51 protein-coding genes (1 of these 51 cut by a window edge) are annotated in these 57,671 nt (G+C 65.6%); 43 read left to right on the forward strand and 8 right to left on the reverse strand.

Annotated features, from left to right (window positions below):
• The coding region (locus B2747_RS06310) for a DedA family protein (protein WP_291158008.1) at nt 1-534 on the forward strand (534 nt) is incomplete at its 5' end.
• A gap of 21 nt (nt 535-555) precedes the next feature.
• Here the strand turns inward: B2747_RS06310 and B2747_RS06315 are convergent.
• Nucleotides 556-2,028, reverse strand: coding sequence for a pyridoxal phosphate-dependent decarboxylase family protein (locus tag B2747_RS06315; protein WP_291158010.1), 1,473 nt, complete (start codon nt 2,026-2,028; stop codon nt 556-558).
• A gap of 57 nt (nt 2,029-2,085) precedes the next feature.
• Between B2747_RS06315 and B2747_RS06320 the strand changes: the two genes are divergently transcribed.
• From B2747_RS06320 to B2747_RS06335, 4 genes are all read left to right on the forward strand, one after another.
• Nucleotides 2,086-3,435, forward strand: coding sequence for an aminotransferase class V-fold PLP-dependent enzyme (locus B2747_RS06320; protein ID WP_291158012.1), 1,350 nt, complete (start codon nt 2,086-2,088; stop codon nt 3,433-3,435).
• 142 nt (nt 3,436-3,577) lie between these two features.
• A complete protein-coding gene (locus B2747_RS06325; RefSeq protein WP_291158014.1) occupies nt 3,578-4,579 on the forward strand; it encodes a 6-bladed beta-propeller in 1,002 nt (333 codons plus the stop codon).
• A gap of 94 nt (nt 4,580-4,673) precedes the next feature.
• The gene (locus B2747_RS06330; RefSeq protein WP_291158017.1) at nt 4,674-5,885 is read left to right on the forward strand and encodes a hypothetical protein; all 1,212 of its coding nucleotides are present in this window, start codon (nt 4,674-4,676) and stop codon (nt 5,883-5,885) included.
• Nucleotides 5,886-6,052: 167 nt separating this feature from the next.
• Complete coding sequence (locus B2747_RS06335; protein WP_291158019.1) at nt 6,053-7,030, forward strand: hypothetical protein; 978 nt, start codon at nt 6,053-6,055, stop codon at nt 7,028-7,030.
• A gap of 195 nt (nt 7,031-7,225) precedes the next feature.
• On the opposite strand, the gene B2747_RS06340 is transcribed toward B2747_RS06335, so the two are convergent.
• Entirely contained in the window at nt 7,226-8,536 is a 1,311-nt protein-coding gene (locus B2747_RS06340) for a M20 metallopeptidase family protein (protein ID WP_291158021.1), read from the reverse strand.
• Between the two features lie 172 nt (nt 8,537-8,708).
• Nucleotides 8,709-10,370 carry an amidohydrolase gene (locus B2747_RS06345; protein ID WP_343125871.1) on the reverse strand — a complete coding sequence of 554 codons (1,662 nt, stop codon included), beginning with the start codon at nt 10,368-10,370 and terminating at the stop codon, nt 8,709-8,711.
• Between the two features lie 165 nt (nt 10,371-10,535).
• Between B2747_RS06345 and B2747_RS06350 the strand changes: the two genes are divergently transcribed.
• From B2747_RS06350 to B2747_RS06370, 5 genes are all read left to right on the forward strand, one after another.
• Nucleotides 10,536-13,136, forward strand: a complete 2,601-nt coding sequence (locus B2747_RS06350; RefSeq protein ID WP_291158025.1) for a hypothetical protein — start codon at nt 10,536-10,538, stop codon at nt 13,134-13,136.
• Between the two features lie 95 nt (nt 13,137-13,231).
• A complete protein-coding gene (locus B2747_RS06355) occupies nt 13,232-14,569 on the forward strand; it encodes a HEAT repeat domain-containing protein (RefSeq protein ID WP_291158029.1) in 1,338 nt (445 codons plus the stop codon).
• Nucleotides 14,570-14,675: 106 nt separating this feature from the next.
• Nucleotides 14,676-17,171, forward strand: a complete 2,496-nt coding sequence (locus tag B2747_RS06360; RefSeq protein ID WP_291158031.1) for an ABC transporter permease — start codon at nt 14,676-14,678, stop codon at nt 17,169-17,171.
• A gap of 33 nt (nt 17,172-17,204) precedes the next feature.
• Entirely contained in the window at nt 17,205-18,449 is a 1,245-nt protein-coding gene (locus tag B2747_RS06365; RefSeq protein WP_291158034.1) for an efflux RND transporter periplasmic adaptor subunit, read from the forward strand.
• 36 nt (nt 18,450-18,485) lie between these two features.
• Nucleotides 18,486-19,202, forward strand: coding sequence for an ABC transporter ATP-binding protein (locus B2747_RS06370; RefSeq protein ID WP_291158037.1), 717 nt, complete (start codon nt 18,486-18,488; stop codon nt 19,200-19,202).
• Between the two features lie 15 nt (nt 19,203-19,217).
• Here B2747_RS06370 and B2747_RS06375 read toward each other — a convergent pair whose 3' ends face one another.
• A complete protein-coding gene (locus B2747_RS06375) occupies nt 19,218-21,230 on the reverse strand; it encodes a putative bifunctional diguanylate cyclase/phosphodiesterase (RefSeq protein WP_291158039.1) in 2,013 nt (670 codons plus the stop codon).
• A 181-nt stretch (nt 21,231-21,411) separates the two neighbouring features.
• On the opposite strand from B2747_RS06375, the gene B2747_RS06380 reads away from it, so the two are divergent.
• Nucleotides 21,412-22,656, forward strand: a complete 1,245-nt coding sequence (locus B2747_RS06380; RefSeq protein ID WP_291158042.1) for a GGDEF domain-containing protein — start codon at nt 21,412-21,414, stop codon at nt 22,654-22,656.
• Here the strand turns inward: B2747_RS06380 and B2747_RS06385 are convergent.
• Together B2747_RS06385 and pruA are read right to left on the reverse strand one after the other, a co-directional pair.
• Nucleotides 22,613-23,581 carry a PhzF family phenazine biosynthesis protein gene (locus tag B2747_RS06385; protein ID WP_291158045.1) on the reverse strand — a complete coding sequence of 323 codons (969 nt, stop codon included), beginning with the start codon at nt 23,579-23,581 and terminating at the stop codon, nt 22,613-22,615. The genes B2747_RS06380 and B2747_RS06385 overlap by 44 nt on opposite strands.
• Before the next feature lie 123 nt (nt 23,582-23,704).
• Complete coding sequence (gene pruA / locus B2747_RS06390) at nt 23,705-25,339, reverse strand: L-glutamate gamma-semialdehyde dehydrogenase (protein ID WP_291158049.1); 1,635 nt, start codon at nt 25,337-25,339, stop codon at nt 23,705-23,707.
• 74 nt (nt 25,340-25,413) lie between these two features.
• On the opposite strand from pruA, the gene B2747_RS06395 reads away from it, so the two are divergent.
• The 31 genes from B2747_RS06395 (at nt 25,414) to B2747_RS06545 (ending at nt 54,001) form a co-directional block, all read left to right on the forward strand.
• Entirely contained in the window at nt 25,414-26,439 is a 1,026-nt protein-coding gene (locus B2747_RS06395; RefSeq protein WP_291158056.1) for a hypothetical protein, read from the forward strand.
• A gap of 68 nt (nt 26,440-26,507) precedes the next feature.
• The gene (locus B2747_RS06400) at nt 26,508-27,401 is read left to right on the forward strand and encodes a deoxyribonuclease IV (protein ID WP_291158061.1); all 894 of its coding nucleotides are present in this window, start codon (nt 26,508-26,510) and stop codon (nt 27,399-27,401) included.
• 301 nt (nt 27,402-27,702) lie between these two features.
• Nucleotides 27,703-28,128 (forward strand): SWIB/MDM2 domain-containing protein, encoded by a 426-nt coding sequence (locus tag B2747_RS06405; protein ID WP_291158064.1) that lies wholly within the window; start codon nt 27,703-27,705, stop codon nt 28,126-28,128.
• 109 nt (nt 28,129-28,237) lie between these two features.
• Nucleotides 28,238-29,047: a signal peptidase I gene (gene lepB, locus B2747_RS06410; protein ID WP_291158067.1), complete on the forward strand. Its 810-nt coding sequence runs from the start codon at nt 28,238-28,240 to the stop codon at nt 29,045-29,047.
• Nucleotides 29,048-29,057: 10 nt separating this feature from the next.
• Nucleotides 29,058-30,092: an alpha/beta hydrolase gene (locus B2747_RS06415; RefSeq protein ID WP_291158163.1), complete on the forward strand. Its 1,035-nt coding sequence runs from the start codon at nt 29,058-29,060 to the stop codon at nt 30,090-30,092.
• An 88-nt stretch (nt 30,093-30,180) separates the two neighbouring features.
• Entirely contained in the window at nt 30,181-30,684 is a 504-nt protein-coding gene (locus B2747_RS06420) for a hypothetical protein (RefSeq protein WP_291158077.1), read from the forward strand.
• 74 nt (nt 30,685-30,758) lie between these two features.
• Nucleotides 30,759-32,213 carry a M24 family metallopeptidase gene (locus B2747_RS06425; protein WP_414652185.1) on the forward strand — a complete coding sequence of 485 codons (1,455 nt, stop codon included), beginning with the start codon at nt 30,759-30,761 and terminating at the stop codon, nt 32,211-32,213.
• A 106-nt stretch (nt 32,214-32,319) separates the two neighbouring features.
• Nucleotides 32,320-33,333, forward strand: coding sequence for an SPFH domain-containing protein (locus B2747_RS06430; protein ID WP_291158082.1), 1,014 nt, complete (start codon nt 32,320-32,322; stop codon nt 33,331-33,333).
• 8 nt (nt 33,334-33,341) lie between these two features.
• Nucleotides 33,342-33,737, forward strand: coding sequence for an S-adenosylmethionine decarboxylase family protein (locus tag B2747_RS06435; RefSeq protein ID WP_291158085.1), 396 nt, complete (start codon nt 33,342-33,344; stop codon nt 33,735-33,737).
• Nucleotides 33,734-34,378 carry a DUF4178 domain-containing protein gene (locus B2747_RS06440; RefSeq protein ID WP_291158088.1) on the forward strand — a complete coding sequence of 215 codons (645 nt, stop codon included), beginning with the start codon at nt 33,734-33,736 and terminating at the stop codon, nt 34,376-34,378. Before B2747_RS06435 ends, B2747_RS06440 begins: the two co-directional genes overlap by 4 nt.
• Nucleotides 34,372-35,673, forward strand: coding sequence for a DUF4178 domain-containing protein (locus tag B2747_RS06445; RefSeq protein ID WP_291158091.1), 1,302 nt, complete (start codon nt 34,372-34,374; stop codon nt 35,671-35,673). The genes B2747_RS06440 and B2747_RS06445 overlap by 7 nt, the downstream gene beginning before the upstream one ends.
• A 5-nt stretch (nt 35,674-35,678) precedes the next feature.
• Nucleotides 35,679-35,864 carry a hypothetical protein gene (locus B2747_RS06450; RefSeq protein ID WP_291158094.1) on the forward strand — a complete coding sequence of 62 codons (186 nt, stop codon included), beginning with the start codon at nt 35,679-35,681 and terminating at the stop codon, nt 35,862-35,864.
• 10 nt (nt 35,865-35,874) lie between these two features.
• Nucleotides 35,875-36,087, forward strand: a complete 213-nt coding sequence (locus B2747_RS06455; protein WP_291158097.1) for a DUF350 domain-containing protein — start codon at nt 35,875-35,877, stop codon at nt 36,085-36,087.
• 80 nt (nt 36,088-36,167) lie between these two features.
• Entirely contained in the window at nt 36,168-37,664 is a 1,497-nt protein-coding gene (locus tag B2747_RS06460) for a polyamine aminopropyltransferase (RefSeq protein ID WP_291158099.1), read from the forward strand.
• Nucleotides 37,665-37,678: 14 nt separating this feature from the next.
• Nucleotides 37,679-39,337, forward strand: coding sequence for an FAD-dependent oxidoreductase (locus tag B2747_RS06465; RefSeq protein WP_291158102.1), 1,659 nt, complete (start codon nt 37,679-37,681; stop codon nt 39,335-39,337).
• A gap of 51 nt (nt 39,338-39,388) precedes the next feature.
• On the forward strand, nt 39,389-41,182 hold the full coding sequence (locus tag B2747_RS06470; protein ID WP_291158105.1) for a serine/threonine-protein kinase: 1,794 nt from the start codon (nt 39,389-39,391) through the stop codon (nt 41,180-41,182).
• A complete protein-coding gene (locus B2747_RS06475; RefSeq protein WP_291158108.1) occupies nt 41,179-41,562 on the forward strand; it encodes a co-chaperone GroES in 384 nt (127 codons plus the stop codon). The genes B2747_RS06470 and B2747_RS06475 overlap by 4 nt, the downstream gene beginning before the upstream one ends.
• Before the next feature lie 79 nt (nt 41,563-41,641).
• Entirely contained in the window at nt 41,642-42,073 is a 432-nt protein-coding gene (locus B2747_RS06480; protein WP_291158110.1) for a BrxA/BrxB family bacilliredoxin, read from the forward strand.
• Between the two features lie 387 nt (nt 42,074-42,460).
• The gene (locus B2747_RS06485) at nt 42,461-42,640 is read left to right on the forward strand and encodes a Flp family type IVb pilin (RefSeq protein ID WP_291158113.1); all 180 of its coding nucleotides are present in this window, start codon (nt 42,461-42,463) and stop codon (nt 42,638-42,640) included.
• A 77-nt stretch (nt 42,641-42,717) separates the two neighbouring features.
• Entirely contained in the window at nt 42,718-42,897 is a 180-nt protein-coding gene (locus B2747_RS06490) for a Flp family type IVb pilin (protein WP_291158114.1), read from the forward strand.
• Nucleotides 42,898-42,916: 19 nt separating this feature from the next.
• Complete coding sequence (locus B2747_RS06495) at nt 42,917-43,309, forward strand: hypothetical protein (protein ID WP_291158117.1); 393 nt, start codon at nt 42,917-42,919, stop codon at nt 43,307-43,309.
• 16 nt (nt 43,310-43,325) lie between these two features.
• The gene (locus B2747_RS06500) at nt 43,326-43,853 is read left to right on the forward strand and encodes an A24 family peptidase (protein ID WP_291158120.1); all 528 of its coding nucleotides are present in this window, start codon (nt 43,326-43,328) and stop codon (nt 43,851-43,853) included.
• Complete coding sequence (locus B2747_RS06505; protein ID WP_291158123.1) at nt 43,850-44,293, forward strand: TadE/TadG family type IV pilus assembly protein; 444 nt, start codon at nt 43,850-43,852, stop codon at nt 44,291-44,293. Before B2747_RS06500 ends, B2747_RS06505 begins: the two co-directional genes overlap by 4 nt.
• Nucleotides 44,294-44,338: 45 nt before the next feature.
• A complete protein-coding gene (gene cpaB / locus B2747_RS06510; protein WP_291158126.1) occupies nt 44,339-45,283 on the forward strand; it encodes a Flp pilus assembly protein CpaB in 945 nt (314 codons plus the stop codon).
• A 20-nt stretch (nt 45,284-45,303) separates the two neighbouring features.
• Nucleotides 45,304-46,440, forward strand: a complete 1,137-nt coding sequence (locus tag B2747_RS06515) for a type II and III secretion system protein family protein (RefSeq protein ID WP_291158129.1) — start codon at nt 45,304-45,306, stop codon at nt 46,438-46,440.
• 46 nt (nt 46,441-46,486) lie between these two features.
• On the forward strand, nt 46,487-47,698 hold the full coding sequence (locus B2747_RS06520; protein WP_291158132.1) for an AAA family ATPase: 1,212 nt from the start codon (nt 46,487-46,489) through the stop codon (nt 47,696-47,698).
• A gap of 2 nt (nt 47,699-47,700) precedes the next feature.
• On the forward strand, nt 47,701-49,206 hold the full coding sequence (locus tag B2747_RS06525; protein WP_291158134.1) for a CpaF family protein: 1,506 nt from the start codon (nt 47,701-47,703) through the stop codon (nt 49,204-49,206).
• Nucleotides 49,203-50,165, forward strand: a complete 963-nt coding sequence (locus tag B2747_RS06530) for a type II secretion system F family protein (protein WP_291158137.1) — start codon at nt 49,203-49,205, stop codon at nt 50,163-50,165. Before B2747_RS06525 ends, B2747_RS06530 begins: the two co-directional genes overlap by 4 nt.
• A 28-nt stretch (nt 50,166-50,193) precedes the next feature.
• Entirely contained in the window at nt 50,194-51,123 is a 930-nt protein-coding gene (locus tag B2747_RS06535; protein ID WP_291158140.1) for a type II secretion system F family protein, read from the forward strand.
• Nucleotides 51,124-51,131: 8 nt separating this feature from the next.
• Nucleotides 51,132-52,406 carry a pilus assembly protein TadG-related protein gene (locus B2747_RS06540; RefSeq protein ID WP_291158143.1) on the forward strand — a complete coding sequence of 425 codons (1,275 nt, stop codon included), beginning with the start codon at nt 51,132-51,134 and terminating at the stop codon, nt 52,404-52,406.
• Nucleotides 52,403-54,001, forward strand: coding sequence for a hypothetical protein (locus tag B2747_RS06545; RefSeq protein ID WP_291158146.1), 1,599 nt, complete (start codon nt 52,403-52,405; stop codon nt 53,999-54,001). Before B2747_RS06540 ends, B2747_RS06545 begins: the two co-directional genes overlap by 4 nt.
• On the opposite strand, the gene B2747_RS06550 is transcribed toward B2747_RS06545, so the two are convergent.
• Together B2747_RS06550 and B2747_RS06555 are read right to left on the reverse strand one after the other, a co-directional pair.
• Nucleotides 53,960-55,246, reverse strand: coding sequence for an ABC transporter permease (locus tag B2747_RS06550; protein WP_291158149.1), 1,287 nt, complete (start codon nt 55,244-55,246; stop codon nt 53,960-53,962). The two genes, B2747_RS06545 and B2747_RS06550, sit on opposite strands and share 42 nt — an antisense overlap.
• On the reverse strand, nt 55,239-56,225 hold the full coding sequence (locus B2747_RS06555) for an ABC transporter ATP-binding protein (protein ID WP_291158152.1): 987 nt from the start codon (nt 56,223-56,225) through the stop codon (nt 55,239-55,241). The genes B2747_RS06550 and B2747_RS06555 overlap by 8 nt, the downstream gene beginning before the upstream one ends.
• Nucleotides 56,226-56,266: 41 nt before the next feature.
• Here B2747_RS06555 and B2747_RS06560 point away from each other — a divergent pair, with 41 nt between their 5' ends.
• Nucleotides 56,267-57,671, forward strand: the 5' portion of a protein-coding gene (locus B2747_RS06560) for a hypothetical protein (RefSeq protein ID WP_291158155.1). 203 nt of this gene lie beyond the right edge of the window; only the first 1,405 of its 1,608 coding nucleotides appear in the window; it begins with the start codon at nt 56,267-56,269; its stop codon lies beyond the right edge, outside the window.

Consider the following 57,671-nt stretch of genomic DNA (forward strand, 5'->3'; position numbering starts at 1 on the left):
CTCACCGAGGAAATCGCACCCGTGCTCGGCGGTATTGCCGTGCACGAGAACCAGCTGCGGCTCATGCCACTGGTGTGGGCCATTACGCTGGGCGGCTGGGCGGCCACGGCGCTGCTGTATGCCTTGGGGCGCAGCAAGTGGGATTGGATTCGTCGCCGTCTGCCCCGCTGGCGGGCGGCTGGCACCGTGGCGCTGCGGGTGGTGGGCGCGCACCCGCTCAAGGCGTCATTCCTCGTGCGCTTTGCGTTCGGTCTGCGCATCATGCTGCCAGTGGCCTGTGGCGCGGCGCGGGTGCCCTGGTACGTCTATCTGCCGGTGTCGCTGCTGGGGTCGTTGGCCTGGACCGCGGTGTACATCGTACTTGGCATTGCTGCGGGCGAAGCCGCGGTGCAGGCCATCGGCCTGTTCGGCAAGTATGGCAAGGTGGTGGGCATCATTGCCGCGCTGGTCACGGCGCTGTTTGTGATCCGCTGGCAGCGCAAGCGCGCCGAGCGGAAGGCGGCCCGACGGGCGGCTCGGCGGGCGGGGCGCTGATCGCGCCCGGCCCTTCGCATTTCAATTCGCCAATTCCGCACGCGCCGCGTCGCGCAGCTCCTGCCAGGCCAGTGTGATATGCTCGCGGTCGCTGCGAATGTTGCCCACCGCCAGACGCAGCGTGTAACGACCATTCAGCTTCGTGTGTGACAGGTACACCCGCCCGCGTGCATTCACGCGCTCCATGATGCGGGCATTGTGCGCGGCCAGCGCCACTTCGTCCATGTCCGATGGTACGTGACGGAAACACACGAGGGAGAGCGTGACCGGCGCCGTGAGTTCCCATCCGCCCTCGAAGTGCACCATGCCGGCAAACTCGCGCGCGAGTTCGCAGTGGAAGCGAATGCGCTCGGCCAGGCCTTCGGCGCCGTAGGCGCGCAGCGTCATCCAGAGTTTGAGCGCACGAAAGCGACGGCCCAGCTGAATGCCGTAGTCCATGAGGTTCACGGCTTCGCTGCCGGTGCGTGTCACGAGATACTCGGGCAGCAGCGCAAAGGCCTGCTTGAGCACATCGGGATGCCGCGTGTACAGCACCGAGCAGTCCATGGGCGTGAACAGCCACTTGTGCGGATTGACGACAAACGAATCGGCGCCGTCCACGCCGTCCATGACATAGCGCAGCTCGGGCACGATGGCCGCCACACCGGCATAGGCCGCGTCCACATGGACCCAGCAGTCGTACTCGCGGGCCACCTGCACCACGGCCGCCACCGGGTCCACGCTGGTGGCACTGGTGGTGCCTACGCAGGGCACGACGGCCATGGGGCGATAGCCCTGCGCCACATCGGCGGCCATGGCGTCGCGCAGCGCGTCAGGCCGCATGCGCAGCATGTCGTCGGCGGGAATCTTGACCAGGTTGTGATGGCCCAGGCCAAGCGCAATGACGGCCTTGTCGATGGACGAGTGCGCGTGCTCGCTGCAGTACACCCGAAACCGCGGCAAGTCCGCACGACCCGCCATGCCCTCCGTGCGCACGCTGGGCGCGATGCGTTCGCGCGCGGCGGCCAGCGCGTAGAAGGTGCTCACACTGGCCGTATCCGTGATCTCGCCAAACCACGGCGCGCTGAGGCCCATGAGCTGACGCAGCCAGTCCAGCGTGACCTGCTCGAGCTCCGTGACGGCCGGACTGGTAATCCAGAGCATGCCGTTGGCATTGAGCCCCGCCGTGAGCAGCTCGGCCAGAATGCCGGGGTAGGCGCCCGAGTTGGCGAAGTAGGCAAAGAAGCCCGGATGATTCCAGTGCGTGATGCCAGGCAGCAGGGTCTGCTGCACGTCGGCCAGCATGGCGTCCAGTGACTCGCCGTGCGTGGGCGGCGCGGCAGGCAGCGCGCGCACAATGTCGCCTGGGGCCACCTGGCTGCGTACCGGGTGACGCTCCGGGTGCTCGAGGTAGTCGGCAATCCAGTCCACGGCCGCATGGGCCACGCGGCGGAAGTCGTCGGGGGCGAGGTCGCCGTGCAGCGGAACGGGTGGGGCGTCTGGGACGAAGCTCATGACCAGAACGTTACCCGGGTCGCGCGTTGCGGTGAATGCCCGCGCGGCGTAGCGTCAATGATGCCCACCACCCGCCGCGACTTCCTGCGTGATTCCGCCCTGCTCGGCGCTGCCGGCATGGCCCTGCCGTCCGACCTGCTCGCCGCCAGCCCGGGCGCTTCCGGAACATTGGCTTCTGTGGTTCCGGCTACTGCCGTTCCGGCTCCCGCTGTTGGCAGTTTCAGTCTCTCTGATCCTGCCGACGAATCCGCCTGGGCCAAGGTCGCCGCCATGTACCGCGTTACCGACAAGGTGACCAACATGGAGGCCGGCTACTGGGGGCTCATGGCGCAGCCCGTGCTGGCGCGCTACCACGAGCACATCGATCGCATGAATCGCGACAACTCGTACTTCGCGCGGCGCGAGTATCCGGCGCTGTTCCGCGGTGTGCGCGAAAAGGTGGCGGCGTTTGTGGGCGCCAAGCCCAGCGAGATTGCCCTCTCGCGTGGGGCCACCGAAGCGCTGCAGGCCCTCATTGGCCAGTACAATCGCGTGAAGGCCGGCGACACCATCATGTACGCCGACCTCGATTACAACGCCATGCAGTGGGCCATGAACGGCCTCGCGCAGCGCACGGGGGCCACTGTGGCCAGGCTCGACATTCCCGAGCCCGCGAGCCGCGAGAACATTCTGGCCGCCTACGATGCGGCGCTGCGCGCGAATCCACGCACGAAGCTGCTGCTGCTCACGCACTGCAACAACAAGACGGGCCTGCTGCTTCCGGTCAAGGATATCGTGGCGCTGGCGCGTCCGCGTGGTGTGGACGTGGTGGTGGATGCCGCCCATTCGTTCGGTCAGGTGCCGCTCACGGTGCAGGACCTGGACGCCGAGTTCATCGGGCTCAACCTGCACAAGTGGATTGGCGCGCCGGTGGGCGCGGGCGCCATGTACATCCGCGAGGGGCATCTCGACAAGATCGACCGCGCGCATGCCGACGAGTCGGCGCCGCTCACCAGCATCGATAGCCGGTTGCACACGGGCACCACCAACTTCGCGACGGTCATGACCATTCCCGACGCGATCGCCTTTCAGGAGTCCATTGGCCTCGCCAACAAGGCGGCGCGTGTACGCTACCTGCGCGACCGCTGGGTGAAGGCCGTGCGCAACGTGCCGGGTGTGGACGTGCTCACGCCTGACGATCCGCACCTGACCGGTGCCATCACGGCCTTCCGTCTGCACGGACGTGGCACGCGAGAAGCCAACAGCGGCATCGCGCGCACGCTGCATGACGAGTTCGGCGTGTTCACCTTCCAGCGTACGGGTCTCGCCAAGGGCGATTGTGTGCGCGTCACGCCCACGCTGTACAACTCGGCCGCCGACGCCGACAAGCTGGCGGCGGCCATTACCACGATTGCGGGGCGGGGGTAACGTTCCTCCGGTTCAGCGAAGCACGAATGCCACGATACACGAAGTCGGACGATCTGACCTGCACCAAAGGCAGGTAGTAAGACACCACCAATTGGTACCACGCCAGTCCATGACCATACTTGTAAGGTTAGTGCTTTCGAGCTTGCTGGCCGTCGCTGTTGGAGGCTGCGACGGCAAAGCGTCAGCGAGTTCCGAGGGCGATGTGCCGGCAGCATCTCTTGCGCTCCTTTGGGAGAAGGGCGATTCCGAGGTCAGCCCAGACCAGGATTTCGGGCGCATCGTCGATGCTGCCCTCGACGGAGAATTGAACGCATATGTCCTTGATGCTTCAACCAACAACATCCGGGTTTTCGACAAGGATGGGCGTTCGCTCCGCACATTGAGCAGAAGTGGCAGAGGGCCTGGCGAGTTGACCGAACCGGTGTCTTTGGTTCATGACGGCAAAGGCACGCTGTATGTGCTTGATCGCGTGAATGGGTTGGTGTCCATTCCAACCAGCAGCAGCAATGCAGTGCCTGGCAAGAGCGCACTGCTGCCGTTCGTTGGGTCAGATTTCTGCCTGTTGCGAGAGAATGCCATCGTATTCGGCAGTCACAACGGACATCCGCTTCACGAGGTGACGTTTTCGGGAAGCATCGTCCGATCGTTTGGCGACTTTGATGGTCCGACGGAGTATCCGCAACACGTTCCGGCACTCAATAGCAAAGGGAAGGTGGCCTGCTTCCCCGAGCTGGACGTGGTTCTCACCGTTCCTCAGCTATTTCCAGTCGTCCGCGCATACCGGCTTGCAGACGGGGCGCCTCTTTGGGCCGACTCCGTTCGGGGCGTTGTGCCGTGGGGCGTCGTGGTAAACCCACAGTTCTATTCAACCGGGCAGCACCGGGATGGATCCGATGAACCGATTGTACTTCGTCCACTTGGGTCAGAGCAGGCAGTCTTGCAGTACCGGCGATCTCATCAGATTGACAGTGCCGTTGCCACCTGCGTGATCACGGTTCGAACAGGAGGCTGCCTGGCCGTCAGAGACTCTACACCTCGGCTGGTCGCTGCTCGAGATGGACTGGTACTATCGTTTACCCATGGCGACTACCACAAAGTGGCGCTCTACAGGCGGAGGTCGGCCAACTGGACAGTTGAACCGTAAGAGTCAGGCCGGCCGCCGCCCAAATCACGATCGCGGGTGGTAGATCGTAGGTCCCATCTGCAGATCAGTCGTCACAATTCAATCCGCACATCCCATGACATACAATTTGTTGACGATCGGGATCATCGCACTGAGCCTGATCGCCTGCGCCACGCCCGCTGCGGATAAATCAGAGTCTGCGCGCAACGAGCCTGCTGCACCGCGTGAGGTCGTTCTCGACAGTCTGGCCACGCTGGATTTCGATTCACTCGGCTTGGTGTCCGAGATCCCGAGTCATTTGACGGAAGCCCGCACCGGCGAGATCGTGCTGTTTGACGGTCAGCAGCAGCGGATCACAGTGGTCGACTCGACCGGTAGGCTGCTTCAGGCATTCGGATCAGGCGGGCAAGGGCCGGGGCAATTTCTCAATGCAGAGAGCGTGTTCTCCCTACCCGGCGACACGCTCATGATTTTCGATCGCCAGCGACAGGTGGGCTATCTCTATCACCAATTCCAACTGACAGAGGACCGACTCGACTTTCGCGATTGGGGATTCTCTTCCGGTACGGACCTCCGCATGGTAGGGCGCCTGGGAGATGGGAGTTGGGTTGCGTTGCAGCGCGCCCAATTGGACTTCACCCTACTGGGTGCACGCGCCATCGAGGACACAGTACGCTTGCTGGCTGGTACGCCCGGCGCGCCGCCTCGCGAACTTGCCCTTGCCGGTATCCGCCGATTCGTGGATGTCGGCACGACTGCGATCAGCAGCCGAATTCAGCTCGATGATCTTTCGCCGGCCAGCGGGATGATCTGCGAGCAAGGGGTGGTGCTGGCGGATTCGGCCGGTGTGCGCTACCTGCGTGCCGACGGCACGCTGGCCTCACAGCATACGCACCCCTTCAGGCGAATACCTATCGAGCGACTTGGAGGCGCAGAAGGCATCGTCCAGCGCGTTACCAGCAGCAGTTTCGACGTACAGGGGCCGGCAATGGAGGCGGCGCGTCGAATACTCCGGGGATGGGCCGAATCCGTGGACTCCGCCATGAATCCGATTCACCTGGATGGCCGGGGTTCTGTCTGGTACTCGATCCCAGGGGATCCGTCCGCAGGCGCAGAGGGCCTTGCGTATGCGCGTGTTACAGGTGGGTCGATCGATTCGCTTCAACTGCGAGCGCCTGCCCTTACCAAGGTCGGCAAGCGGTACCTGATGAGCATGATGTTCGACAAGGAGCGAGAGACCTTTGTGTATCCCCTGTTTCGCATACCGCAGTCTGACGTGACGGGCGACGTGCAGCTCGGTTGGTGCTACAACCCGTTCCCGTGGTGACCATGCGACGCTCCAACGTTGGCGCCTCACGGGTCCTGTGGCTCGTGGGTATAGCGACCGTTCTTCGCTCAGCGTCACCGGCCCTTGCACAGGAAATCAGTCGTTCTCCGGCACTTGTCTTCGATCGAGTCGGACACGTGCGCGAACTCCCGGATGGCACGCTCCTGGTGACAGAATCGCTGGCACGCCTTCTGTACGCCGTGAATCGGCAAGGCGTTCGCAAACAGATTGGTCGCACTGGCGACGGGCCGGCGGAGTATCGGTCACCTGGTTGGTTGATCGGGCTGGATAGTCTTTCTTCCGTCTTGATTGACAACAACAATCGTCGCTGGTCATACCTGCAGCAGACCACTTTCTCACCCACCCCCGAGGCACTGCGGGAACTGAGCCTTCGTGTGCAGGGCGTGCTCGGTGGCGTATCGCTGGGCGGCCGGGCACTCGATGTTCGAGGGCACGGGCCGCTGGCACGATTGCCGTTCCCGAACCCAAATCGTGCCCATCCGGTCTCGCGTGACTCCGTCGCATTCGTATTGTACGAGGGCCGCGAAAGGGCAGATACGATCGCGCTTGGTTTGACGCATCGATTCGGCGCGGCTGTGAAGCGCCTGAACATCAAAGGGGTGCCGGACCAATACAACGCCATGCATCCACTCGCCACCTTTGACCAGGCAGTGCTCTTTGCCGATGGCACCGTGGCATTGGCACGCGTAAAACCCTACCGGGTGGACTGGCGACGTGCGAACGGTGCTTGGATTGTCGGTAAGGCTGTCGGCGATGCAACGCCAGCTGTCACGGCCAACATGCGACGTGAACTCTCGCGCGCGGTATCGACCTACGGGGACGAAATCCCGGTGTTCGATGCCTCGGACTTCCCGATATGGCCTGATCGCGTTCCTCCCTTCACCTCGCACAGCGTGCACGCCGGGCCTGACGGCCGTGCCTATGTGGTGCGAACCTGGATAGGAGGCACAACACCACGCCAGGTGGATGTGTTCGATCGCCAGCGCGGTCGAGTGGGCTCGCTGAGCATGCCGCCCGGGGCGCGACTGGTGGGCATTGGTCAGCGGGCGCTGTTTGTGGCCCGTCCGCTCGAGACAGGAGAGGAGGAACTCCTGCGTGTGTCTATTCCGCCGTTTGGGCGGTAGGCGCAGCAAACCCACAACTCAAAACTTGCACTCAAAGCGCACAGCTCACCGAATGGCCGGTCAGCTGTGCGCTTTGAGTGCAAGTCATGAGTGCTCAGTCGAACCAACCCAAGACTCGACACCCAAACACAGAACCCGGAACTGATCAGTTCCGGGTTTTGTGTACACGTTCCGAGTCGTGAGCCTTCACGCGTCCTACTGGGCCCGCTTCGGCACTCCTCCCACCAACAACTCCAGCGCTGCGTTGGCCATGGCCCGCACGCCCACGGGCATCGCGTTGTCATCGGCCTGGAACAGCGGCGAGTGATTGCTCGCCACCCCCATCAAATCCACGCTCGGCGGTGTCACGCTCAGGTTGAAGAAAAATCCCGGCGCCACGTTGGCAAAACGCGAGAAGTCTTCGCCCGCCATGCTCTGGGTCTTGCTCTCGAAGGCCTTGCCCGCGCTCACGCGCTGCAGCACCGGCGCCAGTCGCCCCACCAGCGCGGCATCATTGATGGTGCTGCCGTAACCCAGCGTCACACTCACATCGGCGGTGGCGCCATGCGCGGCCGCGATATGCTGCGCAATTTCCTTCATGCGCACACCCACCTTTTCGCGCGCCTTGGCATCGAAGGTGCGAATGGTGCCGATCATCCACACCGAGTCGGGAATGATGTTCTCGCGCAGTCCGCCGTGAATGGCGCCCACCGTGAGCACTGCGGGGCCCTGCGTGAGATCGAGTGAGCGCGACACTACCGTCTGCAACGCCGTTACGATTTCCGCGCTCACCACGATGGGGTCGACGCCATTGGACGGAAACGCCCCGTGCGTCTGCTTGCCATGCACCACAATGCGCCACGCGTCGCTGGCCGCGGAGATGGCACCCGAACGCCAGCTCAGTGTGCCAAGCGGACCCGGGCCCACGTGCAAGCCCAGCACCGCGTCCACGCCCTGCATGACGCCGGCCTCGATCATGGGCTGCGCGCCGCCGCGCGGCGGCACTTCCTCGGCCGGCTGAAAGAGAAACTTGACCGTGCCCGGCAACTGCGCGCGCATGCCGGCAAACACCTCGGCCACACCCATCAGCATGGCCGTGTGCAGGTCGTGTCCGCAGGCGTGCATGACGCCCGTCTCCACGCCGTTGTACACCGTGCGCACGGTACTCTTGTACGGCACGTCCACCAGCTCGGTCACCGGCAGCGCGTCCATGTCGGCGCGCATGGCAATGGTGGGCCCGGGCTTGCCGCCCTTGAGCACGGCCACCACACCCGGAATGCCGCCCACGTTCTCCTGCACGTCGAGGCCGAGGCTCTTGAGATGCGCGGCAACCAGGGCGGCGGTGCGCTTCTCCTGGTAGCCGAGCTCCGGGTGCTGGTGGATGTCATGGCGCCAGGCGGTGAGCTTGGACGCAATGGCGGCGGTGCGGCGGTCGATCTCGGTGGTGAGTGACGACTGGGCCGCGGCGGGGGCCGCGCTCAGGAGCAGAGCGGCAAAAAGGCCGAGTGGACGCATGGTGTTCGCCATGGGGAGCAAAGACGAAGGTTCGAATCAAGACGAACTCAGAACCCAGGAACTTGAACTCAAAGCTCAAAGCTTCCGGAACCTGCGGTCTTGCGAAGTGAATCCGCCGGTTCGGTCAGCTTTGCGCTTTGAGTTCAAGTATTGAGTGTTGAGTTTGGTGGCTGGCTGCAAGACCTCAGTTGTCCCCACGCGGCTTGGCTTCTGCCGGGCGCACGGTCGGGTACTCGATCCCGAGCTGCTCCAGGTAGGTTTTGAACTTCGTCGGATCGTAGTAGAACTTCTGCAACTGCGGCTTGTACTTCGCCATGATGTCGGCGTTGAGCCAGATGGGCGGTTGGTCGCCGGGCCGGATGAACGGCTGGTACTTCACGTTCTTTGTCTGCACATCGCGGAAGTACGTCCACGCGTCGGCCACCACCTTGGGCTGCAGGAAGATGTCGAGCATGGTGAGCGCCTGCACCTTGGCGCCGGCCAGCGCGCCCTTGTGCGCAATGGGTGTGGCCATGGAAATCGCGTTGGCCCAGTTGTGGCCCGGCAGACCCGGAATGTTGCTCGGGAAGCGCAGCGTGATGGTGGGCATGTTCCACGACACGTCGCCAATGTCGTCGGAGCCGCCGCCCATCCAGTTCTGCGGCGTCTCGGCGCCACGCAGTTCCTTGTTCACCTGCATCTGCAGACCGAAGTCGGGCGAACCCAGTTCCTTCTGGATGCCTTTGGCCAGCGTCTGGTCCTTGTCATCCCAGGCCGGCATGCCCACCGTCTGCACGTTCTTGTGCATGGCTTCGGCAATGGGCTTGCTGAAGTGCGCCGACCAGCCCGAGCCCAGAATCATGACCGTGTCGAGCTTGGTGTCGGTCATCATCGCGGCGCCTTCGGCAATCTTCTTGCCCGTCTCGAACAGCGCCATGGTGCGCGGATAGTCCTGCTCGCGGAAGTAGAACCAGATGCTCGCCGTGCTGGGTACCACGTTGGGCTGGTCGCCGCCGTCCTTGATGACATAGTGCGAGCGCTGCTGCAGGCGCAGGTGTTCGCGCCGGTATTCCCAGCCCTGCGCCATGAGCATGACGGCATCGAGCGCCGACTGCCCGCGCCACGGCGCGCCGGCTGCATGGGCGCTCGATCCGCGGAAACGGAACTCGGCCGAGATCAGTGCACTCTGGCCGCTCGCGCCCCACGACACGCCCAGATCGTTGCCCACGTGCGTGAACAGCGTGACGTCGGTGTTCTTGAAAATGCCATCGCGCACCAGAAACGCCTTGCCGGCCATCTGCTCTTCGGCAATGCCGGGCCAGAGCATGATGCTGCCGTTGATCTTGTCGCGCTGCATGAGCTGCTTGACCACAATCGCGGCCACCACGTTCACCGCCTGGCCCGAATTGTGTCCTTCCCCATGCCCGGGGCCTCCGGACACCATGGGGTCGCGGTAGCCCACGCCCGGCTTGTTGCTGGCCTGTGGGATGCCGTCCACGTCGGAGCCCAGAGATATCTCCGGCTTGCCCGTGCCGTAGCTCCAGCGCGCCGTCCATGCGGTGGGAATGCCGGCCACGCCGCGCTCGATCTTGAAGCCTTCCTTCTCGAGCAGGCCGGTCAGGTACTTCTGGGACTCCCACTCCTGAAAGCCCAGCTCCTGAAAGGAGAAGAGCATGTCCACGATTTCCTGCACCTGCTTGGCGCGGCCCTCCACCAACTTGAGCGCCTCCGCCTTCAGTCCCTCGAGGCGCGGGTCGGCTGAGGTGACGGCGGCTTGCGCTTGCAGCGCTCCGGTTGACAACGGGGCCAGCGGCGCGAGGCCGGCGAGAGCCGCTGCAGCGGCCAGGGGACGGGTCCAGCGGAACATGAGCGGGGCAGATGGCACGGCGGGTCTCCTGAAACGAATGGCCGGGGCGGGGGTCCAACTGCCCGAAGTTACGTTTGGGAGGGAGAAACCGCTCGTCCTGACCCACCGTAGGTCTTCAAGTCGGTGTTTCTGTCCGCTCGTCGTCTGCACCCTTCTGGCCGGATCATGCGTTCCTTCGCTGCCTGCACGCCGTCGTTGGCGTTTGCCCTGCTACTGCCGCTCACCCTGTCCGCCCAGGGACAGAACCCGCCGCGCAGCGGACGCGATACCACGGCACGACCGCGCTCGGGCCCTGATACCTTGCTCCGCCAGTATCGCGAGCCCATTCGTGACGCAGTCCGCGAGGCGCGCAACATCACGCGCCGCGGTCTACGTGGAGACAGCGCCACGCTGGCAGCGCTCAACGCTGAAGCCTCCGCCTCGGCATTCTCCAACGCCGAGGCCCGCGCCGTGTTCGAGCGCGCCCGCGCCGCACGGGAACAGCAGGACAGTGCACTCAAGTCGTATCGCGCCACCACCACGCAGCGGGTATCGCTGTCCATGGGCCCGCGCCGCCTCGGTGTGCAGAAGCTGCTGTTTCAGGGCGACAATGTGGCCGACATCTCCTGGCGTCGCGATGTGGGCGTGCGGGTGAGGCCGCAGGGTTCACGCATGACCATCCCCATGGCGTCTGACGTGAACGGAGACTTTGTCGCGGCCGTCAGCGTCCCGTACTTCCCCGGCCGCGAGCAGCTCTGGTTCCCCTCGTCGGACTTTGGTGTCGTCAAGACGGATGTCGACGACCGCGACATCATCCATCCGCTCGCGCGTGGCGCCGAGCGCTGGTATCGCTACGATCTGGGCGATTCGGCGCGCATCACGCTGCCCGACGGGCAGATCATTCGCCTGCAGGAGCTGCGCATCGCGGGCCGCAAGCCCGACTGGCGCACCTTCGTGGGCAGCTTCTGGTTTGATCGCGAGCGCGGGCAGCTCGTGCGGGCCGCGTATCGCCTGTCCACTGAGATCGACATCTGGTCCACCGCGCTCGAAGAGATCGAGAAGGACGAAGAGGAGTTGAAGGTGCTCGGTCCGCTGCAGGACAGTATTCTGCGGGCGCGTCTGCCGCGTGATGTCTATGTGCGCGACAGTGCCCAGCGGGTGCGCCAGCGTGCCAATGATGCTGAGGACAAGCCGGGCACGTTCGTCACCTCGCTCATTCGCCCCATGAAGGCGCGCCTCGACGGCATCACGGTGGAGTACGCACTCTACAAAGGCCGTTTCTGGCTGCCGCGTGCGCACAGTGCCACCGCCAGCGCCGATGTGATGTTCATGCACATTCCCTTCCGCATGGACGAGAAGTTCACCTACGAAGACGTGGACGGTGACTTCTTCCTGGCGGCGGTGCCCAAGGCGCGTGATCGCTGGGCGCCGCGCGACAGCACGGACAAGGACTCCGTCGTCGTGGAGTCAACAGGGAGCGACGTGCAGGTGTCGGTGAACGTCGGCGGCACCTCGGAGAAGGGCGTCGCTCGCCGCGATTCGGTGCAGGAGCGGCGCTATGGACGCGGCAAGGTCACCCAGTGCCGCAACGACAGCACCTGGACGCGTGTCGAGGAGCGCTACGATCGCGCGCTGCGCATTGCCTACGATTTGCCCTGCGACATGGAGACGTTGGCCAAGTCACCCGCACTGCCACCATCGTCGGCCACGGCCGATGACATTTTCGACCTGCCGAGTCAGGACGAACTGCTCAAGGCTCTCGACCTGGGTTTGCAGGTGCCCTGGGGCCCGCAGTTGCCCAAGCTCCGGAGTGGCTCCGACTTGTTCCGCTACAATCGCGTCGAAGGTCTTTCGGCCGGTCTGCAGGTCACGCAGGAGTTGGGCGCCGGATACACGGCGCGCGGTGTGGCGCGCATCGGTCACGCCGATCTGCACGCCAACGGCGAGTTGCATTTGCTGCGCAGCAACGGCGCGCGCACGGTGGGCTTCGGCGTCTTTCATCGCTTGTCCGCTGCCAACCCCGAGTGGGCCGGTGCCCTCTCCATCGGTCCGTCGTTGCCCGCGCTGCTGTATGGCCGCGATGAAGGCTTCTACTACCGCAACTTTGGCGTCGAACTGACGGAGCGCCGTGAGCAGCGGCGCGGTGCGCTCGAAGGTCGGCTGTTTCTCGAGCGCCAATGGACCGCCGGAGACAGCGACGTGGTGAACACGTTCTCGCTCGCGCGTGCCTTCGGTGACCGACGCTTTGCGCCAAACATACTGGCCGAGCCGGGCTCGTACGCCGGCGCGCAGGTCACCTGGTCACGCACGCTGGTCGATCGTCCGGGTGGCCTGCGCTGGCTCAACATCACGCGAGTGGAAGGGGCCACGGGCACCTTCGAGTACGCACGCGGCTCGGTGGAGAGCACCCTCTCGCGCCAGTTCGGCGGCTGGGCCGCAGCTGTCACCGGCTCCGCGGGCAGCTCCGCCGGGCGCTTGCCGTTCCAGCGTGAGTGGTACGTGGGTGGTCTGCGCACCGTGCGCGGCCAACTGCCTGGCACGCAGAATGGCGACGCGTTCTGGTTTGGCCGCGCGGAATTCGGACGCGGACGTGGCGCATTCCGTCCGGTCGCCTTCTTTGACGCTGGCTGGGCCGGGCGACGTGAAGCCTTTGGCCAAGGCACCACGCAGAAGGGCGCGGGCTTCGGCTTCGGTGTGCTCGATGGGTTGCTGCGTCTCGACATCGCGCGGGGCTTGTTCCCGAACAAGGGATGGCGCACGGACATCTATCTTGGCGCGCCGCTCTGATCTGATGGGGTGAACGGGGGCTCACGAAGAGCCCTTCTAGCGGACTCACGCGTCCGGACGGAGATTGCTGGCGACCCGTCACGCTGGAGGGCGCCTTGCCCCTCGAGTTCGTCTATGCCGCCGCGTTGGCGATGCTGCTCACGCAACTACGGCAAAACGCACCGATCGCCGAAATCCTCACGAGTGTTCAGCGCCTCTGCGCGCTGGCGCGTGTTGGCAGTGTCCGTCTCACGCGAGACCTCTTCGCGGAGCATCCACACGAAGGGGTAGCCGAGGCGGTGGCGGTGCTGCATGACGCGATGGCCGGCCTGGATCTCGCGCGCATCGATATCGACTCCACCACGACCGACACGGAGTTCATCAAGCTGGGCGGGCTGCTCAATCTCGAGCACGATCCCAGTGGCGAGGCGCTCCGTGAAGCGGCGCGTGACCTGGGGCTCTGGAACATCCGTCTCTGGTTTGAGGGCGACAATGTGCCGACCGGCGGTGTGCCGGTGTCTGCCGCGCAGACCCGCAACGACTCCGCCGCCGACGTCGCGGCACGTGGCGCCGCGGCGCGCGGTGCGGCTGTGGCAGCGGTAGAATCGGGCGAGCTCGAAGACGCACTGGCGAGACAGGACGCGCGCGCAACCTGCCGCATTCTGTACGATGCGATGCATACCTCGGCCTTTGCCACCGGGGCCACCCGCGAAGCGCTGCATCTGGTGGTCGAGGCGCTGGTTACGGAGCAGGCGGAGCTCAACACCGTGCAGGCGGTGTTGGAACATGCGCGCGAGACGGGTGCACGCACCGTGTTCACGCACCTCATGGCGGCACCCGATGTGCACGAACGGCGTCTGTTGTTCGATGTGGCCGCGGCCTTGCCGGACATCGTGCCCGTCGCGCGCGAGCACATCAGCAACGGCACCTGGTACGTGGTGCGCAATGCGGCGGCCTTGCTGGGCGAGTCCAAGCAACCGGCGGCCGTGGACGATCTCACACGGCTGCTCAAGCACAGTGACGCCCGAGTGCGCATGGCCGCTGTGGTGGCACTCGGAAAGATCGGCGGGCAAACGGCCATGACCCGCCTCGAGTCGGTGCTGTTTGATCCGTCGGTGGATGTGCGCAACCGCGCGCTGTCCATCGTGTTTTCGGCGCCAGATAGCGATGCGGCAGCGACCACGCGTGTCTCAGTGAATGAAGAGGAGTTGACCCTCGAGTACCAACTGGAAGTGATCGCCGCGCTCGCCCACGTGCAGACGACCCGTGCGCGGAACCGACTTGCTGAGCTGGCCAGACAGGACAGCCACGCGCTCGATGTGCTGCAGGTGCGCTTGGCCGCCATCGGCGCGCTGTGCACCGGCCATCGTCCCGCGGCCGATGTGGTACTCGGCAGCCTGCGCGACGACCCCAGTGCCATCGTACGAGAACGGGTACAGGCCGCGTTGGGCTGAGGACGTTCAGCGAAAAGCCTTCAGCGTTCAAACCCTATGCGCGGTTTGACTGTCAGACTCTCCGACCCGAGGTCTGCCACGGTTTTCGCTCATTCCGCGCGTCCCCATGAATCATTTCACGCTCGCCTTGCGCATGCTGCGCAAGACTCCGTTCGTCACGGCGGTTGCCGTGGCATCGTTGGCCCTTGGCATCGGCGCCAACGCCGCGATTTACTCGATTTTTGATCAGTTGCTCTTGCAACAATTGCCAGTCAGCGCGCCGCAGGAACTGGTGAACTTCTCAGCACCTGGTCCCAAGCCTGGCAGCACCAGTTGCAATCAGGCCGGTAGCTGTGACGATGTGTTCAGCTACGCCATGTACCGTGATCTCGAACGCCTGCAGACCGGCTTCTCGGGCATCGCGGGACATGTGCAATTCGGCGGGAATCTCGCCGTGGATGGCGAGGCCATGACGGTGGACGGCATGTACGTCACCGGGTCGTACTTCGGTGTGCTGGGTCTGGCGCCCGCGCTGGGCCGCGTCATCCAGCCGGCCGACGACGAACCGGTGGGCACACACTTCGTGGCCGTGCTGAGTCACGACTTCTGGCAGAATCGTTTTGGCGGCGACCGCAGCGTGGTTGGCAAGTCGGTCATGGTGAATGGTCGTTCGCTCTCCGTGGTGGGTGTGGCACCGGCCGGGTTCCGTGGTACGACGCTGGGCGCGGAGCCCGACCTCTTCGTGCCCATGAGCGTGCGCTGGCCCATGTCCACGCTCACCAACCCGTACGACGATCGTCGCTCCTATTGGATGTATGTGTTCGGTCGTCTCAAGCCGGGCCTGAGCATGGAGCAGGCAGGCACGCAACTCAACAGCGTGTATCGCAATCTGCTGGCCGAGGTCGAGGCGCCGCTCCAGCAGGGCATGAGCGACGCCACCATGAAGCTCTTTCGCGCCAAGCAGGTGGAACTCAGCAACGGTGCGCGTGGGCAGACCAGCATCCACCGCGAAGCCCGCACGCCCATTCTGTTGCTCTTCTCCATTACCGGCACCGTGCTGCTGATTGCCTGCGCGAACATCGCCAATCTGCTGTTGGCGCGCGGTGCGGGCCGGGCCACCGAAATGGGCGTGCGGCTCGCGCTGGGCGCCACGCGCGCGCAGTTGCTGCGGCAGTTGCTCACCGAATCTCTGGTGCTGGCCGTACTCGGTGGACTGGCCAGCCTGCTGGTGGCGGTGTGGACGCTCAAGGCCATCGCCGGCTTCATGCCGCCCGAGGCACTGCGCACCATCAACTTCTCGCTGCAGCCCTCCATGGTGCTGTTCTCCGGTTTGGTGGCGCTGGGCACCGGTCTGGTGTTCGGCCTCTTTCCGGCCTTGCACAGCACCCGCGATGATCTCATCACCGTCATTCGTGCGGGTGCCGGGCAGATTGCCGGCGGTGCGGTGGCCTCGCGTTTTCGCACGGTGCTGGTCACAGCGCAAATCGCGCTCTCCATGGCCCTGCTCATTTCCGCCGGCCTCTTTCTCAAGAGCCTCGTGAACGTGAGTCGTACCGATTTGGGCTTGAGTACCGAACAGATTGCCACCTTCCGTATCTCGCCCATGCGCAGCGGCTACGACAGCACACGAGCCACCGTGCTGTACGAGCAGGTGGAGCAGGAGCTCGCCGCCATGCCGGGCGTCACGGGCGTGTCGAACGCGGTGGTGGCCATCCTCAATGGCAACAATTGGGGTACCGATGTGCGCGTGCAGGGCTACGACTGCGGGCCCGATGTCGACTGCAACAGCCGCTACAACGTGGTCGGCACGAAGTTCCTCGACGTGCTCGGCATGCAGTTGCTGGGCGGACGCGAGTTCACCGACAGCGATCGCCTGGGCGGCGCACGCGTGGCCATGGTCAACGAAGCCTTCGTGCGCAAGTTCAACCTGGGCAAGGACGTGATCGGCAAGTTCATGTCCCGCAATGGCAACGACACGCTCAATATCCAGATCGTCGGTCTCGTGAAGGACGCGGCCTACAGCGAAGTGAAGGACGAAATTCCTCCGCTCTTCTTCACGCCCTGGCGCCAGGAAGCGCGCACGAGTGCGCTCACCTTCTACGTGCGCACCACGCAGCGCCCGGAAGACGTGCTGCAGTCGGTCCAGACGCTGCTGCGCCGCATGGCGCCCACCGTCCCGGTGGAAGATCTCAAAACGTTGCCGCAGCAGGTCAAGGAGAATGTGTTCCTCGATCGCATGATCAGCACCATGGCTTCGGCGTTTGCGGTCCTGGCCACCCTGCTGGCGGCGGTGGGTCTCTACGGCGTGCTGGCCTACTCCGTCACCCAACGCACGCGCGAGATCGGTGTGCGCATGGCACTTGGCGCCGACGCCGCGCGCGTGCGTGGTCTCGTGATGCGGCAGATGGCACTCATGACACTCATCGGTTCGATCATCGGTATCGTCGCCGCCTTTGGACTGGGCCGCGCGGCCCAGTCCCAGCTGTATCAGCTCGAGGGACATGACCCCGTGGTCTTCAGCGCCGCGGTACTGGTGCTCGCGCTCGTCGCGTTCGGGGCCGCCTGGTTGCCGGCGCGCCGCGCCTCGCAGGTGCATCCGATGCAGGCCCTGCGCTACGACTGACGCCATCTCGCACTACTACCCGTATCTGTTCTCATGGATATCGTCCGCACTCCCCAAAAGTCCTACAAGAAACCGGCACTCATCGCCGGTGGCGTGACGCTGCTGGCCGCCGTTACGCTCGCGCTGACACGGCTCGACCCCGCCATGCCCACGGTGGACCGCGCCACCGTGCTCATTGACACCGTGCAGCGCGGCGATGTCGTGCGCGAGGTGCGCGGGCCCGGCACGCTGGTCCCAGAACAAATTCGCTGGATCACGGCGCAGGCCTCGGCGCGCGTGGAGCGTCTGCATGTGGAGTCAGGGCAAAAGGTGGGCAGCGGCGAACTGCTGCTCGAATTGTCGAATCCCGATCTGCAGATCCAGACCATGCAGGCCGAACAGCAGGTGCGGCAGGCTGAGATCGATCTCATCAACCTGCGCACCAATCTTCGCAGTGCCATCCTCACGCAGGAGGGCACGGTGGCCTCCACCCGCACGCAGTGGGTGAGCAGTACGCAGGAAGCGCGTGCCGCCGACTCGCTCGTGCGACTTGGTCTCGTGCCTGCCTTCGAGGCCGCCAATCGCAAGGCCTCGGCGGAAGAGTTCACCACCCGCCTGCGTGTCGAGCAGGAACGTCTCGCGCTCATGCGCGCCGCGATCGACTCGCAGATTGCCGTACAGGCTTCGCGCGTGACGCAACTGGCGGCCATCGCGCAGAATCAGCAGGCGCGACTGCGCTCGCTGCAGGTGCGCGCGCCGGATGGCGGGGTGCTGCAGGAACTCACGCTGCAGCTGGGACAGTGGGTGCCCGAGGGCACCGCGCTGGCCAAGGTGGTGCAACCCGGCCGGCTCAAGGCCGTGCTGCGCATTCCCGAGTCGCAGGCCAAGGACGTGCAGCTCGGTCAGACCGCCTCGGTGGATACGCGCAATGGCCTCGTAACGGGACGTGTCATCCGAAAGGATCCGTCTGCGCAGGGTGGCTCGGTCACCATCGATGTGGCGCTCGAGGGCCCACTGCCAGCCGGCGCCGTGCCGGATCTCAGCGTGGATGGCACCATCGTCATCGACAAGCTCAGCAACGTGCTGTATGCCGGACGCCCGGCGCTCAGCGTGGGCAGTGGCAACGCTGCGCTCTTCAAACTCGAGGCCGACGGCCGTACGGCCGTGCGCGTACCGGTCGTGCTCGGGCGCAGTTCGGTCAACACCATCGAGATCGTGAACGGTCTCAGCCAAGGCGATCGCATCATCCTGTCCGATCTCGGCAGCAACGCCAACGCCGAACGCATCCGCATCAAGTAACGGCCCCGTCTTCCCATCACCCGGAGCTCTTCCAACATGTCAGCTGCTGCCGAACCGCTCATTCACATGCAGGGCATTCGCAAGGTCTTCCTCACCGACGAGGTGGAGACGCATGCTTTGCAAGATGTGCACTTTGCCATTGCGAAAGGTGAGTACGTGGCCATTGCGGGTCCGTCAGGCTGCGGCAAGACGACACTGCTGTCCATCCTCGGCCTGCTCGATACGCCAACCGACGGCGAGTATCGTATTGCCGGCACCTCGGTGGCGCGGCTTGCGGCGGTCGACCGCGCGCGTGTTCGCAATCGCGAGATCGGCTTCATCTTCCAGGCCTTCAACCTGATTGGCGACCTCACGGTGTGGGAGAACGTGGAGCTGCCCCTCACCTACCGCGAGATGGACGCGGCAGAGCGGAAGGCTCGCGTGCAACAGGCGCTCGAGAAGGTGGGCATGACGCACCGCGCGAAGCACTATCCGCCGCAGCTGTCGGGCGGTCAGCAGCAGCGTGTGGCGGTGGCCCGTGCGGTGGCGGGTGACCCGGCCATTCTTCTGGCCGACGAGCCCACCGGCAATCTGGACTCGCGCAATGGCGAGGCCGTCATGCAGTTGCTGCAGGAACTGCACGCGGCCGGGTCCACGATCTGCATGGTCACGCACGACGCGCGCTACGCGCAGCATGCGCAGCGCACGGTCCACCTGTTTGACGGGCGGGTGGTGGAGACGCCCGTCCCCGACCGGGAACTGGCCATGGCGTGAGGAGTTGCGCTGCCGTCAGGCCAGCGCCGACTCCGTAACGAGCGGCACACCGACCTGGCGCAGTTGCAACCAGCTGCGCACCGCATCGCGTGGGATGGCGCGCGCGAAGAGATAGCCCTGACCGTCATGGCAACCCATGGCGGCCAGGGCGTCTCGTTGGGCGAGCTGTTCCACGCCTTCCGCCACGGTGCGCAGGCCGAGTGTGTTGCCCAGCGCAATGATGGTGCGGGCCAGGGCGGCATCAGAGCCACCCAGCGACACGCCCTCCACGAACGCCCGGTCGATCTTGAGCACGTCCACTGGGAAACGCTGCAGGTAGCTCAGGCTCGAGTAGCCGGTGCCGAAGTCATCGATGGCCAGCTGTACACCCAGAGTCTTGAGGGCTGACAGTGTGGCCAGCGACGACTCGGTGTCGCGCATGATGACACTCTCGGTAATCTCGAGCGTGAGGGCCGATGGTGGGGCGCCGGTGCGTTGCAGAATGCGCGCCACCCCGTCCACGAATCCCGGCTCCCCAAGTTGTCGACCGGAAATGTTCACCGAGACGCTCGGTGCCCCATCGGCGTTCCGCCGTTGGCCCCACCACAGGGTGCGCAGTGCCACCAGTTCACGGCAGGCTTCCTCCAGCACCCACTGGCCCAGCGCGACGATCACCCCCGTGTCCTCGGCCACTGGCACGAAGTCGAGCGGTGAGATGCGTCCGCGGGTGGGGTGCGACCAGCGCAGCAGCGCTTCCAGGCTGCGCACCGCGCCGGTCTGCAAACTCACGATCGGCTGAAAGGCCAGCTCCAATCCGTAGGCCGCCGGATTGGACACGGCAGCGCGCAGATCACGCACCAGCGCCATGCGTTCGACGATGGCTTCGAACATCGCCGGCTGAAAGATCGCGTGACGAGCCTTGCCGGCGTCCTTGGCCTCGTACATGGCTACGTCAGCGTTGCGCAGCACCGTATCCACATCGTCGCCGGGCGTCGGCAGCGCCACACCAATGCTGGCCGAGACGTTCACGACCCGGCGCTCCAGTTCAATGGTTGGACGCAAGGCCGCGCGCAGGCGCTCCACCACCTCCATGACTTCCGCATCGCTGGCAATCTGTTCGACCAGAATGGCAAACTCGTCGCCCCCAAACCGTGCCACGGTATCGTGCAGACGCACCACGCTGCGCAGTCGGTCGGCGACGGTGCGAAGCAGCGCATCGCCAGCCTCATGCCCCAGGCTGTCGTTGATACCCTTGAAATCATCGAGGTCGAGAAACAACACGGCCAGCCGCCGTGATCGGTCACGGCTCTGCAGCAGCAGCGCATGCTCAAGCCGGTCGCGGAACAGCGCGCGATTGGCCAGGCCCGTCATGGCATCGTGGAAAGCCTCATGTACGAGCCGGGCCTCGAGTTCCTTGCGCTCGGTGATGTCGCGCAGCACGGTCTGCACCGCGGGCTCCCCCTCGAAACTCAAACGCACGGCCACCGACTCCACTTCACGCACCGTTCCGTCGAATCGGATCAGTCGGTACTGCATGCGCGCTGGGCCTGTTTGTGACAGGCGTCGCACGACCGGCAGATCCTCAGGGCGCACGAAGTCGGCCGTTCGTCGGCCCGTGAGCGTGTCACCGTCCGGCGCGCCAATGAGTCGGGCGGCCGCGGCATTCACGTACTGCAGGTAGCCGTTGCGATGCACGGCGATGGCTTCGGGCGACTGTTCCACCAACAGTCGATATCGCGCTTCGCTTTCCTGCAGCGCGCGCTGCCGCATCTCGAGCCGACTGCGCAGCGCTTCTTCGGCCGCCAACGTCGCCAGCATCGACGCCTGTCTTGCCATGGCAAACCACGCCGCCAGACCGGAAATGATCGCACCAAAGGCAATGGTGATGCTGTGCGATTCCCAAATGGTCAAGCCGGGAAAGATGGCCGACTTCGTGGCCTCGTACACAAAGAAGAGCATGGCCCCGCCGAGCACGGCCAGCACGGTGGCGCGCCATCGGCGCCCGACAGGCAGGGTGACGGCGCGCATGGAATCGGAGTGACTGTGCAAGGGAAAGCGGGTAAGGCCATCGGCGTTCGGCGACGCGCAAGCTGTGCGCGTCTCGCCAGCAAGTGTCGACGGTCATGACGTGACTCCGCAGTGCATCGGGCCTGCCGTTACGTAACGGCTTGGTGACACCCCCTGCGGTACGCCGTTACCAAATGGCCTCGACCGAAGTAGCATTCCCGCCATGCAGGATGAGCCGACACGATCGCCCACCACCACGGCCGATGTGCTGGGGTGGCAGACCAATTACCGCATTGCCCTGGCTCTCCTGGCCGGTGCGGTGACGGTGGGACTGCGCACGCTCGGCTCTCTCAATCTTTCGCCGGTGGCCGACCGGGTGGTGGGCACCGAGCTTGCCGAGTGGTTTCTCGGTCTGGTGCCTGTGGGGTATGCGTTGCTCGTCATTGGCATTCGGGCCTGGGTACAGCGCCAGCGGGCAGCGGGCCAGACGCTCTCCACGCTAATGGCCGTGGCCGACCTGGCCGTGGTGTTCTGGCTGGTGTTTCTGCTGGCGCGCGTGGAGCAGTATCACTTGGGGCTGCTGCTGGCGCTGTTCTCGCTGCAGCTCACGCATGTCTACTTCGGTCGCGCGCCGGCGCTGCTCACCCTCGTGGCCACCGCCACGGCGTATCTGCTGCTGAACGACCTGGCAGATAGACACGGAGCAACGGTGGTGTGGGGCGAGGTGTTCATCACCCTGGCCGTGTTTGGTGTGGGCGCCCTGCTGGTCACGCGCGTACAAAGCCATTTGCATGAGCGACTCGGCACGCTGGTTCAGATTTTCGAGCGCGCGCAGGAGGGCGACTTCAGCGGCAGCTACGATGTGTCAGCCGACGCGCGGCCCGATGCCATCACCGCCGTAGGGCGCGCGTACAATCGCATGCGCACCGAGCTGGCCAGCATCGTGCTCACCGACCCGCTGTCGGGATGCTTCAACCGGCGCGGCTTTGAACAGCAGTACCGCCGCGAGTTGGCGCGAGCGGCGCGTACACAAACGCCGCTCGCCCTGCTGGCCATTGATCTCGATCACTTCAAGCAGGTCAACGACACCCACGGGCATCTGGTGGGTGATCAGGTCATTGCCGGGGTGGGCGAGCTCCTGCGGGCCAGCGCGCGTCAGGATGACGTCGTGGCGCGCACGGGCGGCGAGGAGTTCACCATTCTCGCCCCCAACACGGGCATGGACGGCGCGCTGCAACTGGCGCAGCGTGTGGTGGAAGCCTTTCGCCGCCGCAGCTTTGGTGAGCCCACGGCACGCATTCCGGTCACCGTGAGCATTGGCGTGGCATCCGATGCGGTGCGCGACGACGGCATGGGCGAAGCGCTCCGCGCCCGCGCCGACGAGGCGCTCTACGCCGCCAAGCGCATGGGCCGCGACCGTGTCATCACCTGGTCGCCCGATCCGGCACGCGCAGCGTTCCCTCGCTGATCACCACCGTCGCCCCGCCCACACGCACCGCCGTGAGCGCGCCCTGCACCTTGTCCGCCTCGATGACGAGACGACTGGGGCGACCCATTTCGAGGCCCTGCGCCACCTGCCAGCGCAGCGTCCCGTCGCGGGGCGTGCGTGCGGCCAGATAGCCCGCGAGGTTGGCGTTGGCGGAGCCGGTGGCCGGGTCTTCCGGCACCGTGCTGCCCGGCACGAAGACCCGCGCCCGGATGTCGCAGCCCTGCACATGCGCCGGCCAGTTCGATTGATCGTCGTCCTGCGCCATGGCAAAGATCATGGGCCACGCGGCCCAGGTGTTGCCCAGGACGCGGCGCCAGGCGGCCATGTCGAGCTGCGCACGTGCCACCGCTGCCGTGCTGCGCAGCGGCATGAGCAGAAAGGGCAGGCCACAGCTCACACCTGCCGGGGCATGTGCGCCACCAACAAAATCATCAGGCGAGAGCGACAGGATGGAGGCCAGCGCTTCGAGGTCCGTGACTTCCACGCGCTCCTCGGGCAATTGCGCCGTGGTGAGCTGACCCTGCACGGGTACGCCGTGATCGAGCGTGATACGCACTGGTACCGGCCCCACGTTCTCGCCGAGCACCACGGTCATCTCGCCGCGCGCCACCTCGTCCGCAGTAGGTGACACGTCACCGCTGGCCACCAGCACATGCGCGGTGCCGATAGTGGGGTGGCCGGCAAACGGCACTTCCATCTCCGGCGTGAAGATGCGCACGCGACGCGTGGTGCCGGGCGTCTCGGGCGCGAACACGAACGTCGACTCCGCGTAGTTGAACTCGCGGGTGATGGCCTGCAGCGTCTCGGTGGGCAGTCCGTCGGCGCCGAACACCACCGCGAGCTGATTGCCGGTGAACGGCTCGGTGGTGAAGACGTCGGCGGTGAGGTAGCGGAGGGTGGGCATGTGAATGGAGTTCGAGTTGACACAGGGAACCCACCACCCGGTACGCAAACTCAAAACCCGAAACTGATCAGTTCCGGGTCTTGAGTTCAGGTATCGGGTCGTGAGTCTGCGTTTCGTCTGAGGTCAGTTGCCAAGGAACGGATACTTCCAGTCCATCGGCGGACTGAACGTCTCCTTCACCGTGCGCGTGGATACCCAGCGCATGAGGTTGGCCTTGGAGCCGGCCTTGTCGTTCGTGCCCGAGCCACGCGCGCCACCAAACGGCTGCTGGCCCACCACGGCGCCCGTCGGCTTGTCGTTGATGTAGAAGTTGCCGGCCGCGTTGCGCAGCGCGCTCATGGCTTCGCGCACACCCTGACGGTCGCGCGAGAACACTGCACCCGTCAGTGCGTAGGGCGACGTGCTATCCACCAGCTGCAGCGTTTCCGCCCACTTGGCGTCGTCGTACACGTACACCGTGAGCAGCGGGCCAAACAACTCCTCGCAGAGCGAGCGGTAGTTGGGATCCTTGGTCTCCACGATCGTGGGCTGAATGAACCAGCCCTTCGAGTCGTCGTATCCGCCGCCCGCCACGATGGTGGCGTTGCTCTTCGCTTCGTCGATCGCGCCCTTGAGCCGCTCGAACGCGCGCTTGTCGATGACGGCCGCCACGAAGTTGCTGAAGTCGCGCGTGTCGCCCTGCTTCATCTCGGCCATCATGGCCACGCACTTTTCCTTCACCGTCGGCCACAGCGACGCCGGAATGTACGCGCGGCTGGCGGCCGAGCACTTCTGGCCCTGGTACTCGAAGGCGCCGCGCACCATGCCCACCGCCAGCGCCTGCGGATCCGCACTCGGATGTGCGACGATGAAGTCCTTGCCGCCCGTCTCACCCACAATGCGCGGATATGAGCGGTACTTGTTCATGTTCTTGCCGATCGTCTCCCACATGCTGTTGAAGACGCCGGTCGAGCCGGTGAAGTGCACACCGGCCAGATCGCGGTGCGTGAGCGCAATGTCCGAGATCATGGCCGGGTCGCCCGGCAGGAAGTTGATCACGCCGGCGGGCAGTCCCGCCTCTTCGAGCAGCAGGTAGGTGTACCAGCTCGAGAGCAGGGCAGTGGCCGAAGGCTTCCACAGCACCACGTTGCCCATGAGCGCGGGCGCACCCGGCAGGTTGCCGCCAATGGCCGTGAAATTGAACGGCGTGACGGCGTATACGAAGCCTTCGAGCGGCCGGTAGTCGAGCTGATTCCACATGCTGTGGTCCGACAAGGGCTGCTCGGCATAGAGCTCCTGTGCGAACTGCACGTTGAAGCGCCAGAAGTCGATGAGCTCGCAGGTCGCGTCGATTTCCGCCTGATGCACCGTCTTGGCCTGACCCAGCATGGTGGCCGCAAGCAGCGTATCGCGCCACGTCGTGGTCAGCAGCTCGGCGGCGCGCAGGAACACCGCGGCGCGGTCTTCCCAGCGCCAACTCGCCCACTCGGCGCGGGCCGTTGCGGCGGCCGCGATGGCCTCGCGCACATTCTCGGCACTGGCCTTGTGGTAGGTGGCCAGCACATGCTGGTGATCGCAGGGCATGGTGACCGTGCCCGTGTTGCCCGTCAGAATGCGGCGCCCGCCAATGACGACGGGAATTTCGGCCACCTCGGCAGCCATGCGATCGAGGCGGGCCTGCAGCGAGGCACGTTCCGGGCTGCCCGGCGCGTAGCTGCGCACGGGTTCGTTGACGGCAGGCGGCACGCGACGCGTGCCGTCGAAAGCGGCAAAGGACATCGAAGATCTCCGGGAGAGCGGGGACAGGTGCGGAGAAAGCTAGCGTCAGGCCGAACTTGCAGTACCCTTCGCGTATGACTGATCGCTGGCCTTTTCGTGTGCGCCCGGCCGCGCGTGTTGTGCTGCCGCTGCTGGCCCTGCTGACCGCCTGTGAACAGCCCGCGGCCACCTGGGTGGACGCCAATCCGGTGGCCACGACCATGCCGTCGCCCATGGCGCACCCGCCCTTTGTGCCCTACGACTCCACGCTGCTGGCGGAGACGCCGGAGGCGCAGTTTCTCGAGACGCAGGACGTGCTGCGCGAGGCCGGCGCGCTGAGCCTGCTGGTGGACACGCTGGCGGCCATGCCCTCGGTGCGCGACCGCGTGCCAGGTTCCTCGCTGCCTGCCATGCGAATGGCCGAGGCGCCGGCCACATCCTTGGGTGAGGGGGACGCTCCGCTCGACAGCGCCCGCTGTGCGCGTTCGTTGCGGGTGGTGGTCGCGCCGGGTCGCGGGCGGGTGGCGGTGTGGTGGACGCGGGCCGGACAGAGCCGCGTGCATCTCGTGGCCGCATGGCGCGACTCCCTGCCCGAGGCGGGCCGACTCGGCGCGTGGCGCGGCCCGATCGTGGTGGACTCGCTGGATCAGGGGCCACGCGACGCGCAGGCCGATACGCGTGGTGGTTATGGCTGCGCGCGACCGGCTGCCAGCGTGGCCGTGGACAGCGTGAACGGCTATGTGCATGTGGCCTATGCGCTGACCGGGCCCGAGGGCCCCGGGGTGTTCTATGCGCATCAGATGGACCCGCGCGCGGCGTTCGAGCCACCGGTCGCGGTGCTGTATGGCGAGCGACTTGGCGTGGCGCGCGTGGCCTCACACGGCGACGTGGTGGCCGTGGCCTATGAAGATCCCAACAGCCGCGGCCGTGTGCGCATCGGGGTGGCCTTCTCGCGCACGGCCGGCCACCTGTTTGAGGAACGACTCACGGCCAGTGGTGGCACCGAGGCCCGCGATCCCCACGTGGTGGTGCGCGGCCGCGCCGTGGTGGTGGGGTGGAGTGACTACGCGACCCCGACCGCCGAGCCGACGTTCCGGTTGCGCCGCGCCATCGTGCACTAGTCTCGCCTGCTTCTCCTTCCCGCTGTCCGCCTTACGCGGTCCACCTTACGCCCTTCGGCTACCGCCCCATGTTATTTCTCGGTTCTCACTGCATCGACACCGGCGGCATTCACATGGCGGCCCGCCGCGCCGGCCGGGGCGGCATGCAGGCGCTGCAGATCTTCAGCGCCGTGCCCAAGTACTACAACGACAAGGTGAGCGTGAAGCCCGAGCGCATCGCCCGCTTCCGCGAAGCGCTCGAGCAGGCGGGCATTGCCCCGGCGCAGGTCATCGTGCATGCCGCCTACGTCATCAACACGGCCACGCCCGACCCCGAGAAGTGGGCGCGCGCCGCGGCGGGTCTGGCCAAGGAGTACGAACGCTCCACCGCACTCGGTGTGGGCGGCGTGTGCTTTCATCCTGGCGCCGCCACCGACGGCGACCGCGACGGCGCCATCGCCCGCGTGAGTGAGGCCATGCGCCGCGCCCTTGAGGCCGTACCGGAAAGCGGGACGCGACTGCTCATCGAAAACACGGCCGGCGCCGGCACCACCGTGGGACGAACGCCCGACGAAGTGGCCGCGATGCTCGCCGGTATTCCCGCCGACCGCCGGCATCGCACCGGCTACGGTCTCGACACCTGCCACCTGTTTGCGTCGGGTTACGATCTCACGGTGTCGCGCGACGCCGTCACCGCCGTCCTCGACGCCTTCGAGCAGGCCACGGGTGAGCCGCCGGCCTTCCTGCACCTCAACGACAGCGAAGGCGCCTGTGGGTCGAACAAGGATCGCCACCGGGTCATTGGCGAGGGCCTGATCGGCGCCGACGCCTTCGGGTGGTTGCTGCAGGACCCGCGGGCGCGCGGCATTCCCTGCATCCTCGAAACACCACAGGCGGTGGAAACCGTCGCCGAAGATGACGACACCCCCGACGTCTGGGACGTCGACTCCATTGCCAGATTGCGCGCGTTGGCCGCGGGCTGACACGTCTGACGTGGGGCGTGGTACGGTGCACCGAGCGGTGCACCGAGCGGTGCACCGGGCGGCGCAGCGAGGCGCGTGCACCGTCACGCCGGTGCGCGAAAAGCGCATCCCGAGGGAAAAACCGCGCGAAAAACACGAAAAAAGCGCGTTCCCAGAGGGAAAAACGATATTGCCCTATTGCGCGTGCATTCCGCGATTGTAGTTTGTGCCCGTCCGCGAAGCGCTCTCTGACTTCGCGCGAACTGTCGAGACCAGTGATTGCTCGACGCGACCCACCCGGTCACCACTCCAAGGAGACGACATGGCCGCTGCGAAGAAGTCAGCAAAGAAGGCTGCGAAGAAGGCTGCTCCCAAGAAGGCCGCCGCCAAGAAGGCGGCTCCCAAGAAGGCTGCGAAGAAGGCCGCGCCGAAGAAGGCTGCTGCCAAGAAGGCTCCCGCCAAGAAGGCGGCCAAGCCGGCCAAGAAGGCCGCCAAGCGGACGCCGAACGCGGCGTTCATGAAGCCGCTCACCCCGAGCGCTGATCTCGCCGCCATCGTCGGCGACAAGGGCCTGCCCCGCACCGAAGTCGTGAAGAAGCTCTGGGCCTACATCAAGAAGAACGGCCTCCAGGATCAGAAGAACAAGCGCCAGATCAACGCCGACGACAAGCTCAAGAAGGTCTTCGGTGGCAAGAGCTCGGTCAGCATGTTCGACATGACCAAGCTGGTTTCCAAGCACCTGTCGTAACCTCCGAGGGTTTCCCTCGTAGGGCCTGGGGGGCGCGTCTGACCGGACGCGCCCCCTTAGATTTCCCGCCGTCCGCCGTTCCGTTCATCCATTGGCAACCCCCTCGCCCGTGTCCGACAAGTCCTCGGTCGCTGCGCTGCGCAGTGGCAAATCTTCCGCCGGCAAGTCCAAAGGCGGCAAGTCCGCTCCCGGCGGCGGCGCCGGCAGCGGCGCCACGACCTGGGAGAACGTGAAGGCCGTCGCGGTCACCATCGCGATCTTCCTGTTCATCCGGACCTTCCTGCTCGAGGCCTATCGCATCCCCTCGGGCAGCATGATTCCCACGCTCCTCATTGGCGACTGGCTCTTCGTGAACAAGCTGGCCTACGGCCCGCATGTCCCGTTCACCAACATCAACCTGCCGGGCTACGACGACCCCGAGCGTGGCGACGTCATCGTGTTCGTCTCGCCCAACCAGATCGATCAGCCCGAGGACCCCACGCCCACGCTCGTCAAGCGCCTCGTGGCCGTGGCCGGCGACACCGTCTGGATGCGCGACGGCCTCCTTCACGTGAACGGCATGCCGCAGCGGCAGAGCGCCGAGGCGCAGAAGAATCCGCGCGGCGACGGCGGCTTCTCGCACCCGCTCTTCCAGTGGCAAAAGGCCTACGAAGTGCGCGGTACGCGCGCCGGCGATCCGCCCGCCTCGCCCACGCTCGATGACTGGGGCCCGCTGGTCGTGCCGCCCAACATGCTCTTCATGCTCGGCGACAACCGCTACGACTCGAAGGACGGACGCTACTGGGGCCTCGTACCGCGCGAAAACGTGCGCGGACGTCCGGTGTTTGTGTACTACTCCTACCGCGCCGACGAAAGTGTGCGTCCGCTGCCGTTCCTCACGGACATCCGCTGGGGACGCATCGGGACCATCATTCGCTGAGGCGGTGGTGATGCCGCGCGGACTGGTTGGCGCCGTGGCGCTGGTGCTGTCGGTGCTCGCCATCTCCACGGCCATGCCTGCGGCCTTGGCACAGTCCGCCTCGCCGTCGGCTTCGCCGTCACTGTCGCGTGGCAGCGTCGTCACCGACACGCTCTGGTCCGCCGCACTTGGCACACACAAGGCCGTCACGGTCTATCTGCCACCGTCGTACCAGAGTCAGCGCAGCACACGATTCCCGGTGCTCTACTATCTGCACGGGCTCTGGGGGAACGAGCGCAACTGGGTGGACAACGGCGCGCTGGCGCTCACCATGGACTCGCTGGTGGCTGGCGGCGCACCGCAGGCCATTGTCGTCATGCCTGACGGAGACGACAGTTGGTACACCACCTGGGCGTCACTGCCCGACTTGGCGGGCTGTCAGCGCGACACCGCGCGCGCCGAGCCTGCGGCGCAGTACTGCGTGCCCTGGCCGCACTACGACGACTACCTCGCGGTGGACGTGGTGGACTTCATCGACCGACGCTATCGCACCCAGGCCACGCGCGCGCGACGTGCCATTGCGGGCCTCAGCATGGGCGGGTACGGTGCCGTCACCCTCGCGCTCAGCTATCCCGAACGATTCGTGGCGGCAGCCAGTCATTCCGGCGTGCTGTCCACCCGACTTCTGCCGGGTGACTCGGCGGGATCGGTCCGGCGCGCCAACGCCTTGCCGGACTTCAGCCGCGCGGCTGGCAGTCTGTGGACGTCGCAGCGCCGCGCGTTTGGCGGAGACAGCATTGCCTGGTGGGCCCGCGATCCGCTGACGCAGCTCGAGCGCTTTGCGCCGCGTGTCGCGAGTGGGCAGGTGCAGTGGCCGGCATTGTTCGTGGATGTCGGGGTCGACGACACCTGGCTGCGCCACAACCGCGATTTTGCACGCACAGCGCGCGCCGTTGGTGCACCACTGAGCTACCGCGAACTGCCAGGGGCGCATACCTGGCGCTACTGGCGCGCCCAGGCGGCGTTCAGCCTGCGCGCACTGCTGCTGGCCGTCACGGCGCCCTGACGGACCGTCACACCGGAATCGCTGGGGCCTTGGCGGTTACACGGCGGATGTACTTCCGCCCACGGTGCCAGCCGGTACCTTCCAAAGAATGTCCCGCTTCTTTCCGCGCGACGTGGTGCACTGGGGCGAAGAGACGCTCCATCCACTGCGTGCCTTCGCCATCCGCACCATCGAGCCTGCCGGCATCACCGGGCTCGTGCTGCGCCTGTGGCGCGCGGTGCTGCTGGCCAGTGGCAGCTGGGTGTTCTTCGTCGTGGGCATCACCGCGGCGGTGCTGTTTCTCTGCGGCATGCTCACTTGGCATCTGGGCAACTTTCCCGTGCGTCGCTGGCCGCTGCGTGTGCTCGCGTTCTGGGTGGTAGAGGTCGTGGTGGAAATGGGCACGAGCACGCTGCTCATCGCGCTTGGCCGCGAGCGCTTCGGTTCGCGCGTGGCGACCTGGGGTGACTGGTGGGCCATGACCGCACAAACCACCTGGCAGCGTGGCGTGGTGATCGTGCTGTTTGCCCTGACATTGGCGGTGGTGGTGCAGATGGTGCGACGCTCGATGGACGCGCGCCCCGACGCCGCGCCGCACACGCCCGTACCCTGACGTCGACCGCGACCCCGACCCCGATCGCGACCGCGACCCCGACCGCAGTTCCCCCTCCCTAACGCTCCCGTCGCATGGCTTCTGCTCACAGGCTTCCGTCCCACGGCTATCGCAGTTTGCTGTTCCTGACCGCGATCTGTTTGACCGCACCTCAACTGTCCGCCCAGCCCGTCACGTCTCCCAAGACGCCCGGTGCCCGTCACTCCGGCTCTCCCGCCGCTGACACCCTGCGTCCCTTTGGCCTGCTGCGCGATCAGGCCGAGCAGCGGCAGAAGTGGTTCGAGCTGCGCATGGAGCGCACCCTGCCGGCCCTGATGCGCCGCGAGGGCGTGGACATGTGGGTGGTGCCCATGCGCGAGTACAACGAGGACCCGCTGTTCAAGGCCATCACCTCGCCCACCACCTTCGCCGCACGTCGTCGCACCATCTACGTGTTCTTCGATCGCGGTGCGCAGGGTGTGGAGCGCATCGCGCTGGGTGGTACCTCACAGGGCAACGTCTACAAGGCCGTGCGCAGCATGAAGCCCGTGGCCGCGCCGGCAGCGGGCAGTCGTGGCAATGAGCGGCAGGCCGAGCTCTGGGGCGACGAGCAGTGGAGTGTGCTCAAGCAGGTCATCGAGGAGCGCAAGCCCAGAAAGATTGCCATCAACACCTCCCGCAACTTCGCGTTTGCGGACGGCCTGTCGAGTGGCGAGAAGGAAGGCATGCTCGAGGCGTTGGGTCAGCCGTGGGTGTCGCGCATCGTCAATGCCGAAGCGCTTGCCGTCGATCTCATCGCCGCGCGCCAGCCGGAAGAAGAAGCCGCCTTCCGTGAACTCAACCGCGTGGCCTGGGAAATCATCCAGGAAGCCTTTTCCAGCAAGGTCATCACGCCCGGCGTGACCAAGGCCGACGACGTGCTCTGGTGGATGCGGCAGCGCGTCAACGACCTGGGACTCGGCACCTGGTTCCAGCCGAGCGTGGAAGTGCAGCGGCAGTTCGGCAGTCCGGAATTGGTTGGTGTCAATCCCACCATCCTGCGCGGCGACGTGCTGCACTGTGACTTCGGCATCGTGGCGCTCGGCCTCAACACCGACACCCAGCATATGGGCTATGTGCTGCGTGAAGGGGAGACCGATGTGCCGGCCGGCCTCAAGGCGGCGCTCAAGGCCAGCAATCGGCTGCAGGACATCACCGTCGAGGAGCTCAAGCCCGGTCGCACCGGCAACGACGTGTTGGCTGCCTCGCTCAAGCGCATGCGTGACGAGAAGATCGACGGCACGTTGTATTCACACCCGATTGGCCTGCACGGCCACGGCGCCGGCGCCCTGATTGGCCTGTGGGACTACCAGGACGGTGTGCCGGGTCGCGGCGACCACAAGATCATTCCCGGCATGTGGTACTCCATCGAGCTGCAGGCCACGGTGCCCGTGCCCGAGTGGAACAACCAGCGCGTGCGCTCGGCGCAGGAAGAAGACGTGATCATCGACGCCAATGGCAAGGTGCGCTGGGCCTTTGGCCGCCAGACCACGTTCCATTTGGTGAAGTAGCACGCGCAGGGGCGGGTGGCTGGCACCAATCGGTGACACCAGCGCCCGTCCCGCCGCGTAGTGTTCAAGTACCCGCAGCACCCCTTCAACGAAGACGGAGCGCGACATGGCGTTGGGCGATTTCCTGCGCAAGCAGTTCATCGATGTCATCCAGTGGACCGAGTCCGGCCCTGGGGTTCTCATGTACCGCTTCCCCATGCGGGACATGGAAATCCAGAGTGGCGCACAGCTCACCGTGCGCGACTCGCAACTGGCCCTGTTCGTCAACGAAGGCCGCGCCGCCGACGCCTTCGGGCCCGGCCTGCACACGCTGGTCACGCAGAACCTGCCCCTGCTGACCAACCTCATGAACTGGGACAAGATGTTCGAGTCCCCGTTCAAGAGCGACGTGTACTTCTTCTCCACGCGTGTGCAGACCGGCCAGCGCTGGGGCACGCAACAGCCCATCACCATCCGCGATCGCGAGTTTGGTGCGGTGCGGCTGCGCGCGTTTGGCATGTTCGCGTTCCGCGTCGACAACCCGGCCGTCTTTCAGCGCAACGTCGGTGCCACCGACGCCGAGTACACGGTGGCGCAGATCGAACCCCAGCTCCGTAACGCCATCATCAGCGGCTTCACGGCGGCTTTTGCGAACGCCAACGTGCCGTTCCTCGACATGGCGGCCAATCAGGGGCAGTTGGCCACGCAGATTGCCGCCGCCACGCAGCCGGCCTTCGAGCAGTTCGGCCTCAAGCTCGAAACGTTCACGGTGGAGAACCTGTCGCTGCCCGACGAGCTGCAGAAGAAGCTCGACGAGCGCATCTCCATGAACATCATCGGCGACATGCGCACGTACACGGCGTATCAGGCGGCGCAGTCCATTCCCATTGCCGCCGCCAACGAGGGTGGCATGGCCGGACTCGCGGCGGGTCTTGGTGCGGGTGTCGGCCTTGGTGGCGCCATTGCCAACGCGCTCAGCGGAGCCGGCAGCGCCCCGCAGGCACCCGGTGTGGCGGTGCCGCCCGAACGCATGGCGCCGCCCGTGTCGCCCAGCGCGGAAAGCAAGTTCTGCATCAATTGCGGAACGAAGCTGCCGTCCATCGCCAAGTTCTGTTCGGCCTGCGGTACGGCGCAGGGGTGACGTTACCGGTGTCCTTGCCTGTATCGCACATTGAAGGACAGGAGTGGATGGTTGAGGCGCACGGCTGTGATCCCGTGCGCCTCGCCAGTGCCGCCACCATGCAGCGTGTGTTCGAGCGCATCATCCGTGACCTCTCGCTGCATCCGGTGGGCGCGCCGCTCTGGCACACCTTTCCCGAGCCCGGTGGCGTGACGGGCATGGTGATGCTGGCCGAGTCGCATCTGACGGTGCACACCTTCCCCGAATATGGCTCGGCATGCTTCAACCTGTTTTGCTGCACGCCGCGTGCGGAGTGGCCATGGCGTGATGCGTTGGCCGAACTGCTTGGAGCAGAGTCGGTAAACGTTCGGCATGTCATTCGCGCCTATTCCGGCATCCCGGTTACGCCGGGCGTCTCGGCATGACCGTTCCCGCGCCACATGGCGCCAGTTGTCCGAACTGCGGTGCGCCGGTGCGATTCCGCTGGGCGCAGGCGGTGCAAACCACCTGCGCCTACTGCCGCTCGGTGCTGGTGCGTCGTGATCTCGACCTCGCCCGCGTGGGTCAGCAGGCCGACTTTCCGCATACCGGCTCGCCCATCCAGCTCGGCACCGAAGGGCGCTGGCGCGATCAGAATTTTGTTGTCGTCGGTCGCCTCAGTTACCAGTGGGCCCGCGGTCGCTGGAACGAGTGGCACTGCGTACTGAACAGCGGCCACAGCGCCTGGCTGTCCGATGCGCAGCTCGAGTACGCCATGACCATGCAAGCCGATCCGGCCGGCGTGCTGCCGTCCATCGACCGCATCCAGGTGGGGACGCTGTACTTCTTCGACAACGTCCCGTACGAGGTCGCGAGCATCACCGAGGCCGAGTACATCGGTACGGAAGGCGATCTGCCGTTCACCACCACCGCGCGGCATCGCTGTCGCTTTGTGGACCTCATGAATGTCGAGGGACGTTTCGGCACCGTGGATGGCAGTGAAACGCCCGCGCGACTCTATCTCGGTGAGTACCTGACCTTCGATCAGCTCGCCCTCCGCAACCTGCGGGAGTTCGAGGGATGGTGACCGTACCACGCGTGGCGTCACTGTCCTGCACCAGTTGCGGCGCAGGCATCGAGCTGCACGCGCAGGGCTGGGCGGTCACCGTGGTGTGTGCGGCCTGCGGTGCGCAGCTCGACGCGACAGATGAGAACTTGCGCGTGCTGCAGTACGGTGAGCGTGTGTCGCTCACGCCGCGCATTCCGCTGGGTACGCGTGGCACGTGGAAGGGTGCGCCCTGGGAAGTCATCGGCTGTCAGGTGGTGACCATCACCGTGGACGAGGTCGACTACTCCTGGACCGAGTACGTGTGCTTCAATCCGTACCGGGGCTTCCTGTATCTCTCGGAGTATCAGGGCCACTGGAACGTCATCGAGAAGTTGCGTCGTCGTCCCGAGCGTCAGACGGAAGGCGCAAGGCCGACGGTGGAGCTCGAGGGGCGTCTCTTCAAGCACTTCCAGACGGCGGTTGCGCGCACCACGGCGGCACTTGGCGAGTTCCCCTGGGAGCTGCGTGTCGGTGATTCGGTACTCAGCCGCGACTTCGTGTCGCCGCCGTACATCTTGAGCGCCGAGTCCAGCGACAACGAAGAAACCTGGTCGCTGGGCACCTACACGCCGCCAGATGTCATCCGCAAGATGTTTGGCCTGGACAAGGGCCTCATTGCGCCGGTCGGTGTGTTTGCCAACCAGCCCAACCCGCATGAGCACACCGCAGGCCGGGTGTTCAGGCGCATGGGCCTCGCGGTGCTGGGGCTCATGATGATGTTCCTGCTCAATGTGGCGCTGGCGGGCAACCGCACGGTGTTCACGCAGGGCTACAGCTATCACCGCACGATGGGCGACAGCGTGGCAGCCTTTGTCACGCCGGCCTTCGAGCTGGACGGCCGGCCCTCGAGTGTGGCCATCGACATCGACGTGCCGTTTCAGAACGACTGGATCTTCTTCACCTTCTCGCTCATCAACGAAGCCACGGGCGAGACGCGCGAAGTGACCCGGCAGGTCAGCTACTACACCGGCACTGACAGCGATGGCCGCTGGACCGAAGGCAGCACCAGTGAAACGGTGCGCATTGCCGGTGTGCCGGCGGGGCGCTGGTTCCTGCGTGTGCAGCCCGAGGGGGGGGAGCCGACCAATCCGGTGGCCAGTTACACGCTGCGGGTGCGGCGCGACGCGCCACATTATGCGCTCTACGGTCTGGCGCTGGTGGCGCTTCTGTTGCCTGCCACGTTTGCGCTGCTGCCCTCAGCCAGTTTTGAGAGCCGACGCTGGGCTGAAAGCGATCACGCGCCCGTCAGCAGCAGCGACGACGAGGAGGACTGAACGACATGGGTGCCAGACTCTACACACTGTGGGCCGTGGCTGTGCTGGGCCTGTTGGGCACGGCGCAGTATCGCGGCTGGACGCTCACACGCAGCACCGATTCCCGCACCAATCCCCGATCGATACGCGACAACCCCGGCGCGTACCGGTCTTCGTACTACGTTCCCGGGCGCATCCTCCGCGGCAAGTAAGGAGCTGTCCATGGCTGATACCCTGTTCTCCAACGTGCTCAACTCCGCGGCCTTTGCCGGGCTGGGCGTGGTGATGTTCGCGATTGCCTTCTTCGTCATCGACATGCTTACGCCCGGCAAGCTCTGGGACGAGCTCAGTGCGAAGCAGAACAAGGCCGTGGCCATTGTCATCGGCTCGGTGGCCATCGCGCTCGGCATCATCGTCGCCGCCGCGATTCACTGAGTTCCTTGCTGGCTCGTCTGCTGCGTCGTTCGTCCAATGGCGTAGCACCGTAGCCGTCGTTCTTCTGCACGCGGGGTCCTGTGGCGCTGGCGCTGTTCCTGTCGGTCTGTCTCATTGCCGCCTGCGGGCTCATCTACGAGCTCGTGGCGGGCGCGTTGGCGTCGTATCTGCTGGGCGACAGCGTCACGCAGTTCAGCACCATCATCGGCACCTATCTGTTTGCCATGGGCATCGGGAGCTGGCTCTCCCGGTTCGTGGTACGCGGCGTCATCACGCGCTTCGTGCAGATCGAGCTCATCGTGGGCGTGGTGGGCGGCCTGTCGTCGCTGCTGCTGTTTCTCGCGTTTGCCTACACCGAAGCCTTCCGGCTCGTGTTGTATGGGCTCGTCACACTGATCGGCATCCTGGTGGGCCTCGAGATCCCGCTGCTCATGCGCATCCTCAAGGATCGCTACAGCTTCAAGGATGTGGTGGCCAATGTGCTCACCTTCGACTACATCGGCGCGCTGTTCGCTTCGCTGCTCTTCCCGTTGCTGCTCGTGCCACGTCTCGGGCTTGTGCGTTCGGCGCTGCTTTTTGGTGTCATCAATGTCCTGGTCGGACTCTGGAGCACCTGGCTGTTCCGTCACGACCTGCCGCGTCCGGCAGGACTGCGGGTGGCAGGCGTGCTGGCGCTGGCCGTACTCGGGGCCGGGCTCTGGAAGGGGCAGGCGGTCACGACGCTCGCCGAAGAAGGCATGTATGCCGATCCCATCATCCTCACGCGGGACACGCGCTATCAGCGCATCGTGCTGACGAGCTGGAAGGACGACCTGCGGCTCTATCTCAACGGCCATCTGCAGTTCGCCTCGCGTGACGAGTATCGCTATCACGAGGCGCTGGTGCACCCCGGGCTCTCAGCGCTGCCCTCGCGTGCCCGCGTGCTCGTGCTGGGGGGCGGTGACGGGCTGGCCGTGCGCGAGATCCTCCGCTACCCCGATGTGCAGCGTGTCACCCTCGTGGATCTCGACGAGGGCATGACGACACTGTTCCGCACGCATCCGCGCCTGACGGCGCTCAATGCGGCCTCGCTCAACGACCCACGGGTGACGGTGGTCAATGCCGACGCCTTCACCTGGCTTGATGCCAATCCGGCGCAGTACGACTTCGTCGTCATCGACTTTCCCGATCCGTCCAACTACCACGTTGGCAAGCTGTACACCAGCGCGTTCTATCGTCTGGTGAAGCGGCATGTGGCGCCCGGTGGGTTCATCGCCGTGCAAAGCACCTCGCCCATGTTTGCGCGGCAGAGCTTCTGGAGCATTGTCGGCACATTGGAGGGGGCCGGTCTGCGCACCTGGCCCTATCACGTGTATGTGCCAAGCTTCGGTGAGTGGGGCTTCGTGATTGCCGGCGAGGCGAACTACGCACCGCCGCCGCAGTTGCCTTCGGGCCTCCGCTACCTCACCGCGGCAAGCATTCCGCCGCTCTTCGACTTTCCGGCCGATATGCAGCGCGTGGCGGCCGAGCCCAACCGGCTCAACGATCAGATTCTCGTGCGCTACTACGAGCACGAGTTCGACGCCATCAATCGCTGACTGCCGGAGTTCAGGTGAACGATTGCACGCGGCGTGACCTGCTCAAGGCCATGGCTGGACTCGTGGCCGTACCGGCCTTGACCGCACCAGCGTTGGTGGGACTGCCCCGCAAGGGGCGGGTCATTGTCGGTGGCTTTGTGGACGACGGTGGCGCGGCGGGACATCGGGTGCGTGACGCGGCCGCCACGCGGCGCCCGCATACATCGCAACGGCCTGCGCGAACCCGCCGTGTCCGCGTGGCCATTGTGGGCGGTGGCATTGGTGGCCTCAGCGCCGGTTGGCAGCTCGATGTCGAAGGGCTGCACGACTGGACCTTGCTCGAACTCGAGTCGGTGGTGGGTGGCAACACCCGGTCCGCGGTGTATCCCGGCCTCGAGGGGCGCCGCGCCCCCTGGGGCGCGCACTATCTGCCCATCCCCGACGCCGACGCCGTGCACGTGCGGCGTCTGATGCGCGAACTCGGCGTGCTCGACGCGTTGGGCCAGTGGGATGAGCGCGTGCTCTGTCATGCGCCGCAGGAGCGGGTCTGGCAGCATGGACGTTGGCACGAAGGCCTCGCACCACTCGATGCCGCGTCCGCGGCGGATCGCCGCGCGTTTGCGCAGTTCGAATCCCGCATTGCGGCGTGGCGCGAGAGCGGCGCGTTTCGCGTGCCCAGTCACATGGGACGTGAGCGCCTGCGCGAGCTCGAGCGCGGCGATGCCGCCTCGCGCGCGCTGGCTCGTGAGCTGCGTGCGCTCGACGGACTCAGCGCCGACGCATGGGTGCGTCAGCAGGGATGGAACAGCGAGACCCTGCGCTGGTGGGTGGAGTATGGCACACGGGACGACTATGGCGCGTCGCTGCAGCAGGCCAGCGCCTGGGCGGCGGTGCACTACTTCGCAGCCCGCCCTGCAGACGAAGACGGGCCACTCACCTGGCCCGAGGGCAACGACTGGATTGCCAGACAGCTCTTCACGCGACTCGCGCAACGTCCGGCGCGTGATGGCGGGTCACGTGTCATGACCGGCACGCCGGTGCTGCAACTCGAGTCGCAGCCCGGTGGACGCTGGCGTGTGCACACGCCGCAACTCACGATCGACGCCGATGCCGTGATCTGGGCCGCGCCGCTCTTTGTGCTGCCCCGCGTGTTGCCCGGATGCACGCTGCCCATCACGCTCGAACATGCATCATGGGTGGTGGCCAACCTGGTACTCGACGGCCCGCCACGTGAAGGGCTGGGCGCGCCGCCCAGCTGGGACAACGTCATCTACGGCAGTCCCTCGTTGGGCTATGTAGTGGCCGATCATCAGCGACTGGCCTCGCCGCCCACGCAGCCCATCTGGACCTGGTATCACGCATTGGTAGATGGCCACGCCCGCGACGCACGGGCCGGTCTGCTGCGCATGCCCTGGACGCACTGGCGCGATACCGTGTTGGCGGATCTGTCGCGCGCGCATCCCGACATCGCCGAGCGCGTACTGCGTGTGGACGTCATGCGCTGGGGGCACGCGATGGCGCGTCCGCTGCCCGGTGTGCTCACGCGGCAGGAGCTGGCCCAAGCCTGGCAGCCATCGCCCGGCGTCTGGTGTGCACACGCCGATCTGAGTGGATTCAGCCTGTTCGAGGAAGCCCAGTGGCATGGTGTGCTGGCGGCCCAGCGTGTGGCGGCCTACGTCGGCGGTCGCTCGTGACGCTATCCGGAACCCACCGCACGTGAACGCAGTCATTCGCCATATTCCATCATGACCAACACCGACGCCTTGACCTGGCCGGAGCCGGCCCCCAGTCTCGCGCGCGCCGTGGCCGGCGAGTTCCGTCTCGTGCGCGAAATCGGACGCGGTGGCATGGGTGTGGTCTACCTCGCGCGGGATACGCGTCTCGACCGCGATGTAGCCATCAAGACGTTGCCGCCGCATCTCGCGGCCGATGCGCAGGTGCGTGAGCGCTTCGTGCGGGAGGCGCGTACAGCGGCCGCCTTGTCGCACCCGAACATCGTGCCCATTCATGCCGCAGCCGAGCGGGATGGTGTGGTGTACTTCGTCATGGGCTATGTGAACGGCCGTTCGCTGGCCGACTGCGTGGCTGGTGACGGACCATTGTCCGTACCCGACGCCCTGCGTGTGGTGCGGCAGGGGGCGCAGGGACTGGACGCCGCGCATGCGCGGGGCGTGGTGCATCGTGACATCAAGGCCGAAAATGTGCTGCTCGATGCCGCGGGACAGGCGCACATTACCGACTTTGGCATTGCGCGCGTCGCGGAGGTGCAGCCGCTCACCGCCACGGGCACGGTGCTGGGCAGCGTGCACTACATGAGTCCCGAGCAGGTCACGGGCGAAGCCATCGACGGCCGCAGCGATCTCTATGCGCTCGGTGTGCTCTGGTACTTCCTGCTCAGTGCGCGTTTCCCCTTCGAGCGGCCCACGTCGTCCGCCATTCTGGTGGCGCATGTCAACAGCAGGCCCACGCCGCTGCGTGAGTTGGCCGCGCAGGTGCCCGAGACCGTCGCCGCGCTCGTCATGCAGTTGCTGGAGAAGCCGGCGAACGCGAGACCGGGAGATGCGCGGGTGTTGCTCGAGGCCATTGCACAACTGCCCGCCGAGGTGTGGACGACACCGCCATCTGACGTTGCGCCAGGTGTCGCGTCAGGACTTGCATCAGGAGTCGCGCCTCACGCGCCGCTGTCGTCCACTGAGGCGCAGGCGGTGTGGGCGCGTGCCGCCGAGTTGCAGGCCTACACCGGTGTGCAGGCACCACCGCCTGAGGCGCTGCGTCGTCGCCCCCCCACATCGGCGCCACTCACGTCGGGCTACGATGCGGCGTTGGTGAAGGCCGCCGCGGAGGAAGCCGGTATTGACGCGCGCTACGTAGAGCGCGCGCTCTCGGAACGCGCACAGGTCGAGCGTGCGCCGTCCACCGTGGTCATCGAGCGCGGCGAGAAGCAGCAATCACGTCCCAACCTCTTTCTGGGCGCGCACACCAAGCTCGATTTTCACGCCACCATCCCCCGCGAGGTCGACGTCGCCCTGTTCGAGGAAATCGCCGACGACGTGCGCGAGGTGATGGGCGAGATGGTCACCGTGAGTGCCGTCGGTCGCACACTCACCGTCATGACCAACGTGCTGCGTCCCGGGCAGTCGGGTATTCCGCGTGCCGCGCAAATCCAGGTGCTGGTGCGCAATGGCCGCACGACGGTGCGTGCGTTCGAAGATGTGTCGCAGCTCGCTGGTGGATTGTTTGGCGGATTGGGTGGCGGCGCCGGTGGCGGCCTGGGGGCCATGATCATGGGCCTCACCATCAAGGCGCAGGCGCCAATCCCCATGGCGCTGACCGCCTGGGTGGGTACGGCCGCAGCGGCACTCGGGTTGGCGCGAATTCTCTACGTTCGGCAGGTGCGCAAGAAGGAGCAGGAGCTGCTGCGGGTCATGGAGCGCATCGTCGCGCGGGTGGAAGGGCGTTCCGGCACCGAGGCCGGCCCATTGCGCGGGGCCAGCGGGCCACCCGCGGCCCTTCCGCCGGGCACTAGCTTTCAGGAATGAGCAAGCACAAGCGACTCCTCGTGGTGGGCGACCGCGTCCTCGTGAAGGTCGAGGACGGCGAGCAGCGCTCGAAGGTTGGCCTCTATCTGCCGCCGACCGCCGTGGACAACCAGGCGGTGCAGGGGGGCGAGATCGTATCCACCGGACCCGGTCTGGCGCTCCCCGACCTCACCGACCAGGGCGACGAACCCTGGCGCATCACCGGCAATGGCCGCGAAGCGCGCTTCGTGCCCATGCAGGCCCAGGTAGGGGATTATGCCCTGTTTTTCCGCAAGGCGGCCGTGGAGATCACCTTCGAGGGGCAGCAGTTCCTCGTGGTGCCGCAGGCCGCCCTGTTGGCCCTCGTGCGTGAACCACGCGAGGACATTCCGGATTACTGAGCAGAGGAGCGTTGGCCGCACGGCGCGCTCCACAGGATTTCTTGCTGCTCATGTCTCTCAACACAGGACCTGACGTCTGATGTATCCGGAACACTTGCTGACCCCCATGCGGGAAGAACTTACCCGTCTCGGCGTGCAGGAACTGCGCACCGCCGACGCGGTGGACGCGCTGCTGAGCAATCACCAGGGCACGGCACTGGTGGTGGTCAACTCCGTCTGCGGCTGCGCGGCGCGCAACGCCCGGCCCGCCGTGGCCATGGCCCTGCAGCACGCCACAAAGCCCGATGCGGCCGTCACGGTGTTTGCGGGCCAGGACGTCGACGCCACGCAACGGGCCCGGGAGTACTTCACCGGCTATCGGCCGTCGTCCCCGAGTATTGCTCTCATGAAGGACGGCGAAGTCGCCTTCATGCTGGAACGGCACCAGATCGAAGGGCGCAGCGCGCAGGAAATCGCCGCGGATCTGGTCAACGCATTCGACGCCACGTGTGGGGTGTCCAGCAATCGCTGAACCGGCGGTCTGGACCGTACGTAGCAGTGGCACAACATCTTGGCGGTTCGTTGCATCTACGACACAGCGTGTTGTGGATATGCAACGACCGCCATTTTTTGTGACATTCTTATCATTTATCCGCCTTGATGAGAAATTGGACCCGGTGGTGTAAGTTAATGAAATTTCATGTTTTAGATCTTTGACTTTCAACAACTTACGGCTCAGCTTGGGTGCATCGTTCTGGTGACGGCATGCCGATGCGCCGCGTCTGTCCAGCAGCAGGCAGCAGTTGAGCTGCGTGGCGCAACCATTGCGCGTAGTTCAGAACAGAGGCGAGTCCGGCGCGCATGATTCCGGCCCCTCGGGTCGATGCAGATCCCTCCCTTCAGCACGGAGTCTTTCACCATGACGTCCCTCGTCCGCCGTTTCGTTCGCGAAGAAGATGGTGCCTCGCTCGCCGAGTATGCTCTGCTGCTCGGCGTCATCACCGTCGCGCTCATTGGCATCATCACGGCGTTCCGTGAGTCGATTGCCAACATCTTCAATCGCACGACCACGACGCTCAACTCCGCTGGCACGACCTGATCGCATGACCCGCTCGCTCCGTGTAGGTTGCCAGTACTTCATGAGTGCTGGATCACCTACAGGAGCGAGCGTGCGTCATGATCAACGCGTTCCGGGAATTGCTCAGGGAAGAGGACGGAGCATCGCTGGCTGAGTATGCCATGCTGCTTGGCATCATCACCGTGGCGATGATTGGCGTGTTCAGCCTCTTCAAGGACGCAATCGGCGGCATCTTCACCCGCACGACGAACACCTTCAATTCGGCGGCCAGCGCCTGAGGGTGTGTCATGAGGCAGCGTGGCCCTTCCAGCATCACAACGACTCGCCAGACGATGGCGTGAAGAGGACGGCGCATCGCTTGGCGAATATGCGCTGGTTCTTGGCGTGGTGTCGGTGGTGCTGGTCACGGTGCTCGTGTCCTTTCGCGGTGCCATTGGCAACGTGATCTCGCGCAGCACGACGGCGCTCGCGACCTCTGAAGGCGCGGGTGGCCAGTCGGGTGGCGGCGGAACTGCGGGCGGCGGTACCACGACCCCCGGTTCAGGTGGCGGTTCGCCTGGCCAATCCGGTAACGCGCCGGGACAGGGAGGCAGTGGCCCCCCGGGACTCGGTGGCGGCGGTCCTCCGGGACTCGGCGGCGGCGGTCCGCCAGGACAGGGAGGCGGAGGGCCGCCACGCGGTCGTCCGTAGTGAGACGGAACGACAGATGGTGCTGACGTTCAGCCTCGTGCTGATCGCGCTCCTCGGAGCTGCCGTCGTCAGTGACCTCAGGGCCCGGCGTATTGCCAATGCCCTCAACCTGTTGGTTCTGGTGCTGGGTCTGACGCAGGCCGTCATGTTCGGCGGTGGCGCCGGAGGCTTGTGGCACGCGGCATTGGGTGTGCTGACGGGTCTCGCGATCTGGTTCCCCATGTTTGCACTGCGCCTCATCGGAGCGGGAGACGCGAAACTCATGGCGGCATCTTCAGCGTGGCTTGGGTGGCAGGGTGCGATCACCGCTTCGCTTGTCACCGGTGCAGCCGGCGGTGTGCTGGGTGCGTATTGGCTGCTGCGCCGCTATGGAATGGGCCGCGCTGCGCATGCCCTGGGTCTCGCGCTGCGCGATCCCACGCAACTGCGCATGCAGCCATTCGAGGCCAGGGAACGTGTGCCTTACGCCATGGCCGTGGCTGTTGGTGTGCTGGTGGCCTGGTGGAGCGTCGCGGGTGAGAATATCCGGAGGGCGCTGACGTGAAACACGCGCGTCTCAACTCCGTCTGGCGCCGCTGGCGCCGTGAGGATGATGGCGGCGCCATCGTCGAGTTCGTGGTGGTGCTCCCGGTGCTCCTGTTTCTGATGTTCGGGATCGTGGACTTCAGTCGTGCGTTTGCGCAGCGCAACAATCTGGTGTCGGCGGTGCGCGAGGGTGGGCGCTTTGGCGCGACGCTGGAGTTTCCCTGCGCTGCGGAGACCGCCATCGAAGACCGTGTGATCAGCTACTTCACTTCTGTTGGTGATTCGGTCCCGGCACGAAGTGATATCGCGGTCACGTTTACGGGGACCTGCCCGGATGCCGTCACCAACATCACGGTGGCCATCACCAATTATCCGTTCAAGCCCCTGCTGCTTCCCCTCCCGGCCAACGCCATCAACCTGAAGGCGCGGGCTGTGTATCGCTGGGAGCGTTCGCCGTGAGCGTGCGCCTCCGTCGTTCTGCCATGACCTCTGCTCCGCGTCCTCATGTTCGGTGACCGCCGATATCGATTTGTGCTGTACATCGCGCTGATGGTGGCCGGTCTGGCCACCTTCGGCGTGTATCGTGTCATCGACGGCATGCGCGCGAGCAGTCGCATTGCCACGCAGAATGTCGTCGTGGCAGCGGCAGACATCCCCGAAGGCCAGGCCCTCACGCAGGTGGACCTGGCCGTCGTGCAATTGCCGGTGGCTGCGGTGCCGGCCGGGTCGTACGGCGCGCCGACGGACGTGGTGGGACGCGTCTCACGTATCCCCATCTTCAAGGGCGAAGCCATCGTGCCGGGCCGTCTGGCGCCCGAGGGCACTGCGGGTGGCCTCGAGGTCAAGATCCTGCCCGGCAAGCGCGCCATGTCGGTGCGCATCGATGACGTCGCGGGCTTGTCCGGCATGGTACAGCCCAACTCGCGCGTGGACGTCATGCTCACCACACGCGATGCCGTGGCGGGTGGTCAAATCTCCAAGCTGTTCATGAGCAACATGCGCGTGCTGTCGGTGGGTGCGCAGGTCACGCGCGGCGAAGATGGCCGCCCCATCAACGCGCCCACCGCCACGCTTGAAGTCACGCCGGAGGAAGCCGAGCGACTCGCACTGGCCACGCGCGAAGGCAGCATCCAGTTGGTGCTGCGTGGTTACGGGGACCCCGACTCCATCAAGACGACGGGCGCCGTGAAGGGCGATCTGCTCACGCAGGTGGCCGTGCCCGCGGCGCCGCAGCTACCGGAGAAGCGACCGGCGCCGCGTCGCAGCACGCCGGTGCCCGCTCCGCAGCCCGCGCCGCAGCCCACCACGATTACCGTGCCGCCCAAGACGGACTCGGTGGTGGTGAAGGTCTATCGCGGCGATCAGTTGTCGCAGCTCAAGTTCGAACAGGCGCGTGACAGCGCCCGACGTGATTCCATCCGTCGCGCGCAGCGCGACACGCTTCGCTGATCCTCCACCCACCCGCCAAGATGCGTTTCCCCTCCCGTACCATCGCGGCCCTGTTGTGCGGATTGGCCGTGTCGGCCACGCTCGCGCCTGCACACGCTGCGGCGCAAACCGTGGTGCAACCCACGAACGTCGAAGTCGTGTCGCTGTCCATCGGGCGCGCGATCCCCATCGACCTGCCCAATCCGGTCACGCAGGTCAACGTCACCAATCCGGCGGTGGCGGACATCGTGGTCATCAGCGAGCGCAGCGTAGTGCTCAATGCCAAGGCCCTGGGCGAGACCGATATTCTGCTTTCAGGGCCGGCACTCGGCCGCCGTCACCTGCGCGTCACGGTCAATCAGGCGGTCGAGCAGCGCCAAATCGCGCTCGGCATCAAGTTCGCCGAGGTCCGGCGCGACGCGCTGTACGAACTCGGCGTGTCCGGCGCATATCAGGCGAAGAGTGGCAATGTGGATGCGGGGACCGGCATTCTCGCGCCGGGGGCGTCCACCGCGACCAGTGCCATTCGCTTCGCGGGTTCGTTCTTCAACTTCGGCACCCAGGACATCACCGCCTTTATTGACGCGCAGGAGCAGATGGGCCGCGCGCGTTCCCTCGCCGAACCCACGCTCATTGCCGGCAACAAGGACTCCGCCACCTTCCTTGCTGGTGGCGAACTGCCGGTGCCGGTGGCGCAGCCCGGGCAGGGCGGGCAGGTCTTCATCGTCATTCAGTACCGACCCTTTGGCGTGCAACTCAAGTTCCGCGGCGAAGTCATCAACGATTCACTCGTCAAGCTGCGTGTGGCCCCCGAAGTGTCGAGTCTCGACTTCGGCAACGCCGTGCTGCTTTCGGGCTTCCGCATTCCGGCCATTCGCACACGTCGCGTCGAAACAACAGTGGACGTCAGGCCCGGCGAAAGTCTCGTGCTGTCAGGCCTCTTCAACGAGGAACGCGAGAGCGTGCGCACCGGCATTCCCGGCTTGATGCGTTTGCCCATCATCGGCGCCCTCTTCTCCAGCTCGCGCTGGCAGAACAACGAATCGGAGTTGCTGGTGGTGGTAACGCCGCAGGTGTTTGACCCCAACACACCGCGCGGGCCGCGCACCATGCAGTTCAAGCCGGACAGTCTCACGCCAGCCATCGAGGCCTTGCGGAAGCGACTGCCGCCCGAGTGAGTGTGAGCCCTTTGCGTTTCGCTTCCCGTACCGAGTTGCTGCCGCCATGCGTCGTGCGCTGATCCTCCAGGGGGCCCTCGGCCCTCTCACGCCTCTCTACCCCGTGTTCACCGGGGCGGGCTTCGCCCGTCCGGAGGAAACGGACCGGGTGGACGTGCTCCCTGAGCTCGTTGAGCGCGGTGACGTGGACTTGCTGGTGGTGCCACTGGAGGGCGCAGCCCCCGCCACCCTCGATCTCATTGAAGACCTGCTGCGGCAGCGCGACGGCCTGGTGGCAATTGGCACCGCGCCCGAAGCCAGCAGCGACGTCATCCTCGCCGCATTCCGCCGCGGCTTCAGTGAGTTCATCGTCTCACCAGCCACGCCCAGTGACCTGTCCGGCGCGCTGGCGCGTCTCGAAGCCAAGTGGGCACGCGCCCCCAAGGGCGGGCATATCACCGCCGTGTACAGCCCGGCAGGCGGTGCCGGCGTCACAACCATTGCGGTCAACCTCGCGCACGCGCTGTCGGTTCGTAAACCGCCGGGCCGGGTGGCCGTGGCCGACCTTGTCGTTGGGCTCGGCGACGTCTCGACGCACCTCAATCTCTCGCCCACCTACGATCTGGGCGAACTGGTGCGCAAACTCGACCGCGCCGATAGCGAGTCGCTGCATTCCATCACCGTGAGCGTGCAGGAAGGCTTTGATGCCCTCACGGGCACCGACGACATCGAAATCGGTGAGGACGTAACCGCCGACGCGGTCATGCGCATCATGGACCTCATGCGCAGCACCTACTCCTACACCGTGCTCGATGTGGAACACACGGTCTCGCCGCGCACCATTGCCGCACTCGACGGCGCAGATCGCATTCTGCTGGTCTTCCAGGTCACGGTGGCGGGGCTGCGCAAGGCCAAGCGCGCGCTGGCCATGTTCGAACAGCTCGAGTTTGCCAAGGAAAAGATCGTGCTCGTGGCCAATCGGGTGGGGACCAGTGACGTCATGGCCTGGCCCGACGTGGCCAAGGCGCTTGGGCGCTCGGTGGATTTTCGTTTGCCGAACAGTTTTCAGCTGGTGGCCGATGCACAGACCCGTGGTGTGCCCATTGCGTTGGCCGGCATGAACGGCGGATCGGCGCAGGCCCTCATTGAGGCCTATCAGTTGCTGGCCATCCGCATCATGGGGCAGAAGGGCTTCACGCCCTCGGCCGGCGCGTCCATCGTCACCACCAACGGCACAGGCTCCGGCTTCGGCCGCCTGTTGTCCAAGCTGCGGAAGTAATCATGGCTCAGGAACGCTCGCTCCGCGAACGCCTGCTGGGTCGCAAGCCGGCCACGCCAGAGGGCAACGGCAACGCCGCTTCGGCGCCGGGTGCCGACCCGCATACGCCCATCGACCCCCTGCATGGTCTGCCGCAGCCCGAGCAGAAGGCCGAGGGCGACTCGCGCGGTGAACTCTCGCCGGTGGACCTGCTCAAGCGCGATCTCCACCAGAAGCTGGTCGATCGTCTCGATCTTGCAGCGCTCGAAAAGATTCGCGACGAGGCCGTGCTCACGCAGCAGATCCGCACGGCGGTGCTGGAGTTCCTGCGCATTGAGCAGGCACCGCTTTCGGCCGCCGAGCGCGATGAAGTGGTGGAGCAGATCGTGTGGGAGGTCACGGGCCTCGGGCCCATCGAACCGCTCACGCGTGACGGGACCATCTCCGACATTCTCGTCAACGGTCCCAAGTCGGTGTACGTGGAGCGCCGCGGCCGTCTCGAAAAGACGGGCGTCACGTTCCGCGACAACGCGCACCTGCTCACCATCATCGATCGCATCGTCAGCAAGGTCGGGCGGCGCGTTGACGAATCGCAGCCCATGGTGGACGCGCGTCTCACCGACGGCTCGCGTGTCAACGCCATCATCCCGCCACTGGCCATCGACGGGCCGGTGCTGTCCATCCGCCGCTTCGGCGCATCCATCGGGCCGCGTCGCCTGCTCGAACTGGGTGCCATGTCGCCGGCCATGCTGCGACTCTTGGCCGCCTGTGTGGTGGCCCGCCTCAACATCCTCGTATCGGGTGGTACGGGCGCGGGCAAAACCACCATCCTCAATGCGCTGTCCAGTTTCATACCTGGCAGCGAACGTCTGGTGACCATCGAAGACGCGGCCGAATTGCGCTTGCAGCAGTCGCACGTGGTGCGTCTCGAAACCCGTCCGCCCAACACCGAAGGGCGCGGCGAAGTGAGTGCGCGTGATCTCGTCAAGAACGCGCTGCGCATGCGTCCCGACCGCATCATCATTGGTGAGGTGCGATCGGGCGAAGCGCTCGACATGCTGCAGGCCATGAACACCGGTCACGAAGGTTCGCTCACCACCATCCACGCCAACTCGGCGCGCGATGCATTGGCGCGCCTCGAAACCATGGTGCTCTTTGCCGGAACGGCGCTGCCCACACGCGCCATTCGCGAGCAGATGGCCTCGGCGCTCAATGTCATCGTGCAGGTGTCGCGCATGACCGATGGAACGCGCCGCATCACCAGCATCACCGAAGTTTCCACCATGGAAAGCGACGTCATCACCACGCAGGAGATCTTCCGCTTCCGGCGGCTTGGTGTGGCCGACGACGGTACCGTGCTGGGCAACTTCGAAGCCACCGGCGTGCGACCGCTGTTCATGGACCAGATTCTGGCGCGTGGCATCAATCTGCCGCACGAAACGTTCGCCTTCGGCTCCAGCGCGCCCGCCGCGCCAATGCTGGAGGCGGGCCTTGATGTGGGACTGGTGGGCAAGGCGGTCGAGTCATGACCGCGCTTGTTCTCACCCTGGTGTTCCTCGGTGCCATGTTGCTGGTGGTGGGCACCTTCGTGTTCATCAATCGGCGCCGCCTGGCGGCCGCAGACGCTGCACGCATTCGCGTGGGAGACACCGGCGGCATTCTGCGTGGCGAAGTGCCCCTGTCCATTCTGCGCGACGACCGCGTGTCGGACGTCAAGGCGCTCGACACGCTGCTCAGCGGCAAGGACATCACGGTGCGCCTCGAGCGCGAGCTGGCACACGCCGGATCGCGTCAGAAGCCAGGCGAGTTTCTGCTGTTCACGCTGCTTTCGGCCATGATCGGCCTCACGCTGGCCCAGTTCGTCTTTGGCGGCATTGCCAGCGTGGTGGGTGTGCTGCTCGGTGCGCCCATTCCCTGGCTCATGCTGCGCCGCCGGCAGGGCATTCGCCGTCGGCAGTTCGAAAACGCCTTTCCCGATGCGCTTGATCTCATGACCAACGCGTTGCGTGCGGGCTACTCGCTGCAGGCGGCCATGGAATTTGTGGGGCGTGAGTCGCAGGCCCCGCTGCGGCAGGAGTTTCTGCGCTTCTACGACGAGCAGCGCCTTGGCGTCGATGTGCGCACCGCGCTGTTGGCCATGCAGGAGCGAATTGGCACGGAAGAGGCCAGGCTGTTCGTCACCTCGCTCATCATTCAGCGTGAGACGGGCGGCAACCTGGTGGAGCTGCTCACCAACATCAGCAACCTCATTCGTGAGCGACTCGAGTTCCAGGCCAACCTGGCGACGCTCACGGCGGAACCCAAGATGTCGGCGCGCGTGCTGGCGGCCATGCCCTTCGTGATGTTCTTTGCCATCTACGCCATCAATGCGCAGTACATGCAGCCGCTTTTTGTCGATCCGGTGGGCAAGCTCCTCGTGGTGTATGCGGTAGTCTCAGTGATCGTCGGTTACATCATCATGGACCGTATCGCGAGTATCGACCTGTGAGGATCGACCCTGTGAGAGGCGCGCGCTGATGGCCGAGATCCCGCTGACCCTCATCTTCCTCGTGCTCACCGTCATTGTCGCGGTGAGTACGATGGTCTATGTGGCCATTGCGGAGCGCGAGCGAAAGGAGACACTGCAGCGTGTGTCTCCCGACCTTGAGGCGTCGCGCCTGGCCGAGCGTTTGCTGCTCAACGAAGACGCCACGGCCTCGTCGCGACTGGCGTCCTGGCTGCGCGACCGCATGCCCGAGAGTTTTGTCTCGGACACCAGCAATGTGCACAAGCTCGTGCATGCCGGGTTCGACGGGGCGGCCGCGCCGGTGATCTTTTCGGCGGTCCGCATCGCGTCGGCGTTGCTCATGCCGGTGCTGTCGTTTGTGGCCGCGCCGCGTGACAACCCCGTGTGGTTGGCGGTATCGGTGGTGATGGGGTTGGTGGTGGGTGTGGCCGGCCCGCAGGCGGTGCTCGACCGGCTGGCCGCGCAGCGTCAGGAGCGTATTCGGCGTTCGGTGCCCGATGCCCTGGACTTGTTGGTGGTGTGCGTCGAGGCGGGTGTCTCTCTCGACGCGGCCATTCTCCGTGTGGCGCGAGATCTGTCGAATGTGCGACCGGAGCTGGCGCTCGAGTTTGCGCAGGTGGTGCGGCGCGTGAATGCCGGCATGCCACGCGACCGCGCACTGCTCAGTCTGTCACAGCGTACGGGTGTGGACGAGCTGCGCACATTGGTGGCGAGCATGATTCAGACCGAGCGGCTCGGCACGTCGATTGCGCGGGTGCTGCGTGTCAACTCCGAGTCGCTGCGACTGCGTCGGCGTCAGAAGGCCGAAAAGCGTGCGGCCGAAGCGGCACTCAAGATGATCTTTCCGCTCGCGTTGTTCCTGCTGCCGGCCCTGCTGGCCGTGATTCTCGGTCCGGCGGCCATCACCGTCATCGGTCAGCTGGGGAGTCTTTCCCAATAGGAGGTCTCATGTGGACGCGTGCACGCAGGTTGGCAGCGGGATGGCGTTCGAACACGGGTCGATCGAAGACGCGGCGTGAGCGCCGCGGCGCCACACTCGTGTTTGTGGCGGTGTTTGCGCTGGCTCTGGTGGGTGTCGCGGCATTTGCCATCGACGCCAGTCGTCTGTACGTGGGCACCAACGAGCTCCAGACGGGGGCCGACGCGGCGGCGTTGCGGGCGGCGCGGTTCATGCAGACAGCCGCCGGTGCTGATCCAACGGCGACTGCAGTTGCTTTCGCACCCTCCAACGAGGCACTGGGGAGCAGCATGCAACTGTCGGCAGATGATCTCACTCCCATCCTGTACAATCCTACCAACAGTTCCTTCACACCCACCACGTGGGCGTTGGCTAACGCGGTGGAGGTTCGAGGCTCACGCGCGGGTACCCTGTTGTTTGGCCGCTTGCTTACCAATGTCATGCCGGCGCCGCGTCGGCGGTCGGTGGCGTGGGTAGCCAACGTAACGCGTGTAAGTTGCCCTGCTCCGTTGGGCTTCCCGATGGAGGCACTAAACAACAGGCTATACGGGACGCTTGGTGACAATTCCGTTCGCACAGATCTGTATGCCACCTTGTTGGCCAAGCAGGGCACACCACTCAACATCACGATGGTGTTGTACCCCAGTGGTGCAACCGAGCCCAAGTCCTCGCCAACTGGCGCTTGGGATTTCAAGGCCATCGACAACACCGAGGGACCGGGCGGAAACGGTATGAATGGTTATGCGGACCAACTGGCTGGCGTCAGCTGTAATGCGAACGGCACCACGGCGATCGATTCGACTGAGGTGTTCAAGGGGCAGGGGAAGGGAAGTGTTGACCAGAAGACCTGGCGGGCCGCGCACAACAATCAGGGTGGCCCGAACAACGGCCAGACCTTTTGTGAGGCCGGCCATTCGCCGGTCTGCTATCCAAAGCTGTCCGGCGGGCTTGGTGATGCCGGTGTGGTCCGCGATGTCTCGTGGATTGGCGCCGTGTCAGGTGGGTCTGCGTCCGTACGCACCCTCGGCGGCTTCAAGGTCATGTGTGTATTCGAGGGAAAGAAGGGTAACGGCAAGAACAAGGGTGAGGACTGTCCATGGTACGACAGTTATCGCGCGTCAGTCTACGCGCCGCCCGGCTTGCCTGAGGACCTTCCGCAAGGGACCATCGTTGGCTATCCCGTGCCTTCGGCTCCGGGCCTTGGTGCGGGCACTTCGCTCGGTACGGCGCCGGCAACAGGCCAACGTCTCATCCTCGTGCGGTGAGCGCTCGTCGCAACAGGCTCGCTGCGCTCGCCGGCGCCATGCTGGCATGGCCTCCCGCCGCGCGCGCACAGAGCCTCGACGCCACGCCACCGTCATATTGCGGTGAGCCAGCCTTGGCCAGCGCACGCACAGCGGCGGTATCAGATTCCCGCGCGCTGGTGCGCTTTACGTCAGGAATCGCATCTGACACCAACGATGCCTTCCTTGCGCGCGCACTCAGTCGCCTGACGGCGGAGCGCGTGCGGCGTGCCGCTCAAGTGGCCGTAGAGTCACGCGGGGTAGGCGCCGGTGCTGTCCAGACTGATGCCAGCAGTGCCATCGCCGAAGGACGGGTGCTTGGCGTGCGCTTTGTGCTGGTGGGCACGGTCGAGCGCCTCAATGAGCGCAGTGTGGTAACCTGGCGCCTCGTCGATGCCCGGACCGGACGCGAAATGAGCAGTGGCGTGGTTACGCAGGCCCTGGGCAGTCCGGACAGTCTCGTCACGGTGGCAACGGCGGCTCTCACGCGTGCATTCGGACGCCCGAGTTACGTGGCCGCGCCGTATGAGCGTATCCAGTCACGCGCACCAGATGCCATCAATGCCTACCTGCGCGCGCTCAGCGGACTCGAAGCCTTTGACCGGCAGACCGCCGAGCGCACGGAGGACGCGCTCCTGACGGCGGTGCGCCTCGATCCCTCGTTTCTGGCAGCACACTATCGAATCGCCACGCATGCGCTGCGGCAACTCACGTGGATATCCCAGCGCGACGCCGAACGCGAGCGGCTGTACAAGCAGGGCCTCGCCGCGGTGGGTCAGGTGCTCATGCGCGCACCGTATGACTTGCAGGCACTCACCCTGCTTGCGGCGCTGCACGTCCAAGGCGATGCCCCGGAATTGGCGCAGCCCATCGTCGCCGTGCTGCACAAGCGCGCCCCCGACAATCCCGATGTCGTGGCGGTAGAGGCGCAGGTGTTGCGCATGATCGGACGCAGCTCGCAGGCCTTGCAGCGCCTGCGTACGCGTGGTGGTGCGGCCGACGTGAGTGTGGAGGCGCTGCTCGTGCTGGCCGAGTTGGAGCGGCACGCTGGAAACACGAGGCAGGCCTGTCGTTTGCTCAATCGGGCCGTGGTGCTCGACCCGCAGCACGCGCCGGCCTATGTCTGGCGGGCCATTGTGCGCAGCCAGCTCAACGAGCGCCGCGAAGCCTGGGCCGATGCCGAGGTGGCCGCGCGACTCGGCCGCACCGACTGGGGCGAACTGGCTGCAGCGCTCGTTGATGTGTCGGTGGGAGACTCGGTGCGCGCACGCAATCGGGCCAAGCCGTGGACCACTCCCGAGTATCTCGCGGAAGGGGGATGGCTCGATCTCGTACTCGCCGCCTACGTCTCGCTCGCGCTCAATCGAGCCGACGAGGCACAACGCGCGTTGCGGCAGGTGTCTTGTCACGAACCAAGACGTGGTCTGCTGGGCGGTGACCCGCTGCTGCGCTATGTGCGGCTGCCAACGGCCTGCAGTGGGCGGCAGGCTGCAGCACCTGCGCAGCCGGCCGCACCAACCGCGCCAACCCGATCGTCAGTCGGCGTTGCGGATCCAGCGAAACACTTCCGCCAGTGACGGCCGCTTGCCGTACATGAGCATGGCCGTGCGATACAGCCGCCCGGCCGCAATCATGGCGCCCACGGCCGTGAGCGAGAGCAGCGAGAGCGACATTGCCAGATCAGCGGCTGGCACCGAGACCAGGCCAAGCCTGAGCGGCATGAGAATAGGCGACGAGAATGGAATGATGCTCATGGCACGCGCAATGGGCCCATCGGGGTCGGCCAGCGCGGGCTGCAGCAGCGCCATGCTGCCCACCAGCAGCATGATGACCGGTGTCTGTGCCTGCTGGGCCTCCTGCTCCGAGCTCACGATGCTGCCGACGGCGGCAAACAACGCGGCGTACAGCACATAGCCGAGCGTGAAGTACGCAAACAGCGGGACCAGCTCGGCGGCGCCAATGGTTGGCAGCGCCATGCTGCCGCCGGCCACACCAAACGCCGCCAGCAGCCGTTCACGGTTGGCCATGAGCACCAGCAGCGACGAAGTCCAGAACCCAAGCTGCAGAAGCGCCACGCCACCAATGCCCAGCACCTTGCCCGAGAGCAGCACACGCGGCGGGACACTGGCCAGCACCAGCTCGGACACACGCGACTGTTTCTCTTCCGTCACGCCGCGCAGCACAATCTGGCCGTACAGCACGATGACGATGTACAGCAGGACGGCCACACCGGCGCCGAAGATGATATTGACCTGGGCCGAGCCACTGCGGCCATCGCGCAGCACACGTTCCACCTTGGCGCTCACCGAGAAGCGCGTAATGCGCTCGGCCAGGGCCACATCGATACCGGTGGTGGCGATCTGCCGCCGCAGCAACTCGCGTTCGGCTGCGCGCTGTACTCGCTCGGACGTGGCAAGAGGGGCGCCGCCAGCCAGCAACACGCGCACCGCGCCAGTGGTCATGCTGCTGTCGTCAACAATGACCGCGGCCGGAATACGATCGGTGGCAAGCAGCGCGCGCAGGGAGTCTACCACCGGCGTGCGCGTTCCGGCGTTTACGGCAATGACCGTGGGTGGCGTGGCGGCACTGCTCAGTCCACCGGCCAACTCCGTGGCGATGCCATTGCCGGCGCCCACCTGTGTGGCATCGACAATCACCATGCGCGACACGTCCACGGCGCGCGCCGAGCGAAACGCCAGAATGGGCGGCCCGATGGTGAGACCGGCAAAGAGAAACGGGCCGAAGAGTGTGGTGAGTACGAACCACTTGGAGCGCACACGTTCCATGAACTCGCGCTCGATGACGGCGAAGAGCTTACCCATGGCCACTCACTCCCGCTTCGACGCCGGTGGCGCCCACCTTGTCAAGGAAGATGCGGTGCAGCGACGCCTCGAGGCGGTCGAAGCGCACGATCTCTACATCGCGGGCGACCAGCGCCTGGAGCAGCGTCTGCGCCTGGGCGTCCGGAGCGAGATCGATTTCCACCTGCTGTCCGAGGTCTTCGTAGGTGGCAACCAGCCGCTGATCCTCGAGGACCGGACGAGCCAGGTCGCGACCATTTCCACCAAAGACCACCAGCACCCGGTTGGCGCCCCCATACTGCGACTTGAGCGCGCGCAGACTGCCATCGGCCACGATTTCGCCGCGTGCAATGATCGCCACCGCATCGCACATGCGCTCGGCCGCGTCCATGACATGGGTGCTGAAGATGACCGTGCGACCCATTCGGCGCAGGTCGAGCACCGAGTCCTTGAGCGCCTGCGCGTTGACCGGGTCAAGCCCGCTGAACGGTTCGTCGAGCACCACCAGCTCCGGATCATGCAGCATGGTCCCGGCAAACTGCACCTTCTGCTGCATGCCCCGCGAAAGGTCTTCCACCTTGGCCTGACTCCAGTCTTCACTGCTACTGCGCAAACCGAGGCGCTCAAGCCAGTGATCAATGCGCCGGTCGGCATCGGCACCACTCAGTCCCTTGAGGCGACCGAGGAAGCGCAGCACGCGCCGGACCTGCATCTTCTTGTACAGGCCTCGCTCCTCCGGCAGGTAACCCACCCGGTTGAGCAGATCAGGGTGGCCAGCAGACAAACCCAGCATCGTGATGCGTCCGCTGTCCGGCCTGAGGATGTTGAGCATCATGCGGATGGTCGTGGTCTTGCCGGCGCCGTTGGGGCCGAGCAGACCGTAGACTGTTCCGGGCGGAACCGAGAGCGAAACGTCGCGCACGGCCACATGATTCGCGTACGCCTTGCGTACGCGATCGATGTGCAGGGCAGGCGGCAACGTGGGAGTGGACACAGTCACCAGATGAACGCGGGTGAACGGAGTAAACGCATGGGCCGGTCGTGAAATCGGCGGACAGCAAGCAGTCTGAGGAAACTAACAGCGGGTGGGGGCAGGGCGGGGCCCGTGTCACGGACCTGTGGCTCTGTCTCCTGATTGCTGGCCTGGTGGGCATTCTGGTCCCCCTCGACGACGCGGACCTTCCGCTGCACCTGTTGACCGGTGACTGGATTCGCGCGCACGGCGAGTTGCCTGTTGTGGAGCCCTTTGCCTGGACGCGGGAAGGCGCGCCATACTTTGCCTACTCGTGGCTTCCCCAGATCGGCTACTCGTGGGCCTGGCAAGTTGGCGGAGTCAACGGTCTGTCGCTGTTGCACGGCGCACTCCTCATGGGCGTCGTGTGGGCGCTTTGGGATCTCGCGCGCGTCGCCGAATGGAGTCTTTGGAGCAGTCGGCTGATGCTGTCACTGCACATGCTGCTCTGGATGTTTGTACAGCCCGCCACCCGTCCGCAACTCGTGCTGGCCATTGCGTTGCCGCTGGCCTGGGCGTCGGCGTTTCGTGTGCGGAACAACCGTCACGCACTCGGCGCCTGTGCAGCCCTGGCCTGTGCGTCGGCCGTTGCGGTGAACAGTCATCTGCTGTTTCCGCTCATGGCCGCGCCGGTGGTGGTATTGCTGTGTGCCACGCCCGTGCGCTGGGCCACGGTCGCGGCGTGGACGGCATCGTTGTTGCTCGGTTGGATGTGTACGCCATATCTGCTGGAGCTGCCCGCGCTGCTCCGGCTCAACTTCGGGTACAATGCCCTCTTCAATGCCGCCTCGCCCATCAAGGAGCATGAGGCCGGCTTCGTGTTCGTTACGCATGCGGCCGTTGGCACGGCCCTTGTGGTGGCTTTGCTGTTGCTGCAGCCGCTGTTCCCGAGTTTTGCCAATCGTGCGTCGCGCGAGCGCTGGTGGTATGGCTTGTCATGGGCTGCGGGCCTGGTCCTCTTTGGGCTGGCCATTCGTGGGCTGCTGCTCTGGTGGCTGCTGGCACTACCCGTAGTGGCATGGAGTGTGGCGGCGCTGCCCCTCCCACGCACGCGGCTGGTGCAGCGGGTCCTGCCCTGGGCCTGGGGTGTGGGTGTGCTAGGCATGCTGGGGCAGCCGCTGCGTCTTCGTGCGGAGCGAAGTCGCGTGGGGCCGGAGCTTTCGCATCCTGAAGCGCACGCGTTGGAGCCCATTGTGGCCTGGCTCAAGTGCGCATCGCCATCGGCGGATGTTGGCGCCATGCGGCGCGCGGTGGGTGTCGAGCATGCGGTGCTCAAGGGAACAGCCAGCTTCAACACGGGAAGTTATCTGGCGTGGGCGGTGCCCTACGTGTCGTGGTCCATTGATGGTCGCACCATCTTCCCGGACTCGGTGGCGCGCGCCGAAGCGCGGCAGGAGTTGCGGCTTGGTGCGGTGGTGCATCCACCGCTGCACG

The sequence above is a fragment of the Gemmatimonas sp. UBA7669 genome (assembly GCF_002483225.1).
In the GTDB taxonomy this organism is placed as follows: domain Bacteria; phylum Gemmatimonadota; class Gemmatimonadetes; order Gemmatimonadales; family Gemmatimonadaceae; genus Gemmatimonas.

Excerpts from the sequence above, each read along its gene's own strand:
- B2747_RS06420 (WP_291158077.1), top strand. The coding sequence starts at position 30,181 with ATGTCCCGCTTCTTTCCGCGCGACGTGGTGCACTGGGGCGAAGAGACG.
- B2747_RS06520 (WP_291158132.1), top strand. The coding sequence starts at position 46,487 with ATGCGTCGTGCGCTGATCCTCCAGGGGGCCCTCGGCCCTCTCACGCCT.
- B2747_RS06370 (WP_291158037.1), top strand. The coding sequence starts at position 18,486 with ATGTCAGCTGCTGCCGAACCGCTCATTCACATGCAGGGCATTCGCAAG.
- B2747_RS06315 (WP_291158010.1), bottom strand. The coding sequence starts at position 2,028 with ATGAGCTTCGTCCCAGACGCCCCACCCGTTCCGCTGCACGGCGACCTC.
- B2747_RS06380 (WP_291158042.1), top strand. The coding sequence starts at position 21,412 with ATGCAGGATGAGCCGACACGATCGCCCACCACCACGGCCGATGTGCTG.
- B2747_RS06475 (WP_291158108.1), top strand. The coding sequence starts at position 41,179 with ATGAGCAAGCACAAGCGACTCCTCGTGGTGGGCGACCGCGTCCTCGTG.
- B2747_RS06320 (WP_291158012.1), top strand. The coding sequence starts at position 2,086 with ATGATGCCCACCACCCGCCGCGACTTCCTGCGTGATTCCGCCCTGCTC.
- B2747_RS06400 (WP_291158061.1), top strand. The coding sequence starts at position 26,508 with ATGTTATTTCTCGGTTCTCACTGCATCGACACCGGCGGCATTCACATG.
- B2747_RS06525 (WP_291158134.1), top strand. The coding sequence starts at position 47,701 with ATGGCTCAGGAACGCTCGCTCCGCGAACGCCTGCTGGGTCGCAAGCCG.
- pruA (WP_291158049.1), bottom strand. The coding sequence starts at position 25,339 with ATGTCCTTTGCCGCTTTCGACGGCACGCGTCGCGTGCCGCCTGCCGTC.
- B2747_RS06360 (WP_291158031.1), top strand. The coding sequence starts at position 14,676 with ATGAATCATTTCACGCTCGCCTTGCGCATGCTGCGCAAGACTCCGTTC.
- B2747_RS06470 (WP_291158105.1), top strand. The coding sequence starts at position 39,389 with ATGACCAACACCGACGCCTTGACCTGGCCGGAGCCGGCCCCCAGTCTC.
- B2747_RS06455 (WP_291158097.1), top strand. The coding sequence starts at position 35,875 with ATGGCTGATACCCTGTTCTCCAACGTGCTCAACTCCGCGGCCTTTGCC.
- B2747_RS06535 (WP_291158140.1), top strand. The coding sequence starts at position 50,194 with ATGGCCGAGATCCCGCTGACCCTCATCTTCCTCGTGCTCACCGTCATT.
- B2747_RS06440 (WP_291158088.1), top strand. The coding sequence starts at position 33,734 with ATGACCGTTCCCGCGCCACATGGCGCCAGTTGTCCGAACTGCGGTGCG.
- B2747_RS06480 (WP_291158110.1), top strand. The coding sequence starts at position 41,642 with ATGTATCCGGAACACTTGCTGACCCCCATGCGGGAAGAACTTACCCGT.
- B2747_RS06530 (WP_291158137.1), top strand. The coding sequence starts at position 49,203 with ATGACCGCGCTTGTTCTCACCCTGGTGTTCCTCGGTGCCATGTTGCTG.
- B2747_RS06345 (WP_343125871.1), bottom strand. The coding sequence starts at position 10,370 with ATGTTCCGCTGGACCCGTCCCCTGGCCGCTGCAGCGGCTCTCGCCGGC.
- B2747_RS06430 (WP_291158082.1), top strand. The coding sequence starts at position 32,320 with ATGGCGTTGGGCGATTTCCTGCGCAAGCAGTTCATCGATGTCATCCAG.
- B2747_RS06395 (WP_291158056.1), top strand. The coding sequence starts at position 25,414 with ATGACTGATCGCTGGCCTTTTCGTGTGCGCCCGGCCGCGCGTGTTGTG.
- B2747_RS06445 (WP_291158091.1), top strand. The coding sequence starts at position 34,372 with ATGGTGACCGTACCACGCGTGGCGTCACTGTCCTGCACCAGTTGCGGC.
- B2747_RS06500 (WP_291158120.1), top strand. The coding sequence starts at position 43,326 with ATGGTGCTGACGTTCAGCCTCGTGCTGATCGCGCTCCTCGGAGCTGCC.
- B2747_RS06405 (WP_291158064.1), top strand. The coding sequence starts at position 27,703 with ATGGCCGCTGCGAAGAAGTCAGCAAAGAAGGCTGCGAAGAAGGCTGCT.
- B2747_RS06350 (WP_291158025.1), top strand. The coding sequence starts at position 10,536 with ATGCGTTCCTTCGCTGCCTGCACGCCGTCGTTGGCGTTTGCCCTGCTA.
- B2747_RS06425 (WP_414652185.1), top strand. The coding sequence starts at position 30,759 with ATGGCTTCTGCTCACAGGCTTCCGTCCCACGGCTATCGCAGTTTGCTG.
- B2747_RS06550 (WP_291158149.1), bottom strand. The coding sequence starts at position 55,246 with ATGGGTAAGCTCTTCGCCGTCATCGAGCGCGAGTTCATGGAACGTGTG.
- cpaB (WP_291158126.1), top strand. The coding sequence starts at position 44,339 with ATGTTCGGTGACCGCCGATATCGATTTGTGCTGTACATCGCGCTGATG.
- B2747_RS06340 (WP_291158021.1), bottom strand. The coding sequence starts at position 8,536 with ATGGCGAACACCATGCGTCCACTCGGCCTTTTTGCCGCTCTGCTCCTG.
- B2747_RS06415 (WP_291158163.1), top strand. The coding sequence starts at position 29,058 with ATGCCGCGCGGACTGGTTGGCGCCGTGGCGCTGGTGCTGTCGGTGCTC.
- B2747_RS06540 (WP_291158143.1), top strand. The coding sequence starts at position 51,132 with ATGTGGACGCGTGCACGCAGGTTGGCAGCGGGATGGCGTTCGAACACG.
- B2747_RS06330 (WP_291158017.1), top strand. The coding sequence starts at position 4,674 with ATGACATACAATTTGTTGACGATCGGGATCATCGCACTGAGCCTGATC.
- B2747_RS06365 (WP_291158034.1), top strand. The coding sequence starts at position 17,205 with ATGGATATCGTCCGCACTCCCCAAAAGTCCTACAAGAAACCGGCACTC.
- B2747_RS06450 (WP_291158094.1), top strand. The coding sequence starts at position 35,679 with ATGGGTGCCAGACTCTACACACTGTGGGCCGTGGCTGTGCTGGGCCTG.
- B2747_RS06515 (WP_291158129.1), top strand. The coding sequence starts at position 45,304 with ATGCGTTTCCCCTCCCGTACCATCGCGGCCCTGTTGTGCGGATTGGCC.
- B2747_RS06490 (WP_291158114.1), top strand. The coding sequence starts at position 42,718 with ATGATCAACGCGTTCCGGGAATTGCTCAGGGAAGAGGACGGAGCATCG.
- B2747_RS06485 (WP_291158113.1), top strand. The coding sequence starts at position 42,461 with ATGACGTCCCTCGTCCGCCGTTTCGTTCGCGAAGAAGATGGTGCCTCG.
- B2747_RS06385 (WP_291158045.1), bottom strand. The coding sequence starts at position 23,581 with ATGCCCACCCTCCGCTACCTCACCGCCGACGTCTTCACCACCGAGCCG.